This is a genomic window from Paraburkholderia sp. CHISQ3 (genome assembly GCF_030464945.1).
Taxonomy (GTDB): Bacteria; Pseudomonadota; Gammaproteobacteria; order Burkholderiales; family Burkholderiaceae; genus Paraburkholderia; species Paraburkholderia megapolitana.
The window spans coordinates 57672-115342 of record NZ_JALPRG010000004.1 but is presented as its reverse complement, the minus strand read 5'-3'; the positions used below and the strand labels follow the sequence as shown (position 1 = coordinate 115342).

Genomic DNA, 57671 nt, shown 5'->3' with positions numbered 1-57671 from the left:
CCTGTTGGCGTTGTGGCGACTGGGGCTACAACTACTGGACCGACGAAGCACACCCGCTCTTCTTTGTACGCCGCACGCCCTGGGACGCCTGGATTGAAGGCGTGCCTGAATGGGAAACCGTGCTGGACGTCAATGCGCTCGATCTGAACAACCGGGACGGCGACGATACACGCTGGGTTCTGGCCGGCTTCGAGCTGATCTATCCCACCTTCGATCGCGCGCTGGTCTCTCTTGCACCGGGAGGTTCCGATTCGATCATCGTGCGGGAGTTCGACGTCGAAGCACGCGCTTTTGTCGACAACGGTTTTGCACTACCTGATCCAGGTCACCACCGCGTCGGGTGGATCGATCGAGATACGATCTACGCGAGCTGGGATGACAGTGCGGTGAGCGCGACTCCGGCCGTGACGGTTGCCGGCTATCCGCGACAGGTACGCAAATGGACGCGTGGAATGCGCGTATCCGATGCGCCGATCGTATTCGAATGTGAACCTGGCGATCTGTCTGTGATGGTTTTTTTCGATCCGATTCACAGACGTCATTCCGCGTACCGCAGCGCATCGTTTTACGACGTGGTGAACTTCTGGCTCGACGAGAAGACGGACGAATGGCGGGAATTCGATGTGCCGCACGATGCAACGTTGTTCGAGTGGAACGACTGGTTGCTCGTTACGCTGCGCACCGACTGGGACGTCGATGCGGCCACGTATCGTAGCGGCTCATTGCTCGCTATCCGGCGTGACGCATTTCTCGACGGTAGCCGCTGCTTCGTGGTGCTTTTCGCGCCTGCGGACGAAAAGGTACTTTCCGGCGCGCACTATACGAAGCATTGGCTGATCGTTGCGCACAAGAGCGAAAGCGTTACCCGTGTGACACTCTGGCGTCCACCCGCGGCGGCCGATGGCACCTGGGAGGCGCGGGACTATCCGCTGCCGGACGGGTGCGAGGCATCGGTGACAGCCATCGACCACGCACGCGACGACACTGTGCTGATTTACACCAATCACTTCCTGACACCGCCGTCGCTGTATCTTGCAGATCTCGCCAGTGATACACCCTGGCGCCTGCTCGCACAGCTTCCCGCCCGCTTCGATGCAAGTGGATTTGTCGCACTGCGCCGGCATGCCGTTGCTGCCGATGGCGTGCGGATTCCCTATTGGATAATCGGCCGTGAGGCGGATCTTCAAGGCGATCCACGGCCGTGCGTGCTCTACGGATACGGCGGATTCGAAATCCCGCTCGATACCCCCGGCTATATCGACACCCTGGGATTCTCCTGGCTCGAACCAGGTGGCGTGTACGTGATCGCCTGCATCCGGGGTGGCGGGGAATATGGACCTGCCTGGCATCGGGCCGCCCAGCGCGAGAAACGTCAGGTTGCATTCGACGATTTCATCGCCGTGGCCGAAGCATTGATCGATTCAGGTGTAACGACGCCCACGCAGCTCGCCATTCAAGGCGGAAGCAACGGTGGTCTGTTGACAGCGGTATGCATGATCCAGCGCCCGGAACTGTTCGGCGCCGTCGTCTCGGAAGTACCGGTCCTCGATATGGCGCGCTTTCACCTGCTGCTGCAGGGCGCCTCGTGGGTCGAGGAGTACGGTGATCCCGACAATGCCGACGACCGCCGGATGCTGATGGATTACTCGCCTTATCACAACGTGAAGCCAGACACGCACTATCCGCCTGTGCTGTTTACGTCGTCATCGACCGACGATCGTGTGCATCCTGCTCACGCCCGCAAGATGGTGGCGAAAATGCAGGCACTCGGGCACGCCGACGTCTGGTACCTGGAACATCGCGATGGAGGGCATGGCGCAGGTGTCGAGCCCGAAACCATGGCCCGCGCATCAGCCACGACATTCGAGTTCCTGCGCGCGAAGATCGGAGCAGCGTTACAACCGGTTCGCCCGTAGTTTTCAGCCGCGCACGCAGACCCGATAGCGGGTCTGCTGGCGGTACACCTTGCCAGGCCGAAGCACGGTCCGCTCACCGTCGGCCATATGGACCTGGTCGGGAAACCCGCCGGCTTCGAAGCACAGCCCCGCATGCCGCGCGAGCACGACACCCTGACGACCGCGCACGCCCTGCAGGTAATTGCCGGTATAGAACTGCAAACCCCACTGGTCCGTCTCGACGATCAGTTCGCGCCCGCTGCCCGGATCGTAGGCACTCGCGACGCGGCGGCAGGGCTGCACATTTCCGGGCTCATCGGCTGCGTCGCGCAGCACATAGCAGTGATCGAAGCCGCCCGCGCGTGCGAGCTGCGCGTGCGGCCAGTCGAGCCGCGCCCCGAGCGGCGCGCTGTGCCGGAAATCGAACGCATTGCCGGCAACGTCCGCGCGCTTCGCCGGAATCATCGCCGGGTCGACTTCGAAGAACGCGTCCGCATCGATCGAGATGACATGACCGCGCACGTCCGTCCCGGCCTGGCCCGTCAGGTTGAAGTAAGGATGGCTAGTCAGGTTGAGCGGCGTCGGGGCATCGGTGAGCGCTTCGTAGTCGAGCGTCAGGGTGCCGTCGTCATCGAGTGCATAGCGCACCTGGACGGTCACGTTGCCCGGAAAGCCCGCATCGCCCTCAGGCGACTCGAGCCGCATCACGAGCGTGCCGTCCTCGTCGTCGGCTTGCCACAGCGCGCGATGAAACCCCGCAGCGCCGCCGTGCAGGCAATTGTCGCCTTCGTTACGATCGAGCGCGTAGTCGATCCCGTCGAGCGTGAAGTGCGCGCCGGCAATGCGGTTCGCCCAGCGGCCGATCAGCGCACCCATATAGGTCGTCGCCGCGTGATAGTCGGCGGGACTGTCGTGGCCGAGCAGGATGTCGCCGAGCCGTCCTTCCCGGTCCGGCGCGTGCCACGACACGAGCGTCGCACCGAGATCGCTGATGGCGACTTTCATGCCGTGCGTATTGCGCAGCGTAAACAGACTGACCGGATCGCCGCCTGGCAACCGGCCCCACGTTTCGGAAGATATTTGCGCTGTACTGATCATGTTTCTGGAAGAAAGAGAGAAGAGGGTGCGGTGCGTCAGTTCGTCGATGTAGCCGGGCGCGGACGCTCCTGATATTCGCGCGGCGTACAGCCGAGTTCGCGGCGAAACACGGCATACATATACTGCAGCGAGGTGAAGCCGCAACGGATCGCGACCTCCGCGCTCGACACATCGCGCTGCTCGAGCAGCGCCTTCGCCGCATCGAGTTTATGGCGCAGGATGGCCTGATGCACGGTACAGCTCAGTTCGCGGCGAAAATGTTCTTCGAGCGACGAGCGCGACACGCCGACGTAATCGGCGACCTGCTCGGTGCGAATGCCCTGACACGCGTACTGGCGGATGAAGTGCCGCGCGCGCATCACATAGGGGCTTGCCAGCGGCTGATGGCGACTCGATTCGAGGACATTGATACCGACCGGTGGCACAAGGATGCGCCGGCCCGGAAAACGCGCGCCGTGCAGCATCTGATGCAAAAGATACGCGGCGGTGCGGCCCATTTCCTCGGTACCCTGAATCACCGACGACAACGGAATACGTGTGAGCGTCCGCGTGAGCGGATCGTTGTCGATGCCGATGATCGCCACCTGCTCCGGTACCGCGATGCCCGCCATCAGACACGCCTGCAACAGATGCCGGGCACGCGCGTCGGTCACCGCGATGATGCCGACCGGCTTCGGCAGGCTCGCGAGCCAGCCGGTCAACTGCTCGCTCGCCTGGTTCCACGACGGCGCGCTGGTGGACAGTCCGCGATAAATCTCGGCGCCGATCTCGGCGGCACTGCGCCCGTCGGCGGCGCGCAGATGCGTGAAGGCGCGCTCGCGTTGTTGTGCCCAGCGGTTTTCCTGGGCCTCGGGCAGGCTATAGAGCGCGAAGTGTGCAAGCCCCGCGCCGATCAGATGGGTGTAGGCGAGCGAGACGAGCTTCGCGTTGTCGGTGGCGATGTAGGGTAGATCGGGCGGATAGTGCGCCTGGTCTTCGAATGACGAGCCCACCGCGACGACCGGTAGCGCACAACCGCGCAACGCATCCGACACAGCCGGATCGTCGAAGTCCGCGATGATGCCGTCGCCTTCGAAACGCTCGATGCCGGTCAGACGGCAGCGGAAATCGTCCTCGAGAAACAGGTCCCATGCGACCCGCGTGGACAGCAGGTACTTGCCGATTCCGCCGATGATCTCGCGATCGTAGATCTTGTTCGCGTTGAACAGCAGCGCGATCCGATGGGTCGTCTGAGGCGTGGGGTGCGTCTGGACTCGGGTCATCGGTGGGCGTGGCTCGCGGGATCAAGCGGTTACGAAACGATTACGAAACGTGTAGCAATTCTAGTCCGGGAACCTCCACCCTGCGCGGTATGCGCGGCGAGGCGGTAAGAAACATCAAGCCGCTTACGCAATTTCGTAATTGCCGGTCTTGCCCGGGCACGGCAGCATGGCGTCACCTGGCGAGCCGCATTCGCCCCGAGCGCGCGAGCATTGCAGCGCAGCATAAACAAAGGGAGACATCGATGTCGTATTTCGAGCACATCCAGCCGATCCACTATGAAGGACCGGACTCGGACAACCCGCTGGCATTCCATCACTACGACAAGACGAAGATGGTGCTCGGCAAGACGCTCGAAGCGCATCTGCGCATCGCCGTGTGCTACTGGCACACGTTCGTGTGGCCAGGCGCCGACGTGTTTGGTCACGGTGCGTTCCGTCGGCCGTGGCACGAACCCGGCGACGCGATGGAGCGCGCGAAGCAGAAGGCCGATGCCGCGTTCGAGCTGTTCTCGAAACTCGGCACGCCGTACTACACGTTCCACGACACCGACGCATCCCCAGAAGGCCGCAACCTCAAGGAATACAGCGAAAACTTTGCGCGCATGGTCGACTACCTGGCGCGCAAGCAGCAGGACAGCGGCGTCGGGTTGCTGTGGGGCACCGCGAACCTGTTCTCGCATCCGCGCTATGCAGCCGGTGCGGCGACTAATCCGAACCCTGAAGTGTTCGCATTTGCTGCGGCCCAGGTCCGTCACGCGCTCGACGCAACCCATCAACTGGGCGGCGAGAACTACGTGTTGTGGGGCGGCCGCGAGGGCTACGACACGCTGCTCAACACCGAGCTCTCGCGCGAACGCGAACAGTTTGCACGCTTTCTGCATATGGTCGTCGAGCACGCGCACCGCATCGGCTTCAAGGGCACGCTGCTGATCGAACCGAAGCCGCAGGAGCCGACCAAGCATCAATACGATTACGACGTCGCGACCGTGCATGGCTTTCTGACGCAATACGGTTTGCAGAACGAGATTCGTGTGAACATCGAGGCGAATCACGCGACGCTCGCCGGTCATTCGTTTCATCATGAGATCGCGACGGCATTCGCGCTCGGTGTGTTCGGCAGTGTCGATGCGAACCGCGGCGATCCGCAGAACGGGTGGGACACCGATCAGTTTCCGAACAGCGTCGAAGAACTGACGCTCGCGTTCTACGAGATCCTGCGGCATGGCGGCTTCACGACCGGCGGCATGAACTTCGATGCCAAGGTACGGCGCCAGAGTATCGATGCGGAAGACCTGTTCTACGGCCACATCGGTGCAATCGACAATCTCGCGCTTGCGGTGGAGCGCGCGGCGAAGCTGATCGAGCACGACCGCCTCGAGCAGTTCAGGCAGCAGCGCTACGCGGGCTGGGACACGGAATTTGGTCGCAAGATTCTGGCAGGGGGTTATTCGCTTACGTCGCTAGCTAGCGACGCGCTTGCGCGCGGCCTCGATCCGCAGCATGCGAGCGGTCGCCAGGAGTATCTGGAGAGCGTCGTGAATCAGGCGATCTACGGCGGCCGTTGAGCGGCTGCCAGAACTGCAAGAACCGCACGAGCCGAAAGCACTGCAAGCATGACAAAGGCTCGCGTTGCTATCCGGCCGCATGGTCCACCATGCGAGCCGTCCACACCGGCACGCCGGTGATTAAAAGAGAGGAGTGAGACATGAGATTTGCCACCCGCCGTTCCGTTCTGGGTTCGCTCGTCTGTGGAGCGGTACTCGCCAGTCTGTCGCTTGCCGCGCCGCTCGCGCATGCGAGCAAGGATCACCCTGAAATCGGTTTTTGCATCGACGACCTGCGCGTCGAACGCTGGTCGCGCGATCGCGACTACTTCGTCGCCGCCGCCGAAAAGCTCGGTGCGAAAGTGTCGGTGCAATCAGCGGATGCGAGCGAGGAACGCCAGATCTCGCAGATCGAAAACCTGATCTCGCGCGGCGTCGACGTGATCGTGATCGTGCCGTTCAACTCGAAGACGCTTGGTAACGTGGTCGCCGAAGCGAAGAAGGCCGGCATCAAGGTCGTTTCGTACGACCGGTTGATTCTCGACGCCGACGTCGATGCATATATCTCGTTCGACAACGAGAAAGTCGGCGAACTGCAGGCGAAGGGCGTGTTCGATGCGCAGCCGAAGGGCAACTACTTCCTGCTCGGCGGTGCACCGACCGACAACAACGCGAAGATGTTGCGCGAGGGTCAGTTGAAGGTGCTGCAGCCGGCCATTGATCGCGGCGACATCAAGATCGTCGGCCAGCAGTGGGTGCCGGAATGGAGCGCCTCGACCGCGCTGCGCATCATGGAAGATGCGCTCACCGCGAACAACAACAAGATCGATGCGATCGTCGCATCGAACGACGGCACCGCGGGCGGCGCGGTCCAGGCGCTTGCGGCACAGCACATGGCAGGCAAGGTACCGATTTCGGGGCAAGACGCGGACCTCGCAGCGGTCAAGCGGCTGATCGCCGGGACCCAGACGATGACGGTTTACAAACCACTCAAGCTGATCGCAAGCGAAGCGGCCAAGCTGTCCGTGCAGCTTGCGAAGGGCGAGAAGCCGGCCTATAACGCGCAGTACGACAACGGTCGCAAGAAGGTCGATACGGTGCTGCTGCAGCCGACCCTGCTGACGAAGCAGAATGTCGACATCGTCGTGAAGGACGGTTTCTATACGCAGGCGCAGATCGCGAGCCAGTAACGCCTCGCGTGAGTTCGGCCTGAGTGCGTGCCGCCCCACGTCGCGAAGCAGAGCGGCGTGGGGCGCGCCGCGTTTTCTCCTGCAACGGGAACAGTGAATGGCGACTCCCTTGCTGGCGATGCATCGCATCGTCAAGACGTTCTCCGGCGTCAAGGCGCTGGACGGCATCGACCTGATCGTGATGCCCGGCGAATGCGTTGGCCTGTGCGGCGAGAACGGCGCCGGCAAATCGACGTTGATGAAAGTGCTGTCGGCTGTCTATCCGCACGGTACGTGGGACGGCGAGATTCTCTGGAAGGGCGTGCCGCTCGAAGCGCAGAACGTGCGCGACACCGAGCGCGCGGGCATCGTGATCATCCACCAGGAACTGATGCTGGTGCCCGAGTTGTCGGTGGCCGAAAACATCTTTCTCGGCAACGAGATCACCTTGCCCGGCGGCCGCATGAACTACGCGGCGATGTATCAGCGCGCCGACGAGCTGCTGCGTGGGCTCGGGATCGACGGGATCAACGTCGCGCAGCCTGTGATGAACTACGGCGGCGGCCACCAGCAACTGATCGAAATCGCGCGAGCACTCGCCAAAGAAGCGCAACTGCTGATTCTCGACGAGCCGTCGTCGTCGCTGACCGCGACCGAGACGCGCATCCTGCTCGATATCGTGCGCGACCTGAAGCGGCGCGGTGTCGCCTGCGTTTATATCTCGCACAAACTCGACGAAGTCGAGGCCGTCTGCGATACGGTCACGGTGATACGCGACGGCCGGCATGTCGCCACCGAACCGATGAGTACGCTCACCACCGAGCGGATCATCGCGCTGATGGTCGGCCGTGAAATCGCGAACCTGTTTCCGCGCGTCGAGCACGCGATCGGCGAGGTCGTGTTCGAAGCGCAGCATGTCACGGTGTTCGACGTGACAAACCCACGCCGCAAGCGCGTCGACGACGTGTCGTTCAACGTGCGGCGCGGCGAGATTCTCGGTGTGGCCGGCCTGGTCGGCGCGGGGCGGACCGAGTTGATGCAGGCGATTTTCGGCGCGTGGAACGGCGTGAGCCACGCGACGTTGCAGCTCGAAGGCAAGCCGCTGCGCGTGCGCACACCGTTCGATGCGATCCGCGCGGGCATCGCGATGGTGCCCGAAGATCGCAAGCGGCACGGCATCGTGCCGCAGCTCGGCGTCGGCTACAACATCACGCTCGCCGTACTCAACCGGTTCGCACACGCGGGCCGGATCGATTCGAGCGCGGAACTCGATACGATCCACGCGCAGATGAAACTGTTGTCTGTGCGCGCCGCGAACCCGATGCTGCCGATCGCGAGTCTGTCCGGCGGCAACCAGCAGAAGGCCGTGCTGACGAAGATGCTGCTCACCGATCCGAAGGTGCTGATTCTCGATGAGCCGACTCGCGGCGTCGATGTCGGCGCGAAGTACGAGATCTACAAACTGATTTTCCAGCTGGCGCAACGCGGCGTTGCCATCGTGATGGTGTCGTCGGAATTGCCCGAAGTGCTCGGCATCAGCGACCGCGTGCTCGTGATCGGAGCAGGGCAGTTGCGCGGCGATTTTCCGAACGACGGCCTCACGCAGGAAGCCATTCTCGCCGCCGCGCTGCAGTCCGCGCCGTCTTCCACCCATCCCACTTCAGCGAGTGCAGCATGAGCGGCATGATTCCCGACGCTACCTCCGGCGACGCGAAGCGAACGGTATCGAAACCGTCGTTCGACGTGGCTCAGCAGGCCCAGCAACTCTTCGCGCGCTACAAGATCCTCGCGCTGCTGATCGCAGTGGCCGCAATCTGGGCGTTCTTCTCGTTCCTGACGCAGGGCGCCTTCGTGACGCCGCGCAACCTGTCGAACCTGCTGCGTCAGATGTCGATTACCGGCATGCTCGCGTGCGGCATGGTGTTCGTGATCATCGCCGGCGAGATCGATCTGTCGGTCGGTTCGCTGCTAGGGCTGCTTGGCGGCGTCGCGGCGATTCTCGACGTGAACCGTAACTGGCCGCTTGCGGCAACCGTGCCGGCGGTGCTCGTACTCGGCGTGCTGGTCGGCATGTTCAGCGGCTGGTGGTCGACGTACCGGCGGGTGCCGTCGTTTATCGTCGGGCTCGGCGGCATGCTGGCGTTTCGCGGCGTGCTGCTCGGTCTGACCGGCGGCTCGACGATCGCGCCGGTGTCGGATGGGTTCGTGTTTATCGGCCAGGGCTATCTGCCGCGCGCAGCCGGCGATGTGCTCGCAGTCGTGCTGTTCGCGCTGATCGCGGTGCTGACGGTGTCGCAACGGCGCTCGCGGCAACGTTATCAGTTGCCGGTTGTGCCGCTGTGGCAGGACATCGTGAAGATTGTCGGCGCCGGCGCGATCCTGCTGGCGTTCGTCGCGACACTCGACCGGTACGGTGGCATTCCGGTGCCGGTGCTGTTGCTGCTCGCGCTGCTCGGCGTGTTCACGTACATCGCGACGCAGACCGTATTCGGTCGGCGTATTTACGCGGTCGGCTCGAATCTCGAGGCGACGCGGCTTTCCGGTATCAACACCAACCGCGTGAAGCTGGCGATCTTCGCGTTGATGGGCTTGATGTGCGCATTCGGCGGCATCGTCAATACGGCGCGACTCGCGGCCGGCTCGCCTTCGGCGGGCACCATGGGCGAGCTCGATGCGATCGCCGCGTGCTTTATCGGCGGCACGTCGATGCGCGGCGGCTCGGGTACCGTGCACGGCGCGCTGATCGGCGCGCTCGTGATGGCGAGTCTCGACAACGGCATGTCGATGCTCGACGTCGATGCTTACTGGCAGATGATCGTCAAAGGCAGCATCCTCGTGCTGGCGGTGTGGATCGACGTGGTGTCGGGGTCGAACCGGCGTTGAGTGCGGACGCGGCGCCTGAAGGTGAAGACAACGGCACGCGTTACGCTATGACGGCCACCCTAGCAATTTGCGAAGTGAGTCCGCGCGGCTGATCGCCGCCTGCTGCTCGTCGGTCTTGCCGATCAGATACTGGTTGACCTCCGAGGTCCCGGTCTTGAAGAGACTCACCTGCAACAGCGCCAGCGTGTTGCGCGTCAACTGCGCATCGGTGCAGGCTTTGGGCGAGGCGCACCACTGGCTGAGCAGCGCGAGCGCGCTTGCATTGCCGTGGGCCGCGAGTGTCAGCACGCGGTCGCCCAGCGTATCGCTGCCCGCAAGCGGGACGTTGAGCCATTCCGCGGGGTAGAGGTTCGCAAGCGCGAGTACGGCTGCGGGCTGGCCGGCTGCAGCGGCCTTGTGCAGCAGATCGTCGGCGTACTTCGCGTCGCGCAGGCGCGTATCGCTGCAGCGCAACGACTGCTCGTTCGCGCTCAGGGTGCCGCGCACGCAGGCATCCGCCCATGCTGCAGCTTCGAACAGACCCTCGGCATCGGCGCGATTCTCCAGCGCGCTGAAGTTCGGATAGGAAAACGCATGCTGCAGCGCATCGGCCATGGTGTCGCTCGCGATGCCGCCGGGCTGGAATGCGGCGTTGCTACGCGCAGCTTCCAGCCGCGCGAGCATATCGACAGGACTGCCTGCCGTAGGCCCTTGCGACACAGGTAGAGAAGGCGCAACCGGTGCGGCGGATTGGCCCGTCTCCACTGGCCGCGGCTGGGTTGTCGCACGCGTCACCGCCGCCACGATCCCGCTAGATTGCGCAGGCGCCAACCATGCCATCAAGCCTAGCGTCACTGCGATCGTCGCGACTCCGCAGGCGATCCATCCTAACCATCCCGACATCGATGTTGCAGTGCGTCTTTCAGCAATGTTTTTCCCGGCAGTGCTTTTTCCAGCGTTATGCAATAACGGCATGCATGCTCTCCGATTTAACTATCTGGCCAGACGCATTGACGACGGATTGTGCCAAACATGAAGCGGCGGGTGGCCGTTATTCACAATAACTCATATTGCATCGCGAGACGTATTGATGGCCGGGTTCGGCACGTGTGCCGATTAATTCGACTGTTTGAAACATTGCGGAGAACGAATCTGGACAATACCATCCACTGTCTGCACCGGTTTGGATCAAAGGCTCTATGTACACCCGGCGCCAGCGGGACTAATGTACGCCCAGCACAATTATCCGAATACAGGCCAGCGAGGACACGGTACAGATAACGTCCATAGCCACGAGGAACCACATTGCATAAGAGACGCGCACGCTTTCGGGTGTGCCGCGAGGGTATCGCTCGATCAAATGCAATGTGCATTTTACGTATGACCGGTCTCCCTTAACGATAAAAGGGAGTGGGAAGAGCGTTGCTTAACGGACCGGTTTGATCCGGAAACCGTTTAAGACACCGGCCGTAAATGCAAAACGAATAAAAATAGCGATATAGCTAATAATCGTTGAATGGAGACATGGATGGCAGATCACCTCAATGGACGCGAGCGCGTGTCGCACACGATGCCACCCATCGCGCAATCGAATCCCGGCTTCGTCGGCTTTGCAGCGACGCACCTGGCATCACGCAATTCCTCGATCCACGTTGTCGGCAATACGGGCGCGACGCCGCTCTTCGTCGCGCCCGCTTCGCTCGTGCAATAGACCTTCGTATCAGGCATGCGGTCCGACCGTCCGCGGTATCTACCCGATACCCGGCTGAACGGGCGACACCGGCGGCAGCGTGGTTACGAAGCGCGTTGCGCGGTCCGGTCAGCGGAAGTTTGGCAGTTCAGTAGTTCAGCAGGGCAGTGTTTCGAATAGCGGCGCCCCCGTGCATCGCTGTGCTGTGTTCATCCTCCGGCAACTCTGTTGCCACTAATAAGGAAGTTAAATCATGAAATCCTTGAAGATGCGTGTGTGCAGTGGTGCTGTTGTCGCGATGTGTGCTTTTTCGTCGGTGGCGTTTGCCGCGACGATCGCACCGGCAGGTGGTTCGTTCAGCGCGCCGGGCACGATCGTGGTGAGCAACCCGATCGCCGCGAATGTGTCTTGCAGCGTCACGCTGAGCGGCGTGGTCGCCTCGGATGGCTCGTATGCGCAGATCAATTCGGTGTCCGTGACAGGCCCGGGCCTCTGCGGCGTACCGCAGATCATCGGTCTGCCGTGGAAACTGGTTGCCACCAGCGCGACGGCTGGCAATGTTGCGAACGTGGGCTTCAGCGTGCTTGGTACGAACTGCGGTCCTTCGACGATCCAGGGCACCTGGAGCAATTCGACCGACACGCTGACCGCAACCAATCAGCCGCTTAGCGGCAATTGCACGATCAACAGCCTGTCGGTGAAGCCGAGCCCGGCCTTCACGGTTACGCCGTAATTTCGCAGTAACGGGGATCGGTCTGCGCCGTATCACTCGGCGCAGACCAACATAAGGACGGTAAAAATGAAATCGTTAAAGATGCGTGTGTGCAGCGGAGCCGTCGTTGTGATGTACGCGACTCTGTGCTCCACGGCGTTTGCGGCGACGATCGCGCCGGCAGGTACTTCATTTAGTGCGCCAGGCACGTTCGTACTTACCACGCCGAACATTGCAAACTTGAGTTGCGGAATGACATTGAGCGGCGTCGTCTCGTCCGACGGGTCGTACGCCCAGGTCAATTCGGCGGTCGTTACGCCCCACACCAGCCTCTGCGGCATAGTGCAGGTCAGCGGTCTGCCATGGAAGGTGGTTGCGACGAGCACCACGACCGTTAGCGTTGCGAACATGGGCTTTAACCTTGTTAGCCCCTTCAGCGGGTGCGCACCCTTAGCGATCAACGGTCGCTGGAACAATGCGACCGGCACGCTATCCGCGGTTAATCAGCCGCTTGGCGGCAACTGTACGCTCAATAGCCTCTCGGTCACCCCGGGTCCGACGTTAACGATTTCGCCGTAACAGGAATCGGTTTGTGCCGGGGCACACGGCGCAGACCGGCATAAGGAGGTAGACCATGAAATCGGTGAAGATGCGTGTGTTCGGTGGTGCCGTCGTCGCGATGTGCGCCGCCTTTTCTGCAGCGACGTTCGCTGCAACGATCGCGCCGGCAGGTGTTTCGTTTAGTGCGCCTGGCACGATCGTTTTTAGCACGCCGAATTTTGCGAACGTGAGCTGCGGAATTTCAATGAGCGGCGTGGTTGCATCGGATGGGTCGTATGCGCAGATCAATTCGGTGGCCGTGACAGGTGCTGGTCTATGCGGCCTGCCGCAGGTGCTCGGTCTACCGTGGAAGGTGGTTGCGAGCAGTCCCACTACTGTCAGCATTACGAACGTCGGCTTTAGCTTTCAACTTAGCGTTTTCGGTGAGTGTGGTCCTTCGACGATCAACGGCGGCTGGAACAATACGACCAACACGCTGTTCGCGAGGAATCAGCCGCTTGCTACGAGCAACCCGTCGAGTACAGGTCAATGCGAGCTCAACGCCCTGAGCGTCAACCCGAGTCCGGCCCTGACGGTTTCGCCGTAACGACTGTAGATCTGCGCCGGATAGCGCGGGCTGACCACCCGCCATGCCTGCTTCGCGCGACCGGATTCACCGGTTCGCGCGAACTTCATCCGCGTGATCGGCGAGCAACCTCACCCCTGCTGCACCCGCCACCCCAGCCCCAGACTCTTCTGCAGCGACACAAAATCCTTCAGCAATTCCGCCTGCCCAGCGACCACATTCTGTTGCGCCGTGAATTCCTCACGCTGCGTATCGAGCAGATCGATCAGGTTCGACACGCCGGCCGTGTAGCGTTGCCGCATCAACGTAGCCGAATGATCGGCGGATGTTTCCACCTTCTGTAACGTCACCACATGCTCGCGCTGGTGCCCGTAGCGCGACAGCGACGAATTCGCATCCTGCAGCGCGCCGAGCACGGCCTTCGTATAACGCGCCTCGGCCTCGTCGCGCGATGCTTCGGCAGCGTGCACGCTGCCAAGCGTACGACCGAAATCGAGCAGATTCCATTGCAGATACGGCACACCGACCCAACTGAAGTTACTCTTGCGCAGCAGATGCCCCGGATCGCCGGCACTGAACCCGAGATCGCCAAGCAGCGTGACCTTCGGGAAAAAGTCGGCGATGTGTTCGCCGATCTGCGCATTGCTCGACGCGAGCCTGCGCTCCGCCGCGCGAATATCGGGCCGCTGTTGCAGCAGCGATGCCGGGTCTCCAACCGCCACCGACTCAGGCATTACCGGCAGCGGTTGCGTGGCGGCCAGCTGCGCATCGAGCGCACCGGGCGCGCGGCCCGTCAGTACGGCGAGACGATCGAGCGAATCCGTCACCTGCGCGTCGAGCGGAATCAGCGTCGCGCGCGTGTTCTCGACCTGCGTGGTCAGACGTTCGATGTCGATGTCGGCAGCCGTGCCGCGGGCACGCCGTTGCTGCGTCAAGGTCAGCATGTGCTGTTCGACTTCTGCCTGGTGCTGCGCGAGCACGAGACGCTGTTGCTGGTCGCGTAGATCGACATAGGCGCTGGCGACTTCGGCCGCGAGCGAGACCTGCGTGTCGGCGAGGTCGGCGTCGGTGGCCTGCGCTTCTGTCGACGCAGCTTCGATCGCGCGTCGCGTGCCACCGAACAGATCGATCTCCCATGTCGCATCGAAGCCGGCCGTGTAGAACTGCAACGGTCCACCACCCGTCGACGAGCCCGCACCGCCTGGCGACTGCAACGCACTGAACGAACCAAGATCGGGCTCGCGTGTGCGCAGTGCGGCGGCATCGGCGGACACCTTCGGCAGTTCGTTCGCGCGCTGCTGTTGCAATTGCGCTCTCGATTCGCGCAGACGCGCCTGGGCGATATGCAGATCGGGGTTGTGAGCGAACGCCGCGTCGATCAAGTCGTTGAGCTGTGGGTCACCGAGTGCGAGCCACCACTGGTTCGGTGCGTGGGTGACGACGATGCCCGCGGCCGGCGCGCGCACGAACGTACCGCTGCTGGTCGAGTCGCTCGCGACGGACGGGGCGCCGCGATAGTCGGGGCCGACCGAGCAGGCCGTCAGCACCGCAACAGAAGCGAGCGCAGCAAGGGATAAAGCGGAAAGGCGGAAAGACATCATGGCGATCGTTTCAATTCTCAGTGGCCGGCGGACGGCGGCGGCACATTCCGGGGCGGCGTTCTCAGCAGCAGCGCGAGCGGAATGCACGCGAGCAGCGCGATACCGAGCAGGTAAAAGGTTTCCGAGTAGGTCATCACAACAGCCTGCTGCTGGATCTGCACGGCGATCTGCCCGAGCGCACGCATCTGCGAGTAAGCCATGTCGCCGGTGCGCGCGAACCAGCCGGCCGCGCTCGCAGCGATGTGGTTCTGTCCGAGCAGCGAGTTCGCGCTCAATGATTCGCGGATGACAGCGGTGTGGAACGTCGTGCGCCGATCGATAACCGTGCCGATGACCGCAAGGCCAATCGAGCCGCCCAGGTTGCGCGCCATGTTGTAGAGACCGGCGGCGTCACCGGAATCTTCGCGCGACACGGCGGCCATCGACGCCTGGTTCAGCGGCATCATCGCGAGCATCTGCGCGGTGCCGCGTATCAGCTGCGACCAGAGGAAGTCGTGGCCGACGCTCTGCGCGGTCAACCCGATGTCCAGCATGCAGCTGAATCCGAACAGCAGCAGCCCGCTGATCACGAGGATCCGGAAGTCGACCTTGCTGAGCAGCTTCGGCAGGACCGGCATCATCAGGAAGGCAGGCAGCCCCGATAGCAGCATGATCGCGCCGGACTGCTGTGCGTTGTAGCCGGCTACGATGCCGAGAAACTGCGGCACCAGATACGACACGCCGTAGAGCCCGGCACCGACCGCGGACACGATCACGATCACGCTCGCATAGCGCGGATTGCGCATCAGGCTCAGACGCATGATCGGTTTTTTCGCGGTGAGCTGCGACAGCGCGATCAGCACGAAGCCTGCGACCGTGAGCCACGTCAGCCCGACGATCACGCTCGATTCGAACCAGCGTTCGCGCTGACCTTCTTCGAGCACGACAGTGAGCGAACTCAAGCCGATTGCCAGGCCGACGATGCCGAGCCAGTCCGCCTTGAAGAACGCTTCCCAGTGTGGCCGGTCCGACGGCAGACCGACGATCAGCAGGGTCATCAACGCGAGACAGACCGGCAGGTTCAGGAAGAAGCACCAGCTCCAGCTGATGTTCTCGGCCAGCCATCCACCGACTACGGGGCCCAGCAACGGCCCAAGCAGCACGATCAACCCGAACATCGTCATACCGACCGGCAACTGCGACAACGGCAACCGCGTACGGATGATGGTCTGCGCCGTGGGAATCAGTGCGCCGCCGGTGAAGCCCTGGCCGATGCGGCCGGCGATCATCATCGGCAGGGTGTGCGACCAGCCGCACATCATCGAGAACGCGATGAAGAGCGCGGAGTTGGCGAGCAGGAAATTGCGCAGCCCGAACACGCGCGTGAGCCACGCGGCGAGCGGGATCATCACGATCTCGGACATCAGGTAGCCCGTCGAGATCCACGTGCCTTCGGTGCCGGTCGCACCAATTTCGCCCTGGATCTGCGGGAGTGCCGAGTTCGTGATCGAGATGTCGAGCGTCGCCATCAACGCACCGAGCGAGCCCGCGGCCACCGCGATCCAGTCGGTTACGCTCGCGCGCTCCGGAGCCGGTGGCGCCGCAGGTGCGGTTTGCGGTACGCCAGACATGGCGTTGGCAGTCGGTTCAGCCACGGTGATTCTCGGCTTCGATGCGCTGATCGCGTTCGCGCGCCGAGCGCGTGTCGACCTCGACGCTCACCGACAGCCCCGGCAGCAGCACGCTGCGGGTTTCCGGGCCGGTGTCGATACGGATGCGCACCGGCACGCGCTGGACGATCTTCGTGAAGTTGCCGGTGGCGTTTTCCGGCGGCAGCAGCGCGAACTGCGAACCCGTGCCCGGCGAAAAACTATCGACGACGCCGTGCAGCGTCTGGCCCGGCAGCGCATCGATATGCATCTCGACCGGCTGTCCCACGCGCATGTGGCCGATCTGCGTTTCCTTGAAGTTCGCTTCGAGGTAGGTGCTCTGCACCGGCACGACCGTCAGCATCCGCGTGCCGGGCTGAACATACTGGCCGACCCGCACCGAGCGATCGCCGATCTTGCCGCCGAGCACGCTGCGCACGATCGTGTTCTCGAGATCGAGGCGCGACTGCTGCGCGCTTGCCTGGGCGGCTTCGAGCTGGGCGCGGGCCTGCGCGAGTTGGGCGTTGGTGGAGGCGATCTGCGTGCGGGCCGCATCGACCGCCGCCGCGTTCGCGGTGAGCGTGGCGGCGGCCTGGTCGCGCGTGCTGGTCAGCTCGGCGAGGCGTTCGCTGGTTTCGGCGCCGGTTGCAACCAGTGGGGCGTAGCGCTGTACTTCGTCGCTGGCATGGCGGGCGCTGACGCGCGCCACCTGCTGCTGGGCCTGCGCCTGTTCGATATTGGCTTGCTGCTGTTTGATCTCGGCCTGGGCGCGCGCGATGTCGGCATTGCGCGCATCGACGGTGGCGAGGGCCTGGTCAAGCGCGACCTGGTATTGACGCGCATCGAGGTGTACGAGCGGATCGCCGGGTTTGACGACCTGGTTGTCAGCAACATAGACCTCAGTCACGTAACCGGCGACTTTCGGCGCAACCGTGACGCTGTCGGCTTGCAGATAGGCGTCGTCGGTGGTTTCGATGAAGCGGCCGACGGTCCACCAGCGCGCGAGCCAGACCGTGGCGACGATCAACGCGACGATTCCGAGGCCGATCAGCAGCGTGCGCCGCCCGGGGCGGCGGCTGGGCACGGCGGATGCGTCATCGATGGGCAGATTGCCCGGGGAGGTGCCTGCGGTGGTTGACATCGGTTTTCCAATTTTTTCCAGTTGGCATAATTATTCCAGTCGTTAAAATTGTGTCAAGTGATATATTTGTATCTGTCTGAAACGAGAGGGGTCTATGAACGACATCAAGAAGCTTCGTCGTCCGCAGGAGGGCGGGTACGCGCGAGGCGATGAGACGCGGCGCAGGATCATCGACGCGGCGGTCGATCTGTTCGGCGAGAAAGGTTTCGATGGCGCGTCGACCCGCGACATCGCCGCGCTCGCCGGCGTCAATGCACCGGCGCTGCAGTACTACTTCGAGAACAAGGAAGGCGTTTATCGCGCCTGTATCGAAGCGCTAGCCGACGACGCGTGGGAGATTTTCGGCCCCGCCATCGAGAACGCGCACGAAGTGCTGAGCAACGACGACGCGGATACCGACGAGCTCATCGAAGCGTTCATCCGCATCCAGGAAGCCACCGCGGACAGCATCTGCGTCAAGGCCACGGTGCCGGGCCGCCGCCTCTTTTTTGCGCGCGAGCAATCGGGATCGGAGCCCGCCAGCGCCACCGAAATCCTCATGAACCGGGTTCGCAAGCCGTTCAACGCCGCGGCCGCGGCGCTCGTTGCCCGCATCTCGGGCCGCGCGGTCGACGATCCGATCACGCTGATCCGCATGTTCAGTCTGCACGGGCAAATGGTGATCTTTCACGTCGCGCATCGTACGACGCTGACGTTGCTCAACTGGGAAACCTTCGACGCCGACAATGCCGCGGTCCTGAAGGCGACGGTCGCCGATCAGACCCGCATGTTGCTCAGGCAATGGAGCCTCGAGCGAGCGTTGCATGAAGGCGAGGCGAAGCGCAAACCGGCGGCAAAGCGGCGTGCCGGTAGTGCGGCGCGCAAGAAGACCGAGGCGTAACCGCGCGACCGGCTCACCGTCACCGGTTGGGCACGTCGGTCCATTTCCGCGCGAGGTCGAGCCGTTCGACCCGCTCGATCAACCCTTCGGTAAACACACGAATCTTCGCCGGCTGGTGCCGTCTGCTTTGATAGGCGAGATTGATCGTGAGGCGCGGCAGGTGCCAGTCCTCGAGCACCGGCACGAGGCGTCCGGCGACGATGTCGTCGTGCACGATATACAGCGGCTGGATCACGATGCCCATGCCCGCATAGCCGGCCGCGCAGATCACCTGGCCTTCGTTCGAATCGAGTGCGCTCGTGATCGGGACAGCGCGCGTCTCGGCGCCGCGCGTGAGGTGCAGCACGTACGGGTCCGCCGCCAGGTGATAGACGAGCATGCGGTGGCGGGCGAGATCGTCGGGGGTCTGCGGGCGGCCGTGTTTCGCCAGATAACCGGGCGACGCCGCCAGCACACGCCGCGTTTCCGCGAGCCGCCGCACCGTGATGCCCGAATCGCTTTCATGCTCGCGTGTGCGGATGGCGACGTCGATGCCGGCTTCGATAAAGTCCGGATACCGGTTGGCCGCCACGATCTGCACCGACAGTTGCGGATACTGCTGGCTGAATTCCGGCAGCCACGGCGCGATATGCATCATTGCGAACGAAACCGAACTCGTCACCCGCAGCGTGCCGCGCGGATTCATCGCGGTATCGCCGGCGGCCGCATCGGCTTCGGCCATTTCGGCTAGCAGCGCGCTGCAGCGCCGATGATATTCACGCCCCGCGTCGGTCAGCCAGAGCCGGCGCGTGGTCCGCTCGATCAGCCGCGCGCCGAGCCGGTCTTCGAGCGCGGCCAGGGTCCGGCTTGCCGCCGCGTTCGACATGTTGAGCTTTTCCGCCGCCTTCGACAGGCTGCCGGTTTCCGCGGTCAGGACAAAAAACTCGATCTGGGTCCATCGGTCCATACGCTTATTCTTCCGCCTGGTGGAAATATCATTTCACTATAGCGCGTTTTTTTCCAGGCGATCGGCGACTACTATCCGCATATAGCGCGGCTTGCGGCCGCGACAAACGGAGACGCCCCGCCATGCGCAACATCAGTGAAGACACGATTACCCAGGCGGTGCTCGCCTCGATGGATGGTTGCCGCGACGAGCGGCTGCACACCGTGATGACGAGCCTCGTCCAGCATCTGCATGCGTTTGCCCGCGAGGTGAAACTGACCGAAGCCGAGTGGTTTGCGGCGATCCAGTTCCTGACCGATACCGGTCATATCACCGACGACAAACGCCAGGAGTTCGTGCTGCTGTCCGACACGCTCGGCCTGTCGATGCTCGTCACGACGCAGAACAACCGCAAGCCGGCTGCCTGCACTGAAGCAACGGTGTTGGGGCCGTTTTTCGTGGACGGCGCGCCCACCTATGAGAACGGCGACGATCTGTCGAACGGGGCGCTTGGCGCACCATGTTTCGTGCGCGGCCATGTGCGCGGCGTGGACGGCGAACCGGTCGCGGGTGCGTCGCTCGATGTCTGGCAATCCGACGAAGACGGCTTTTACGACGTGCAGAAAACCTCGGCCGAAGTCGGCGAGATGGTGCATAGCGCGCGCGGCAAGCTGCACACACAGGCCGACGGCAGTTTCCATTTCCGCTCGATTCTCGCCGAAGCCTATCCGATCCCTCACGACGGTCCGGTCGGGCGCATGCTCGATGCGCTTGGGCGCCACCCATGGCGGCCCGCGCATCTGCACTTCTGGATCAAGGCGCCGGGCTACGAAACGCTGATTACCCACGTGTTCCGTCAGGGCGACCAGTACCTCGATTCGGATGCGGTGTTCGGCGTGCGCTCGACGCTGGTGGTCGAATGGGTGAAGCACGCGCCCGGCATCGCGCCCGACGGTACGTCGATGAGTGTGCCGTTCTATACGCTCGACTACGACTTCGTGCTGAATCCCGCTCCTGCTCCAGCTGGAGCGACCGTATGATCCGGCACATCGTCATGTGGCAGGTGCGCGGCGATACCGCGCAGGAAAAACGCATTTCGAGCGACCGCGTGAAAGAGGCTTTTGAAGGGCTACGCGGACGGATTCCAGGCATGCGTCATCTGGAAATCGGCATCGATTCCAGCACCGTCGATTACGCGTGCGACGTCGTGCTCGTCAGCGACTTCGAATCGCGCGAGGCGCTCGAGGCGTATGCGAACCATCCCGAGCATCTGCGCGTGAGGCAACAGCTCGGCGATGTGCGCACGGCGCGGCATCAGGTGGACTACGAGGTGAGTCAGCCGATCACATCATCGTTGGTGTCATCCGTGTCGCCCGCAGCGGAGGCAAGCGATGCCAACGCCTGATTTCGTCTACACGGCGCGTGCCGCACGTGTCGTGTTCGGTGCGGGAAGTCTGCAGCATCTGGAGCGCGAGGTACTGCAACTCGGTGCGATGCGCGCGCTGGTTCTCTGCACACCCGAACAGCGCTCGCTCGGCGAGGCGATCGCCGCGCGGCTCGGCACACGTGCCGCGGGCATCTTCGATCGAGCCGTGATGCACGTGCCGCTCGAACTCGCGATCGAGGCACGCGCCGTCGCCCAACAACTGAACGCAGACTGTGCGATCGCCGTAGGCGGCGGTTCGACGATCGGGCTTGGCAAGGCGATCGCGCTCGACTCCGGACTGCCGATTCTCGCCGTGCCGACCACCTACGCCGGCAGCGAGATGACGCCGATCTTCGGTTTGACCGAAGGTGGCCTGAAACGCACCGGCACCGATCTGCGCGTGCTGCCGAAAACCGTGATCTACGATCCCGAACTGACGTTGACACTGCCCGCGCCGATGTCGGTCACGAGCGGGATCAACGCGATTGCGCATGCGGCCGAAGGACTCTACTCACGCGATGCGAACCCGGTGATCAGCCTGATGGCCGAAGAGGGCATCGCCGCGCTGGCGCATGCGCTACCGAAGATCGTCGCGCAGCCACTCGATCTCGAAGCGCGTTCGGATGCGCTGTATGGGGCGTGGCTATGTGGTCACGTGCTCGGTAGCGTGGGGATGGCGCTGCATCACAAGCTGTGTCATACGCTGGGCGGTAGTTTCAATCTTCCACATGCGCAGACCCACACGATCGTATTGCCGCACGCGCTTGCCTATAACGCGGCGGCCGCACCGCACGCGATGTCACGTATTGCCCGCGCTGTCGGACACGACAACGCGGCAACCGGCATCTACGAACTGGCGCGCGCGAACGGCGCACCGGTTGCGCTCAAGGACATCGGCATGGAGGCCAGCGATCTGGATCGCGCGGCGCAGATTGCGAGCGCCAATCCCTACTGGAATCCGCGCGAAATCGACTACGCGTCGATTCGCGCGTTGCTGCAGGATGCGTTCGACGGCGCGCCGCCGCGGCAGGTCTGACAATCTTTATCGCTGCGCCGCGCGACTGAACAACCGGTCGCGCGCGAGTACGATCAACCCGGCGCATGACGCGAGCGCAGGTACTGCTGCAGCCAGAAATAGATGCGCCGACGACCAGTGCAATTCCATCAACGTGCCGGCAACGATCGGACCGACGATCGATCCCGCACGACCCACACCCAGACTCCAGCCCACGCCGGTTGCGCGCAGTGAAGTCGGATAGATCGAAGCCGAAAGCGTGTTGTTAGCCGGTTGCCCGCCGACGATACCAAAGCCGCTGATCGCGACGCACACGAGCGTCAACGCAAGCGACATCTGCGCAGTCTGTCCGATCGCAGCGATCGCGATGCCGGCGATCAGGTAGCAGGGCGCCAGCACACGGAAGAACCCCCAGCGGTCGATCAACGGTCCCATGACGATCGTGCCCACTACGCCACCGACCTGCAGGGTCGTGCCGATCACCGCAGCGTGCGCCACGTCGTAGCCGGCATCGGCGGCGATGGTCGGAAGCCAGTTCGCGAGGAAGAACAGATTCAGCAGATTCAGGAAATTCACGGCCCACAGCAGCAGCGTGACGCGTGCGCGGCCGGCTTCGAACAGCGCACGGACCGGTGTGCTGCCGGTCGTGCGTTCGTGCAAGAGATAACGGGTGCCAGGCGGACACGGGAGATCCGGTGCGATCTTGCGCAGCCACACACCGACGCGCTCGAGGCCGCGTTGCCGCAGCACGAGGAACTGCATCGACTCCGGCAGGAACGCAACCATTGCGGCGGCGATCACGAGCGGAATCGCGCCGCCCAGCAGAAAGACCGCCTGCCAGCCCGCGACAGGAATCAGCGCGGCCGAGAGCACACCGCCGAGCACGGCACCGCCGGTGAAACCGCAGGACACCCACATCATCAACGTTGCCCGTTTGCGCGCGGGGCTGTACTCGCTGACGAGCGCAATCGCGTTACCCATGATGCCGCCAAGCCCGAAGCCGGTGACGAGGCGCATCGTCAGTAACTGGGGCAGCGTCGTGGTGAAGGCGGTAGCGAGCATGCAGACGGCGAGGAACGCGGTCGAGCCGATCAGGACCGGCCGGCGCCCGACCCGGTCGGCGAGCGGCCCCAGCGCGAGCGAACCCAGCAGCATGCCGACGAGACTCGCGCCGAACACCGGCCCCATCGCCGCACGCGACACCCCCCACGCATGGATGATCGACGGTGCGACGAAACCCATCGCCTGCACGTCGAAGCCGTCCATCACGACCGATAGACCCACGAGTACCATCAGCCACACCTGGAAGCGACCGACCGGACGCGCGTCGACGATTGCCGCGATATCGATGGCGCCCGTGGAGCCGGCGCTTATGAGCTCTGCAGGCACGTGCTCTTTCATTGCAGACCAAACAGACGGACGGCATTGTCGCGGCCGATCTTGCGCCGGTCATTCTCGCTGATTTCGCAGTGATCGAACCAGCGCGCGGCATCTTCGTGTTTCTCGAACGGATAGTCGACCGAGTACATTACGCGGTCGCTGCCCACTTCGAGCAGCGTGGACAGCAGCGTCGGCGTGCGGAAATTGCCACTGGTGGTGATGTGCACGTTATTGCGCAGGTAATCGCCGATTTCGCGCTCGCACGGCATGCCGCGCCGGCCTTTGCGAAGGATGTGATCGATCCGCCAGACATTGAACGGGATCCCTTCGCCGAAGTGCCCAAGAATCATCTGTAAGTGCGGATGGCGGTCGAACAGCCCGCTCGACATCAGACGCAACGCGTGCACGCTCGTCTCGGCAGCGAAGGCCCAGGTCGGGCCGGTCAGCCACGGCCGTCCTTCGTAAATCGGCTCGCGCTCCGGCAACGGATCGCGCGGGTGCATGTAGAACGGTTTGTTCAGTGCCGCGGCGTGCTGCCAGAAGTCGGCGAAACGGGGCGCGTCGTAGTAGGCCACCGTGCGTTCGTCGCCGACCTGCGAGAAGCCGTTGACGAGAAAGCCGTGAAACCCGAGTTGCGTCACGCAGCGTTCGAGTTCGCGCGCAGCAGCGTCCGGGTCCTGCAGCGGTACCGCGGCGAAACCGCCGAAGCGCGTCGGATGACGGCTGATCTGTTCGGCAAGGATATCGTTGGCTTTCTGCGCGACGACGAGCGCCCTGTGCGGATCGGGGATGGCCTGCACGGCAGGCGAGTTCAGCGACAGGATCGAGAACGCCGTACCCCATTCGTCCATTTTTTCGAGTCGCTGCTGCTCGAAATCGAGCAGGTTCGCGCGCAGATGTGTCCATACCTCGGGACGTGCATAGACCTGCGAATCGCCGATGGTCAGGTCGATGGCAAAGTGTTCTTCCAGGGCGATTTTGTCTTTCATAGCGGCATGGTTGAAAAATCAAGTAATGGAACGTGCAGTCTATACTTGAATTTTCAATTAATCAAACGGGAACACCCTGGGTTGCGAGGACGGGAGTCCGGGTCTGGTTTCCGTGAGGTCGCCGAGGGTATACTTGAATCGGCAATCAAATCACGACGGGCACGGTGGACATGGCAAAGAAAAAGCAGACCTCGATCATGGTCGATCACGATCTGGAAGCGGCGATTCCCTACCTGGTGGCGAGGACCGGCAGCCGGATGGGCAACGCTTTTTCAAAGGCGCTCAAGCCCTATGGGTTGAGCCTGACGGAATGGCGTGTGTGCGCGTCGCTCGGGCATACGCCGCATCAGCGACTCTCCGAACTGGTCGTGCGGGCGTGTGTCGATATGTCGGCGCTGTCGCGCATCATCGATCGTCTGATCGAACAGGGGTTCGTGTGCCGCGAGCGCAGCGAAGAGGATGCGCGCGCGCTGCGGATTTCGCTGACGGAAGAAGGGGCGGCGCTCGCGCGCGAAATCGTGCCGCTTGCGCAGCACTATGAGGCGATTGCGCTGAACTGTTTCACGAAAGCAGAAGTGAAGGTGCTGCGCACATTGCTCGATCGTCTATACGAAAACACCGAAGTGCTGGTGTGACCGGGCGATGCGTCGTGGGCGAACGCAATGACTAACCCGAACCGGAAGAGCCGTGCCGATTCAATTGGGATCGTGTGCCGGTTCATTCGCTGTTTGCGCATGCAGCCACGTGATGAAAGCTCGCGCAATATCGGATAACGGGTACGAGGTCGGATAAACCACGTAGTAATCGAGACGTGCCTGAATGGCCGGACCGGGCAAGCGACGTAAAACGCCGTCTCGAATAGCATCGGATACGAGCCAGTTACGCCCCAGCGCAATTCCCTTGCGTTCTTCTACTGCACGCAATAATAGTGACGAGTCTTCGTAAGTGGTGCCGTGAAGAGCAGACGCGGGGTTGACTCCGGCTCGCTTGAACCAGCGCTCCCACTCGTCGTATGGGTTCAGCAATGGGTAACGGAGCATGTCATTCGGGCAGGAGGGTAAATCGTCATAACCCTCGACACCGGCAGACGATATAACGGGGAATAGCGTCTCGGTAGCCAGTTTTTCTGCCGCCAGCCCATCCCATTTCCCATTTCCGGTACGGATGCCCAATGGAATCTGTTTCTCGGAGAGATCGAGCGCAGCAATCGTAACGACCAGTTCTACAGTGATGCTCGGGTGGTGCGCATGAAAGTCCGCAATCCGTGCCATCAACCAGCGGTTCGCAAACGATGGAACCACGGTCACCCGAAGCCGACCCGGCGATGGCCGGGTTTCCTGGCGCAATTCATTGACGGCGTCGGAAATGAGTTGCAGCGCGCCTGACATCGCAAGCTGTAGGCGCTGCCCATGCTGGGTCAGCACGACACGCCGTCCGACCCGGGCAAAAAGCTTGATTCCCATTTCTTCTTCGAGCGCCTTTACCTGCCTCGTTACCGCGCCGTGTGTGAGAAACAGCGATTGCGCGGCTTCACGGAAACTCTGATACCGGGCTGCGGCTTCGAAGACCTGCAAATTTCTCAAAGAAGGTAGTCGCATAACTGGTTGGTGAGTTTAAATCACCATCACGTTAGCAAATTTTTCATCTTTACCAAAAATGTTTTTTGTTAATATTGGTTGTGCGTCGCACCAACCAGAAGAACAATCAGATTTATTGTGCCAAACCGTTTTGAGAAAGATTGATTTTTAAGTGATCTTTTCTGAGGTGCCTAGAGTTTTTCTTCAAGCCGTCACAAAGTTTTATTGATTTGGTGTATCCGCCGGAAGCTTGTCTGGCGGGCGTATGCAAGATACATACTTTATATGCCGAATGAATAAAGCAGAATTTCCTGGCACCCCGCAATCTGTTTGTATATGTCTGTTTGCGTACGGACCATTAAGTTTGCATCGCTTGACGTTGCAGTAAAACCCACCAATCTGAATCGAGTTATGAATTCGACTACTTCTCCTATGGCGACGTCACCGTCCCGGCAGGTTCTGGTTCTTATTGCCGTCATTCTGGCGTGTTTCAGCGTGCCGCTGAATTTCACTGCCGGCCCAACTGCCCAGCCGTATATCGCGAAGGATCTGGTAGGTGGAGCGGCAGCGCTGTCGTGGATCACCAATGCGTTTTTCCTGAGTTGCGGCAGTACGTTGATGGCGGCCGGCGCGATGGCCGACCAGTATGGTCGCAAGAAGATATTCGCCATCGGCATGGTGGTGTCGACCGTCATGTCGTTCCTGATGCCGTTCGCGTCAAGCGTGTTCACGCTCGACCTGCTGCGGGTGCCGCAAGGGTTGGCGGCGGCATGTGCCTACTCAGGCGGCATTTCGATCCTGGCACAGGAATTCGAAGGTCACGCCCGCACCAGGATTTTTAGTGTGATCGGCATCACGTTCGGCGCGGGACTGGCGTTCGGTCCGACTATTGCCGGCATTCTGATCACTCTTTTCAGCTGGCGAGCGGTGTTCTTCGGCAGCACCATCATCAGCCTCGTTGCCCTTGTGCTGTGCGTGACGTCGATGACCGACAGCAAGGATCCGAACGCGCGCGGTCTCGACTGGTGGGGAGCATCGATCTTCACGCTGATGTTGTCGTGCTTCACGTTTGCGATGATCGAAGCACCGACGGCAGGCTGGACGGCACCTTTGACCATCGGCCTGTTCGCGTTGTCTGCTGTCGCGCTGGTGGTGTTCGTCGTTGTCGAGAAGCGCGTCGCCAACCCGATGCTCGATCTCTCGCTGTTCGCCTATCCGCAGTTCGTCGGGGTGCAGTTGTTGCCGCTTGCCGCCGCATATTGCTATGCGGTGCTACTGGTCGTGCTGCCGCTGCGCTTCATCGGCATTGAGAATCTGAGCGCACTCCAGTCGGGCGTGTTGATGATTTATTTCTCCGGCTCGCTGCTGTTCATTCCCTTCGTCGCCGCAAGCATGACCCGCTATGTGCCCGTCGGCGTTCTGGCTGGCGTCGGTATGCTGATTTCAGTGATCGGCATGTTCTTTCTGATGCATGTACCGATCGGCGATCACGGCATGGCGATGCGCATCAATCTTGCCGTGATCGGCTTCGGTGTCGCGATCCCCTGGGGGTTGATGGACAACCTCGCGGTTTCCGTGGTGCCGAAGGAAAAAGCGGGCATGGCGATCGGCATCTTCGGTGCATTACGTGTCTCGTTCGACACGACCGCAATCGCGATTGTCGGCTCGCTGCTCGCATTCTTCATCGCACGAAATCTGGGCGCGATACCTGGACTCGATCCGCAGGCGGTCGCGGTGGCCTCGGCGCAACTCTCGGCTGGCGCGGTTCCCAAGGCGCTCAGTCAGCTGCCTTCGGTGACGCACGCCCAGTGGCTGGACGCGTATGACCTGGCGTTTCGCCATCTTCTGATTGCATTGATGACGTTGACAAGTGCCGCCACGCTGCTCGTGTTCGGGTTGCTCGGGCGCGTCAGTCTCAATCACGACGAGAGTAACGCAGAGTCGTCGCTCGGCGTGACGCTAACAAAAGAACTGAGCGGGCAGGAATCATGATTCTCCATGACATACCTCCGCAATTGCTGCACAAGGGATCGGCAGACGACGTCCTGATTCACCGCTACCGGCCGGCTGCGCCACTCTATCTGGATGCTGCTGCTGCGCCACGTACAGACGACGTGCTCGCCAGCGTCTACGCAACTCACGACGAAGCACGCCGTCGGCTGGACGTACCGCTCGACGAGCGCGGTCACTTTGTCGCCGATGCGTCGCTGTCGAGCAGCGTGCCGTCCGACCCGGCCTGGAAGACACTGCGCGCCGTGCCGTATCAGGTACTCGAGCCGTGGTTTGCGCAGCGCCGCGATGGGTCGCACGACTCGCAGTCGCAGTCACAGTCGCAGGACGACGCGTTCGCATGGATCGCCCGCGCGTACGGCGAAGAGCGACGCTGGTCCAGTTCGTACGAAATGATCAATCGCGCCGATCACTACTATTTCTACCGCAAGGAACACGAACACGTACCGGGCGTCATGCTGATCGAAGCGCAGCGCCAGGCGGTCTACCACCACCTGTACAAGCACACCCGTCATCAGCGCGGCAAGGTAACGGTCAGCCTCAACGAGCTCAATTCGGCGTTTTACGCGTACGCGGAGTTGATGTATCCGATCGAACTGGTGGTCGACGATCTGACGCCGGGCAACGCGCCGTGTCCGAGGAATATTCACTACCGGGTTTCGTTCTATCAGCGCAGAAACCTGCTTGCCGTCATCGATACGAAGGCCAGCGTCATCGAGATGAGCAGCTTCGAGAAGATCCGCAACATCTTTCTCACATCGGACGACTGGTACACGCCGCTTGACCCACGTCTCGTGCAATCCACGCTTACCGCGAATGATGGAGGGCGCAGCGATGTTGAACTGATCGCCGTTTCCCGAGACGCCTGCGTGACAGGCCGTCTGAATATCGAGCACGGGAACGTGCGGTCCATCGTCGTATCGGACAGGGAAGGCGTTACGTTTTCGCAAGACGTCGCGTTCGAGCGCGAACTCGGCGACCAGACGCTGTGGCGCTTTGTGAATCTGACGCCGGGCAAGGTAATCGACATCGGCAAGGTGATCAAGCGCGGGTTCATCGTCGCTGCGGGGACGCCCGACGTCGCGTCGAACAGTTGATCTCTTTCGTATCGATCAGGTAGTTCGAGTTAACCGAGTTAATCGAAGTATCCGAGTTACACGTTACCCAACGCATCCGCCTACGAAACTTTCAAGGATAAATATCATGAGGCAAGAGATCCGGGACATCATCAATCGAGCCATCGACTCGCAGCAAACCCTGTTGCCAGCCGCGGTCGATCGCTCGGCAGGCGACGCGACACCGATCTTCGGCGAGGGCGCTCCGTTCGACTCCATGGGGCTGGTTTCGCTGATCGTCCAGATTGAAGAGATGGTCGAAAGCGAGACGGGTACGGCGATTACGCTCGTCAGCGAGAAGGCGATGTCGGCACATCGAAGCCCGTTTGCGACGATCTCCTCCCTCGGAGAATTCATCGAGTCGCTGCTGCTGGAGGACGCACGTGTCTGACACTCCCATCACGCTGATCACCGGCACGCGCAAGGGCATCGGCAAGTATCTCGTCGAACACTATGTGTCGCTTGGGCACCGGGTGATCGGATGCAGCCGCGAGAACGCGGACTGGACATTGCCGGGCTACGATCACATGTGCGCGGACGTGGCCGACGAATCGGCCGTGCGCAAGATCATGTCGTCGATTCGCGAGAAGCACGGCCGGCTCGACAATCTGATCAACAACGCCGGTATCGCAAGCATGAACCACGTCATGCTCACGCCGCTCGCGACCGTCAACCAGATTCTCAACACCAACGTCGTCGGCACGTTCCTCTTTTGCCGCGAAGCGGCGAAGTTGATGACGAAAGAGCGCAAGGGACGCATCGTCAATTTCACGACCGTCGCGACGCCGCTCAAGCTCGAGGGAGAGGCGATCTATGCCGCGTCGAAAGCGGCGATTGGATCGCTTACCGAAGTGATCGCGCGAGAACTTGCACCGTTTGGCATCACGGTGAATGCCGTGGGACCGACGCCGATCGAAACCGACCTGATCCGTTCGGTGCCAAAGAGCAAGATGGATCGTCTGCTGGCACGCCAGGCGATTCCGCGCTTCGGCACGTTCGCCGATGTTTCCAACGCGATCGATTTCTTCCTGCGTCCCGCTAGCGACTTCGTGACCGGGCAGAACATCTTCCTGGGTGGGGTATGAGCGCGCTCGACGCCCTCGACGCGCGGTTTGCCGACGCTGGCGATGCGGTTGCGCTGGTCATCGGTGGCGACCGGTTTACCTATGCGCAGCTGCGCGCCGAGGTGAGGCGGGTCGAGCAGTTGCTGGCCGCCCAGAGCTGCACGGCGGGAACGGTCGCGCTCGTGGCCGACTATTCCCTGCAGTCGGTTGCGTATCTGCTCGCGCTCTGGCGGTTGCGTAACGTGGTCGCGCTGTTGAGCGGACGTCAGGCGAATCAGGAGCGCGAGCTGATTCGTCTCGCCGAAGCGGGTTGGGAGATCCGCGTGGACGCAGGAAAAGACGTCGAACTCACGCGCACCGGCGTCGCGACCACGCATGCATTGCTGACGGGGTTGGGCAGCACGCAGGAACCGGGCTTCATCATTTTTTCCTCGGGCTCGACCGGAAGTCCGAAAGCGAGCGTCCATCGGGCAACGCCGTTTCTCGACCGGCACATCGCCCCCAAGCGGTGTCTGCGCTCGATTTCGTTCCTGCTGTTCGACCACATCGGCGGTCTGAACACGCTGCTTTATGTCCTGTTCAATCAGGGCACGCTGGTCGTGCCCGCATCCCGGCGTCCGGAAGTGGTTGCGCAGGCAATCGAAACGCAGCGCGTGCAGGCACTGACGACATCGCCGACGTTTCTCAATCTGCTGATCTTTAGCGGAGCACTCGAGCGTTTCGACCTGAGTTCGCTGCAGGTCGTGAACTACGGCACCGAACCGATGCCCGAGCGCGTGCTGGAACGGCTCACCGCTGCGCTGCCGGCAACGCGCTTCTCGCAGGCGTACGGATTGACCGAGACAGGTGTCGTACCGACCCGTTCGGAATCGTCGACGTCGAACTGGCTGAAGATCGGCGGCGAGGGGTGCGACGTGCGCGTCGTGGATGGTCTGCTCGAAATCCGCAGCGAAACGACGATGCTTGGCTACCTGAATGCGGAAAACCCGTTTACCGCCGATGGCTACTTCAAGACCGGCGATGCCGTCGTGCAGAAAGGGGATCACTTCAGGATCGTCGGTCGCCAGTCGGATCTCATCAACGTTGGTGGCGAGAAGGTGTATCCGGCCGAGATCGAACAGGTGCTCAAGGATGTCGACGGTGTGATCGACGTCATGGTGAGTCGCGCCGAGCATCCGCTCGTCGGTCACATGGTGGCGGCGGTCTTTCGTCTCGCCGAGTCCGAACCGCTCGAAATGTTTCGTCAACGGCTGTACGCGTTCTGTCTGGACAGACTCCCGGCAGCGCGGATTCCTCGCAAGATTCGTATCACGACCGAGCCGCTGCACGGCGAGCGCTTCAAGAAAATGCGCACACCGCTCAGCCACGATTCACTTGCCAACGAAGAGGCCTGATGTCATGGACATGGAAGAACTACGGGTGGAGCTTGCTGCGCTCCTGGAAGTGCCAGTCAGCGAACTGACCGATGATGCGACGCTGCAGCAGTTTGCCAACTGGGACTCGCTGGCGATGGTTTCGTTGATCGCGGTGCTGGCCGGCGGCGGCGTGAACGCGTTGAACGTACAGAAGCTCGAGAAACTAGAGACAGTGGGTGAGATTCGCGGCCTGCTTGTGCCAGTGTGCGAGAGCGCTGCGCGATGATCGTGTCGATCGATCGTGTCCGCGCGTCCGCGATCACGGCCGCGCTGCCGGCTGCGAGGCTCGAGATGGCGAGCCTTGCCGACGAGCATGGAGCGCTCGAGATCCGTCGCATCGTCGAGAGCACCGGGATTCGCGCGGTGCGCGTCGCGGGCGACCTGTCGACCGGCGATCTATGCGAGGCGGCCGCACGGCACCTGCTCGCCGCGACGGACGTGCGAAAAGAGTCCATCGATGCGGTGGTGGTCGTCACGCAGACTCCCGACGATTTCATGCCGGGTGCGGCGGTTGGCCTGCAGGCGCGGCTCGGTCTGTCGGAAGAGTGTCTTGCATTCGACATCGACTACGGCTGCTCGGGTTATGTCTATGGTTTGTTGCAGGCGTCGATGCTCGTGCGGGCCGGGTGCCGGTCGGTCTTGCTGTGCACGGGCGACGTGACGACGAAGCTGCTCAAGCCCGGCGATCGTCACGTGCAGATGGTGTTCGGCGACGCGGCGAGTGCGTCGCTGATCGAGGCGGGCGACGGGCGAATCGATTTTGCGTGTCGTACCGACGGAAGTGGCGCAGGCCACCTGAGGACGCCGCTCGACTACGCCAACAGCTCACACGGTTCGGCGCAGGTTGGACATCTGCATATGAGCGGCAACGAGGTCATGAATTTCGCGTTGACGCGCGTGCCGCCGCTGATCGACCAGTTGCTGGCGCACTGCGGTATCGACAAGACGGCACTCGATCTCGTGGCGCTCCATCAGGCCAACCAGTTCATGCTGCGCTACCTGCGCAAGATCATGAAACTCTCGGAAGCGCAGACACCGATCGGCTTGTCGGAAGTCGGCAATACCGGGCCTTCGTCGATTCCGCTGTTGCTTGCAGGCGGTCATGGTCTTGCCGGGCGTGCGCGCAAGGAATCGCTGTTGTGCGGATTCGGAATTGGCTTGTCGCTGGCGGCCGCGCGGCTCGATCTTTCTGCAACGCGCCTGATCGCACCGGTCAATGTCGCGGCGCCGCTCGTGCCCGATCGTCTTGCCGCGCAGGTGTCCGTATGACAGGACCGGTACTTTTCCATCGCGTCGCAGGCACTGGCAACGGCGAGGACGCGGTCATCCTGCTCCCGGGATTACAGGCGGATCACCGGATCTGGCGGGCCGTTCTTTCCATTCTCGCGACCGACTGGCGAACCGTGGCGGCCGACAATCGTGGCTTCGGTCAGACCCGCTTCTGCGGCGAGCCATTGTCGATCGAAGCGATGGCAAACGACGTGCTCAGATTGATGGACACACTGTCGGTGTCGCGTGTCTGTATCGCGGGACATTCGATGGGCGGCGCAATTGCCCAGTGGCTCGCCTACTACCACCCTGAGCGTGTACGCGCGCTGGCACTGTGCAACACGTTTCGCGCGATGCGCAGTGTCGAACTCGCGGCGATCGCGGATCGCCTGAAAGAGCCGTGCGACGCGCGCGACTGGGCGGAGATCCAGCGGCAGCTGACGAGCCGTCTGTTCGCGGGCGGGGCGCTGCTAGGCGCGGCAGGCGCCGCAATTGCCGAGCGGCGTGCCGCCGCCACGAATGCAATCCATGCGAGCGGCCTGCGCCGCCAGATCGAGGCGCTGCTGTCGTTTGATTCGCGAGACTGGGTCGGGCAACTGAGCCTACCCACATTGATCGTGGATTCGGCCGCCGATCGTCCGTTCTTTGCAGAGGAAGCCGGTTCGCTGAACCGCGCCATCCGTGCTTCACGGCGCGTCACGTTGCCGGGCGGTCATGCCAGTACCGTCGAGCAATGGCGAGCGCTCGGCCATCTGTTGAAGACATTTTTCGGCGAGTTCGGTCAGCCGGACCGAAGCCCTGTATCCACGTACGGCGGACAGGGCGCCCTGCGGCTTCAGGGCGTGTCGCAGAACAGGCAGGTTTCGAGGAACGTTGCACCGTTGTAGCAAGGGCTTCAGACGCACATGACCGTCTCGCCGTCTTTTCAATCACTTCACAGGAGTATTTATGTATTTGATCGTTTCCCAATACGTCGTTGAACCGACCGAGGTCGATCCGCATCGCAAGTCGCACGCGGAATGGGTGACGAAGTACATCAGCGACGGCACCTTCATCGCGGCCGGCCCGCGCGAATCGAAGACGGGCGGCGTGATCATCGCGAAGGGCATCGAGCAGGCGGCGCTTAACGCGATCGTTGCCGAGGATTCGTTCGTCGAACACAAACTCGTGAAGATCGAGATCATCAGCTTCGATCCGGTGTTCGCCTCCGAGCAGTTCGCGGCGCTCAAGGAACTGTGACGCGCCCAGAACTGTAAACGGGTTTCCGGGCTCGCTGCGAGCCCGGAGCGAGGACCGATCCTGGCCGCGCCGGGTTGCACCTGCTGTGCCCGGACGCGCCGCACTCTATCCACGAACCACACTGATCATGACGCACTCACGGACGCACTATGACGTCGTCGTCGCGGGCGCCGGCCCCATCGGGCTGCTGCTCGCCGCCAACCTGAAGCGGCTCGGCCTGCATGTTGCGGTACTCGAGAAGCGCGCGACGCGTTCGACGCAATCGAAGGCGTCGTCGATGAACGCCTATTCTCTTGCGATCCTCCACGCACTCGGTGTCGTGCCGCGTTTTCTGGCAGCCGGCAAGCCGATCGAGGAACTGGTGGTGTACTGGGACGAACGCAGGCTGGCCCGTGTGGACTACCGCAATCTGCCGTCGCGCTACCGTTACATCCTCGGTCTGTCCCAGCCCGAAACGGAGGCGCTTCTCGAGGAATACTTCGTCGAACTCGGCGGCGATCTGCGCCGTAGCACCGAGCTACTTGGTTTTACGGAAACCGACGATGCGGTGTCGCTGGAGATCTCGCCCGGACAGTCGTTGTCGTGCCGTTATCTGGTCGGCTGCGACGGCGGGAAGAGTACCGTCAGATCCCAGCTCGGTTTCGACTTCGACGGGCTCGATCACGGCGTCGGCTTCATCATGTTCGACAGCCAGATCGACTGGGACGGCGATCTCGATCAGGTTCACTACTTCGTGAAAGAAGGCAGTTTCCTGATCGTCATCCCGCAGGCGACCGGTACGCATCGAATCATCATCAAAACGCGCGACGGTGAAGTCGTCGACGAAGACGAGCCCGCAAAGGCCGCTGCGTATCAGACCCTGGTCGACAAATACGGGCCGCCCGGCATACGTGTCGAAGCCGTGCTCTGGGAATCGAAGACGCAGTACTACAACCGCCTTGCGGAGCATTACGCGCGCGGCCGGGTATTTCTCGCGGGCGACGCCTGCCATCTGTTCAGCTCGATCGGCGGTCTCGGCATGAACACCGGCTTTCAGGACGCGTTCAGTCTTGCGTGGCGTCTCGCCGGTGTGATCAAGGGGCGTTTCAACACGCGCGTGCTCGAGTCGTATACGGAAGAGCGCCGCGGCATCACGCAGCAATTGATAGCCAGCACCGATATCAACACGCGGCTCATCACGAGGCTCGACAAAGACGAGCGCGGACCGCTGCGCGACTGGTTGCCGACCATGCGTAACCGGCAGCGCCTCGCGCACGACTTCCCCTACAACTTCTCGGGGCTCGGCCAGCGCTACGTGAGCGGGCTGATTCGCGCCGGAGCAGGGCTGGTCGGAAAACTGGTGCCCTACACGGAGTTTTTCGTCGGAGGCACGCGGATCAGCAGTTACGACCTGATCGACAGCGAGCACTTCATCTTGCTGAGCGCCGCCGATGCAGCGGGCGCGCTCGCAACGCGCCTGTCGTCCAGTCCGCTGGTGAAGGTTGTCGCGATCGATCGCACGGCGGTGAACCTCGGCGCGCTCGACGTGCTCGGGCTCAGCGGGCAGCACGCGCTACTCGTACGTCCCGACGGCATCGTGTGCGTGCAGGACGTCGTGACAAACGAGACGGTATTTGCGTCGTTTGTCGACGAGGTCTCGCTCGAAGCGGAAGCCTTGCGGTGCGACTGATTGGCGCTCGTCGAGCGCCCCTGGCCGCGACGTCATACGCACCGCTTCATCCATTTTCTATCGAGGATCAAAATGAAACCTCTTCTGGTGTTCGATCTTGACGGCACCCTGGTCGACACGGCCCGGGATCTCGTGGGCACGCTGAACGCACTGTTGCGCGAGCACGATCTACCTACGGTCGACATGGCCGACGCGCAAAACCTGATCGGCCGCGGCGCCACGGCGTTGATCGAGCGTGGCTTCGGGGCGCATCTGCAAGACTATTCGAGCGAGCAGAGACAGGCGCTGCTGCCGCGCTTCGTTGCTTACTACGAAGCGCACCTGCTCGACAACACGGTCGCGTACGCAGGCGTCGCGACGATACTCGAGCAACTACGCGTGGACGGCTACGAAATGGCCGTCTGCACGAGCAAGGGCACGGGCCCTGCAAAGACCATTCTGGAAGGACTCGGCATCGCGCATTTCTTCCTGGCGGTATGCGGCGGGGACTACTTTCCCGGTGTGAAGAAGCCCGAGAAGGGACATGTGCTCGGCACGATCGAGGCGGCAGGTCGTACGTTCGCACAGGGCGCGATCTATATCGGTGATTCCGGTGTCGACGTAAAGACGGCGAGCAACGCGGGTCTCCCGCTTATCTACGCAACGTATGGCTACAACGACGTCGCTGCGGAATCGATCGACTGCGCCGGCGTGATCGCAGCGTTCTCCGAACTGCCGGACGCAATCGCAACGCTCGAAGCCCGCATCTGATGGTCGCGTCGATCCGCTCCCTGACCCTGACGATAACGATAACGACAAAACTCCTATGAATCGCTTCAAGAAAATCAAACTGATCGCGGTGGACACGAACGGTGTGCTGCTAAAGGACACCTTCGGTGTCACGATCAAAAGATTCATCGAAGGTCACGGCGGCGTCTATACGGCCGAACTGGAACGACTGGTGCTTGGGGCACCGCATATTGCAGGAGGACACATCATGTCGCTCGCCTGCAGGTTGCCGTGGACGGCGCAGGAGACCATCGATGCGTTTCTGGCCGAGCACAAGGTCTACACGCGCGACGATCCCGTGGTGGTCAATCCTGGCGTGGACGATGCGCTGGCGTTGCTGCATGGCACGGGTGCCCGCATCACGACCTATGGCGGTCGCCCCGAAGACTCCATGTTCAGCGAATTCCTGCATCCGTTTCGTCAGTACTTCGACCGGGACATCCCGTACGTCAACATCGATCAGATCCGCCCGGGCATGAAAGAGATCGTCGAGCGTTTCGGTTTCCGGTCCGACGAGGTGCTGTTCATCGACGATCTCGGCAAGGTCGGAGAGGTGTGCAAGACCCTGGGCTGCGGATTCATCGGTGCGCCCGTCACCGCTTTTCAGCGGCAATTGATGCAGGAGGCCGGCGTCACGCATCTCGTCGACTCGATCGCGGAGATCAGCGTGGAACTGCTCGATCGCATCGACGACGCGTTGTATCACGCTCACGCCTGAACGAATGGCCAACGGGCACATCAATTTAAGAGGTGGGTTCGCATGTCCCAGCAGGTTTCGAATTTATTGCCCGATGGAATCGACCACACGCCGTATGCCGTCTATACGGACATGGAACTGTATCGACGGGAACTGGAAAGGTTTTTCTACACGGGCCACTGGTGCTACCTCGGACTCGAAGCGGAGATTCCCCAGCCGGGCGATTTCCGGTTGACGGAAGTGGGCGAGCGTCAGGTCATCATGACGCGACTCGAGGACGGTTCGATCAGCGCGGTCGAAAACGTCTGCGCGCATAAGGGCATGCGGTTTTGTCGCAAGCGGGCGGGCAATGCGACCGAGTTCAGATGTCCGTACCACCAGTGGAGCTACAACCTGAATGGCGATCTCGAAGGTGTGCCGTTCCGGCGCGGTGTGAAGCAGGGCGACCGTGTGAATGGCGGGATGCCCGCGGATTTCCGCCTCGCAGACCATGGTCTCGTCAAGCTGAAGGTCGCGACGCGCGGTGGCGTCGTATTCGGCAGCTTCGATCACGACGTCGAATCGCTCGAGGACTTTCTCGGCCCGGCCATCCTGAAGTATTTCGACCGGCTGTTCCATGGGCCGAAGCTGACGCTGCTCGGCTACACCCGTCAACGCATCCCAGGCAACTGGAAGCTGATCCAGGAGAACATCAAGGACCCGTATCACGGCGGCTTGCTGCATACGTGGTTTGTCAACTTCGGTTTGTGGCGGGTGGATAACAAAGGCGAGATGGTCATGGATGCGCATCACCGGCATGCCGCGATGGTTTCGACCCGTAGCGAAGGAGGAAGCGGCGCGGCAACGGAGGGCATCACGAGCTTCAAGAACACGATGGAGCTTAACGACCGCCGGTTGCTCGACGTGCAGCCGGAAGCATGGTGGGGAAATTCGACCGTGGTCATGCTGACGCTGATGCCGAGCGTGATCATCCAGCAGAACGTCAATACGCTCGCTACCCGGCGGATTCGCCCGGTTTCGCCCGGCGTGTTCGATTATGTGTGGACCCATTTCGGCTTCGAGACCGACGACGCAGCGATGACTGAGCGACGCCTGCGCCAGGCGAACCTGGTCGGCCCGGCCGGCTACGTGTCGGCGGATGACGGCGAGGTGGTCGAGTGTCTGCAGCAGACGTTTGCGGCGAGCCCGTGCGGTTCGACCGTCAGCATGCTCGACGGCAAGGGTACCGAAGAATATACCGGTCACATGGTGACCGAGACGCTCGTGCGTGGCATGTACGACTACTGGCGTCGTGTGATGGAGGCATGAAGACCGTGGATTTCAAGGACTATTACGCACTGGTCGAACTGTATGCCGGCTATAGCGCCGCGCTCGACTCCGGCGACTGGGACCGCTGGCCGGAGTTCTTCACGGACGACTGTCTGTACCGGATCGTGCCGCGCGAGAATCACGAGCAGAATCTGCCGCTCGCGCTGCTCGCGCTCGAAACCAAGGCGATGCTCAAGGATCGGGCCTACGGCATCAAGGAGACATTCTTCTACGACCCGTACTACCAGCGGCACATCGTGGACAACCCGCTGATTCGCGCAACCGACGGCGACGTCTGGGAGGTGGAAGCGAATTACGCGGTGCTGCGGACGAAAACCGCCCAGCTCAGCGAGGTCTATAACACCGGGCGCTATTTCGACCGGATCAGGAAAACGCCGGATGGTTTGCGCTTCGCCACGCGCGTCTGCGTTTTCGACAGCGAGCTGATTCCCAACTCCATGATTTTTCCGCTATGAGCACGTTAACCGATGCATCCTGGACGCTTGTCGCGCAGCGCAATGACCTTCCTGCGGACAGCGTGACGGCGGTGACGGTGGACGGTAGCGAGATCGCGCTGTATCGCCTCGCGGACGAAGTGTTCGCCACCGCCAACGCGTGCACGCACGGCAACGCGCGCCTGTGCGACGGTTTTGTCGAGGCGGGCGAGATCGAATGTCCGTTGCACCAGGGCCGCTTCGATATCCGCACGGGCAAGGCGATGTGCCGCCCGCTCAGGGAGGATCTGCGGATCTATCCGGTGAAGCTCGATGGCGAGCATGTTTATGTCGGTCTGAACCATTCAGTCAACCCACAGTGAGTAAGCGGCGCTACTTTTTATGAACATCAATTTTTTGCGGATTTCCAGAGTCGTTGCGTTGGCGATCGGTCTGACAGCGGGTCTGACAGCGGGCCTGGCGGGAGCAACAGACGCGATGGCGCAAGACACGATCAAGATCGGGGAGATCAACAGCTACCGGGCGCAACCGGCGTTTCTCGAACCGTACCGCCAGGGCTGGCAAATGGCGCTCGATGAAATCAACGCGTCGGGTGGCGTACTCGGCAAGAAGCTCGAGGTGGTCTCGCGCGACGACAACGGCAATCCCGGCGACTCGATCCGCGCGGCGCAGGAACTCGTCGCGCGCGAACAGGTTTCGCTGCTGTTCGGCGGCTTTCTGTCGAATACAGGGTTGGCACTCACCGATTTCGCGAAGCAGCACCAGGTATTTTTTCTGGCCGCCGAGCCGCTGACAGACAAGATCGTCTGGGAGGATGGCAATCGCTATACCTACCGCCTGCGTCCGTCGACCTACATGTTCGTTTCGATGCTCGTCAACGAGGCCGTCAAGCTCAAGAAGAAGCGTTGGGCGCTCGTCTACCCGAACTACGAATACGGTCAATCGGCGGCGGCGACCTTCAAGCAGCAGATGAAGCTCGCGCAGCCCGATGTCGAGTTCGTCGCCGAACAGGCGCCGCCGCTCGGCAAAGTCGATGCCGGTGCAACCGTGCAGGCACTGGCCGACGCGAAACCGGACGCGATCTTCAATGCGCTGTTTGCGGCCGATCTTGCCAAGTTCGTGCGTGAAGGCAATACGCGTGGTCTGTTCGAAGGACGAGAGGTGGTATCGCTCCTGACCGGCGAGCCCGAGTACCTCGACCCGCTGCAGGCCGAGGCGCCCGTCAACTGGCTGGTGACGGGGTATCCGTGGTACGCGGTGTCGAGTGCCGACAATCAGCGTTTCGTCGATGCGTATCGCAAGCGCTACGGCACGGCGCCGCGCATGGGTTCCGTAGTCGGTTATACGGCGCTGATGTCGATCGCGGCCGGCCTGCGCAAAGCGGGTAGCCCGGCAACGGAGCAGATGATCGCGGCGTTCAGCGGACTTTGTCTCGGTTCGCCGTTCGGCCCGATCTGTTACCGCGCGCAGGACCATCAGTCGACGATGGGTGCTTTTGTGGGCCGTACCGCGCTCAAGGACGGTAAGGGCGTGATGACGAAGTTCGTCTATGTGGACGGCGCCGCTGTGCAGCCGTCCGACGCGGAAGTCCGCAAGCTGCGGCACGCAGATTGACCCATTGCCGGAGGAGACAAAATGAATCGACGATTTTTTCTGAAGACCGCGAGCCTGTGCGGCATAGCTGCTGCAGCTGGGTCGGCTGCGCGTGTTGCATTCGGCCAGAGCGCGCCGGCCAGCATCGAGCCCGGTGCCGACAGCGTACTGCTCGTGGTGGATACGCAGAACTGCTTTACGTCGGGCGGAACGCTCGCCGTCAAGGACGGCGAGCAGATCGTTCCGGTGATCAACCGCATCGGCAAGGCATTCGCGAATGTCGTGCTGACCCAGGACTGGCATCCGCGCGGGCACGTGTCGTTTGCGTCGTCGCACCCGGGCAAGAAGCCATTCGATACCGTGCATCTCTCGTACGGCACCCAGGTACTCTGGCCCGACCACTGCATTCAGGGCACCGAGGACGCCGGGTTGCGCCAGGACCTCGATGTCCCGCAGGCGCAGCTCATTATCCGCAAGGGTTATCACAAGAATGTCGATAGCTACTCCGCCTTCATGGAGGCGGACCGGCACACGTCGACGGGACTGGGTGTCTATCTGAAGGCACACGGTATCCGGCGCGTGTTCGTCACCGGTCTGGCCACCGATTTTTGCGTGGCGAACAGCGCACTCGACGCGCGGGCAGAGGGGTTCGATGTGTATGTGATCGAGGACGCCACGCGTGCTGTCGATCTGAACGGATCGCTTGCCGAGGCCTGGGACGCTATGCGTCGCGCAGGTGTCAAGCGAATCCAGTCGAGCGATCTTCGGCTTGTGTCCGGGCCTGTCAAATCATGAGCAAACAGACTCGACGCCCCGACATCGACGGGCTGCGCGCCGTCGCCATCCTGTCCGTGATGGCCTTTCACTTCAATCCCCGCTGGCTGCCGGGCGGTTTCGCGGGGGTCGACATTTTCTTCGTGATCTCGGCATACCTGATCACGAGCATCATCCACGCAGGAATGCTCGACGGAAGCTTCTCGTATCAAGCCTTCTACGTGCGACGGATCAAACGCATCTTTCCTGCGTCGATTCTCGTGTTTGGTGTCACCGCGTTTCTCGCCAGCCAGTTGAACGGCCTGTTACTGTCCGATGCGAAGTACGTGCTGCTGTTCCTGTTCAATTCCCATACGAGCAACTACTTTACGCAGAACAGTCAGACCAATTTTTTCCTGCACTACTGGTCGCTGTCTATCGAAGAGCAGTTCTATTTCATCTGGCCGCCGTTGTTGGGGCTTGCCCTTTGGGGCGGCGCACACCTGTTCGGGCCGAATACATGTCGAAGATGGTTGCGTGCGCTACCGCTTGCGATCGCCGTGACCGGGTTCGTGCTCGGTGAAATCTGGGTTCACGATCCTGCTTCATCGGGCACGGCCTACTTTTACTCGATGCCGCGGTTTGGCGAACTGGCCATCGGCGCGTTCGCCGCCCTGTTGCCACGTTCGCCGTCGCTGGGCAGACTGGCGGGCAATCTGCTCAGCGCCGCGGGCGCGCTGGCGATCGCGCTGGCCTTCGTGTTCCTCGACGAGAAGGTCTATCCCGGCGTTCAGGCGCTCCTGCCGTGCGTCGGCGCCGCGCTGATCCTGTATTGCTGGAACCCGGCAGGCGGCGTTGCGCTCGTGAATCGCGTTCTTGGCAGCCGCCCGCTTGTCCTGATCGGGCTCATCTCCTATTCGCTCTATCTGTGGCACTGGCCGGTGTTGTCGATCATGCGCTTCTGGCGTGGGCAGAACGCGCTGCCCGCGTCGTGGATGGCGAGCGCGCTCGGGCTGATTTTTCTGCTGTCGATTGCGACTTATCACTTTGTCGAGCAGCCGTTCATCCGTTCGAAACCTGGCTTCAAGGTCGTATTTCCGGCGTTCGTGAGTACGACGCTCGCGGGCGTCGCCCTGATCCTGATGATGACCGGCGTCGACGCGTACAACATTGCGCCGGTGCTTGGCAGGACCTTCACTAACGTCACGATCGACGGCCAGAACACCCACCTGACGAGCGGCTGGATCGACCCATGCTTCGACAAGAGCTTTCACGGCAAATCGAAAGACGTAGTCGACAGGACGTGTGCGATCGGTGCCGCGAGACCACCGTCCATCCTGTTGGTCGGCGATTCGCACGGCGCCGCGATCGGCGCGTTCATGGACCAGTTGGGCAAGCGCGAAGGATTCGCGTTGACGTCGTACGAAGTGGGCGCGTGCCAGATCGCCGAATGGGGGCTCGCGGCGCGCGCGCCCGACGTGGTCCGTACGCCGGAGCGTATCCGCAACTGCCAGGACATGCTTGCCTTCATCAAGGCTAATCACGAGAAATACCAGGCAATCTTCGTCGTCAATGCGTTCAATCTGTTCGCGGGCGACTACAACGTGTTCTCGCATGCGCCGGAAGCGGCGCCGGGTGTTCGCGTCGACATCCTGAGCGAGATTGCGAAGACGACGCCGATCTATTTCTTTTACGACAGTCCGGTTATCGACCGCTCGATTCAATACTCGCCATTCTTCGCATGGCTGCACTTGCCGACCGGTGGGTACCCCGTGAAAGACGGCGATCGGGGCAACCCGCTTATCGCGCGCGCCGTGGCGTCGATTCCCGGTGCGCACTGGATCGATCTGGGCGACAGCTACCATGCCCTCACGAAGGATCATTTCGTCTACAAGGGTTACCCGGTGTATGTGGACAGCAATCATCTGAATGGCTACGGCGCTCGCTCGCTTGCCGACATCTTCATACAGGGCGACGATGCCTGTTTCTTCTGCCGTGTTCTGACCGCGCAGTCATCACGATGACGCCGGTACACTGGATATCGCCGCTGGCAGATCGACGCGGCGGCGCGGTCCATTTTTACAATCATCATTGGTCAGGAGACCGCTGTTCATGACTGGAGCACAAACCAAACCTGACGCCGCGCATCGCGTCGCCATTGCCGGTGCGACGGGCCGGATGGGCCTTATGCTGCTCAAGGCAGTCATCGAGGCCGACGACTGCCGCCTGAGCGGCGCATTTGCGGGCGCCAGCGCACACGGCCAGGACGCCGGCGCGGTGCTCGGCATCGAGAGCGGCATCGCGATCGTGGCAGACCCTTACGCCGGATTGAAAGGCGCCCAGGTTCTGATCGATTTCTCGCGCCCCGAAGCGACCATGGTGAACCTGGCCGCGTGCCGCGAACTCGGCGTGGGTCTCGTGATCGGCACGACCGGTTTTAGCGCGGAACAGAAGGCGGACATCGCCGATGCAGCACACCATATTCCGATCGTCACGGCACCGAACATGGGGATCGGCATCAACATCACGTTCAAGCTGCTGTCGATCGCCGCGAAGCTGCTTTCGACCGGCTATGACATCGAGATCATCGAGGCGCATCACCGCCATAAGGTCGATGCGCCGTCAGGCACCGCATTGAGAATGGGCGAAATCATCGCCGAGGCACTGGGCCGCGATCTCGACACGTGCGCAGTCTATGCGCGCGAGGGTGTGACCGGCGAGCGCGATCCGTCGACGATCGGCTTCTCATCGATTCGCGGCGGCGACATTATCGGCGATCACACAGTGATGTTCGCGGGACCTGGCGAGCGCATCGAAATCACGCACCGTTCCGCCAGTCGCAGCGCTTACGTGCAAGGTAGCCTGCAGGCGGTGCGCTTTCTCGCGGATCGGCAGACGGGTCTGTTCGATATGTTCGATGTGCTCGGTTTGCGTTAGTGCGCAAGCCGGACTAGAGGGGTAGGGACACCATGTACGACGTATTCCAGACGGACCGCCTGATCGACCTGTGGTTGACCGAGGACATCGGCTACTGCGACCTCACCGCGCAGTTGATGATCGAAGCGCACGAGACCGGCGCGTTCTACATGAATGCACGCGAACCGCTGATCGTTGCCGGTATCGATGTCGCCGCGCGCGTATTCCGGCGCTATGACTCGACGCTCGATGTTGTCGTGCACGTGAAGGACGGCGACAAGGTTGGCCCGGGTACGGTGCTGGCCGACGTGCGCGGCAATGCACGCAGCGTGCTGACCGCGGAGCGCACGGCATTGAACATCGTGCAGCGTTTGTCCGGCATTGCGAACCTGACCGCGCAGTACGTCGCAGCCATCGCCGGTACGCGGGCACGGCTGATCGACACGCGCAAGACGATGCCGGGTCTGCGGATGCTCGAAAAGCATGCCGTGACGTGCGGCGGTGGGTTGAATCACCGGCTCGGTCTCGACACCGGTGTGATGATCAAGGACAACCATATTGCCGTGTGCGGCGGCATCGCGAAGGCCGTGCAGCGTGCGCGCCGGCAGTTGCCGGTGCTGACGAAGCTGGAGGTGGAGTGCGATCGCCTGGAACAGGTCGGCGAAGCACTCGAAGCAGGTGTCGACGTGATCATGCTCGACAACATGTCGATCGAGGACATGACGCGCGCCGTCGAGATGGTCGGCGGCCGTGTGCAGATCGAGGCATCGGGTGGCATCAGTCTCGCGACCATCGGTGCGATCGCGAAGACCGGTGTCGACTACATCTCCACGAGCAAGATCAACCAGGCGGCGTCATGCGTCGACATCGGTCTGGATGATACGAAATAGCCGCCATGACGGCGGCCATTTCGCGGCGTTGTAGCTCGAAGCCTGGCATCGAGCGATACCGTCAGATCGACCGGTATCGCTCACTACTTGCGACTAGTGTCGCTGCTCTTCGTGGTGACCACCACCACCACCTCCGCCGCCGCTCGGGTGCGCTTGCGGTTGCGGCCGCGGTTGCGGTTGTGGACGCGGCTCGAAGTGCTGCTGCTGCGGTTGGGGCTGCGGACGCGGCTGGAAGTGCTGCTGTTGTTGCTGCGGTTGAGGCTGAAAGTGTTGCTGCTGCGGTTGCGGACGCGGCTGTTCCTGAGGACGTGGTTGCTCCTGCGGCCGCGGCTGTTCTTGAGGACGCTGTGCTTCACGCGCCTGTCCCACTGCGGCCTGATTCGTGCGCTCCTGATTCATCCCGGCTGCACGCTGCTGCGCTTCGGCCTGCCGCTGCTGTTGCTGTTGTTGCTCCTGCTGCTGCCGTTGCTGCTCGTTGTGCTGCTCCATTGCAGCTTCACCCTGCGGCCGCTGCCCACCATTGAATTGCGCTTCGCGCCCAGCCTCGCCACGCGGCTGCTCGTTGCGCTGCGGCGCCGCGGCACCGTTTGCGGGGCGTTGCGCGCCAGCGGCGAAGTTGTTCTCGCGAGCCCCTTCAGGACGCGGCGGCTGGCCGGCGCGCTGCGCTTCCGCCGGTGCCGGACGTGCGCCTGCACGCATGTCGTTCTGCGTGAAATGCGGCATCGTCATCGGGCCGGAGTGGGCCTGATTCTGCGCTACCCGGGCCTGCTCCTGCGCGCGGTTCACGTTCGCCGGGTTGGCGCCGAAGTTCGGCCGACCCTGGTTGTTGTTCACAACGTTGTTCGTCGTGTTGTTGCGCGCGAAGTTATTGTTCGTGCCGTAATTGTTGTTGGTGACGCGCGAGTTGTTGATGTTGTTGATGTTGTTCACGCGATTGATGACCGTGGTCGACTTTGAGACATAGGTCGTGTTGTTATAGACCACCGACGGACGATGCCATCCGCCACCGCCGCCACCGCCGCCACCACCACCATACCCTCCGCCGCCGCCATAGCCGCCGCGGTCGCCACCCCAGTTCATGCCCCACGAATGCCATCCCCATCCGTAGTGATGGCTGATCGCCGCGCCGACGATAATGCCGACGCCGAACGTGATGACGCCTGCCGCGACGATGTCGCCGGTGGAGTAGACCGGCGGGCTATACGCATAGCCCGGGTAGACCGGCACCGGTTCGCCGTACACGACCGCCGGATTGTAGGTCGGGACATAGACCACATCGGGCTGGGTCGGCTCGATGACGATGGTCTGCGGCGGCGCCTGAACGATGGCCGGCCCGGCATACACATCCGGCTCGTCCGGGTCATTCGAATAGACTTGCGGCGGCGGCGCGGAGCGTGCAACCGACGAAACCGCCTGTTGCGGCGTCGACTTCAGGTTGCCGTCCTGCTGGGCGCGTTGACGCATCACCTGGATCGCGTTCATGACGTCGTTCGGATCGTTCACGTAGGCTTCGCCGAGCGCGGTCGTCCATTGCGGGTTGCTTGCCATCTGGTTCAATACCGCGGGGAACGCCGTCAGCGATTTCACGCTGACGTCCCAGGGCTGCTGGTTCGCCGCGTTCTGCAGGGCGTCGCCCTTCAGCGACGGGTTCTGCGTAAGCCATTGGTTAGCTGCGGTGACCTGGTCCGGGTAGGTGGCGCCGGCCAGCACCTGGGCCACGAGCTTGTCGGGGAACAGCGCGATCGGCGCGACCATCTGTTCGAGCTGATCGGCGGTTGGCGGCGTATAGGCGCTTGCAGCAGCGGAGGCCGGCTCGGCTGCGGATGCCGCGGAAGCCCCCGATGCCGCCTGGCTCGCGTCGGTCGAGCCGGTCTTGTTGCAGCCGGCCAGAACCAGCAGACTTACGATCAGCGACGACGCCACGACGTTGCTGAAAACCTTCCTGTTCGCTTTCATATTTCCCCCAGTGTGTCCAGTGTCGCTATCCCTAGCGATTCAGTACTAATTAACGCACTGAAGGCTGTATTGGAGTATCCAGAATGTGTTACAAGCATGATTTTGTGTTTTTGAAAGAATTCCGCGTGAACTTGAATAACCCGTGAAATAGACCGGCAAAACGGACAGACGACGGACAAAACGGAGCCGGCATTCCGACGGGCTGCCGGTAGGGGCGAAAAGCGGGTAGTGCAGACAAATGCTGGCAAGCTGACAAAGCCGGAAGGTAAAACCGTGTGTGCAGCGCAGCGCCCGGAAACGCTTCGGCAAGGGGATCGGTTCGGACGGATACGGAGTGTGCCAAAATCAGAGCGGCATTTCAAATTTTACGAAGTCCGGGTCGGTTACGCATAAATGGCTGTGGTAACGTGCTGGCCGACGTCGGGCAAATACCCCGTGCATCGGCGTTTACTCTAATCCAGAGCTGATCAGGTTCGCGCGTGCCATCATTTTTTATAGACCGCCCGGTCTTTGCGTGGATCGTTGCACTTGCCATTATCGTGGCGGGTGCGCTGGCGATTCCGCAATTACCTATTGCCCAATATCCGCGCCTCGCTCCGCCGCGGATCATCATCTCGGCCACCTATCCGGGTGCGTCGACCGAGAACGTCGACAATAACGTCGCGAGCGTGATCGAGGAAAGTCTCGACGGCGCGGACGGCATGCTCTACTACGAGACGACCAGCGACGCGCTCGGCAACCTGGAAATCGACGCGACGTTCACGCCCGGCACGAATCCGGACATCGCGATGGTCGATATCCAGAACCGTCTGAAGCAGGTCGAGCCGCGCTTGCCGCAACAGGTCGTGCAGCAGGGGATCGGCGTTTTCAAGGCCGCCAATACGTTCCTGATGCTGGTCGGGCTGACCTCGACCGACGGCACACTCGATTCCGTCGAACTCAGCGACTATCTGAGCCGCTACGTACTGCGCGAACTGAAGCGCGCACCGGGCGTCGGCTCGGCCCAGTTGTGGGATGCGGACGAAGCACTGCGTATCTGGATCGATCCGGTGAAGCTGCGCGAATACGATATCGCCGCGGGCGACGTCAACACGGCAATTGCCGCGCAGAACGCTGCGATTACGGCGGGCACGGTCGGCGATGCACCGTTTGTTGCCGGCCAGCAGACCACGGCATCGGTGATCGTGAAGGGACAGCTCCTGTCGCCCGCCGAGTTCGGTCAGATCGTGCTGAAGGCGAAGCCCGACGGGTCCGCCGTGCGTTTGCGCGACGTCGCGCGCATCGAGATCGGTCGCGCCGACTATTCGTTCTATTCGCGGCTGAACGGTCACCCGTCGGCCACCGTCGGCATTCAGCTCGGACCGCGCGGCAATGCGCTCGAAACATCGAATGCGATTCGCGCACGGCTCGGCGAACTCGCGAAGAGCCTGCCGCCTGGCGTCAAGGTCGAGATCCCGTTCGACGGTGCGCATTTCGTGCAGATTGCGATTCACGAAGTCGTGGTCACGCTGCTCGAAGCCGTGGTGCTGGTGTTCTGCGTGATGTGGCTGTTCCTGCGCGACCTGCGCTATACGCTGGTGCCGACCGTGGTCATTCCGGTCACGCTGATGGGCGCGTTTCTCGCCATGTACGCGCTCGGCCTGTCGATCAATGTGTTCACGATGTTCGGCCTCGTGCTGGCTATCGGGATTCTGGTCGATGACGCGATCGTAGTCGTCGAAAGCGTGCACCGCGTGATGGACGAAGAGGGACTCTCCCCACGCGACGCGACCCGCAAGGCCATGTCGCAGATCACCGGCGCGATTATCGGCGTGACCGTCGTGCTCACCGCGGTGTTCGTGCCGATGGCATTTTTCCCAGGCGGTGTCGGTGGGATCTACCGGCAGTTCTCGGTGGCGATGATCGCCTCGATGCTCGTGTCGTCGTTCATGGCGATGTCGTTGACACCGGCGCTCTGCGCCAACCTGTTGAAGGCGCCGAAGCAGACGCCGCAGCAGCGCGATGCGCGACGTGGTCCGCTCGGGTTTGCCGCGCGCTGTGCAACCGGTTTCGCTACCGGTTTCGAGCGTGCGTCGAACGGTTACCGCTGGCTGACCTCTCGCACCGTACGACGCGTGGGCCCCGTGCTCGGCGTGTATGCCGTGCTGGTCGGCATCTGCGCGGTGCTGTACTGGCAAATGCCGGGTGGCTTCCTGCCGACTGAAGACGAAGGGCAGATGCAGGTGATGATCCAGATGCCGGCAGGCGCGACCCAGGCGCGCACGCTGGCCGCAGCCGAGCGTGTCGAACAGATCCTGCATCGCGAGTCCGCGATTGCGAACGTGACGACGGTGATCGGCTGGAGTTTTCAGGGCAGCGGCCAGAATGTTGCGATGGCCTTCGTCGAACTGAAGGACTGGAGCAAGCGCAATATCACCGCGATGGCATTGCGCGACAAACTGAACGAACAGTTCGCCAGGATTCTCGACGGTTCGATCGATGCTCAACTGCCGCCTGCCGTGCCCGGCCTCGGTCACTCGGATGGCTTCGTGCTGCGGCTCGAAGATCGTGGCGGGGTCGGCATCGAAGCATTGAAAGCCGCGCGTGCGCAGTTGTTCGCCCAGGCCAAAGCCGACCCGATGCTCGCGTCGATACGCTCGGAGGATCTGCCGGACGCGCCGCGCATCGAACTCGACATCGATCGCGCCAAGGCCTATGCGCTCGGTGTGCCGTTCGACAAACTGTCGGACCTGCTCGGCAGTACGTTCGGTTCTTACTACGTCGACGATTTTCCCGCGTCGGGCCGGATGCGTCGCGTGATGGTGATGGGCGATGCCGCGACGCGCATGAGCGTCGACGACCTGATGAATCTGGCGGTGATCAATTCGTCGGGCGCGATGGTGCCGATGTCGGCGATCGCGTCCGTGCACTGGACGGTCGGCCCCGTCGTGCTGAGCCGATATAACGGCTATCCGTCGCTGGACGTGAGCGGCCGCGCCGCGCAGGGCTACAGCTCCGGTGCGGCGATGGCCGAGATGGAACGGCTCGCGGCGTCTTTGCCGCTCGGCGTTTCCTACGACTGGGTCGATGCCGCACGTGAAGAAACGGTGGCAGCGAAGTTGACGCCGCTGCTCGTCGGTCTCTCGCTGCTTGCGGTGTTCATGGCGCTGGCCGCGCTCTACGAAAGCTGGACGATTCCGCTGTCGGTCCTGATGGTGGTCCCGCTTGGGGTGATCGGTGCGGTTTCGGCAGTGCTGTTGCGTGGCATGCCTAACGACGTGTACTTCAAGGTCGGCATGATCACCGTGATCGGCCTGTCCGCGAAGAACGCCATCCTGATCGTGCAGTTTGCGCGCGATCTGCACGCCCGCGGTGCCCCGCTGATGCGCGCCGTCACCGATGCCGCGGCGATGCGCTTCCGGCCGATCGTGATGACGTCGGCGGCGTTTCTGCTCGGTGTCGTGCCGCTCGTGATCTCGAGCGGCGGCGGCGCCGAGAGCCGTCGTTCGATCGGTACCGGTGTGTTCGGCGGGGTGCTGGCCGCCACGCTGCTGGGGCTCGTATTCGCGCCGGTCGCGTTCTATGCGGTTGTCTCGGTCACGCAGGGCAGACGCCGGCTCGCCGAACTGAATCGTCGACGCCGCGAGCGTGGTGCACGACGCAGCGCACCAACGCTCGGCGAGCGCGACCGACGGCTGCAATCCGGCAAATAATCTCTGCACCGGCCGTCGCGCGAGCGCGGCCGGTTCGTCGTGCTACACGTCGAGACAACGTGTCAGTTTGCTGACACAGGCTCTGCCCACTTGGGCGTATACCCGCAACGCGTCTATCCACAACTCATAAAAACTCTCACTTGATGGGATAGCACGAAAAATCTGGAAACCCGCTGCACTGCTGAATATAGTCACCTCCGAAACCCATCCTGCATCACGCGGCGACGCGATTTCAACAAGGAGACTGACATGGCTTTGTCTGGCTACAGGCAGTGTATTGTCCCGTTGTTATTAGGACTGGTATTGAGTGTGTCGGGGTGCGGTGGCGACTCCGGTTCAAGCAGTTCGGCAGCCAGCGCGCTGAAGAGCGCGGCGAACGCGAGTGCTGCTCCCGCCAGCGCCGCGCCTGCGGCCGAATCCGCCGCAATGCAGCAACGGCGCAGCGCGCGACAAATCGCCGTGGTTCCGCCGCCGATGGGCTGGTCGTCCTGGAACAGCCTCGCGGAGAACGTCAACTTCGACACGATCAAGGGCGTAGCGGACGGTATGGTCCAGTTGAATACGCAGATCAAGATCGGTGCGAAATACCAGTATGTGAACATCGACGAAGGCTGGTGGACCTCCGGCACGCGCGATGCGAACGGCAACTTCATCATCGACAACACGCAATGGCCGGGCGGTATGCAGGCGATGGCGCAATACATCCACAGCAAGGGTCTCAAGGCGGGCATCTATATCGATGCCGGTCCGCAGGGTTGCGGCACGCGTACCAACGGCACGCATTTCGTCGGTAGCGATTTCGCGCACTACGAGCACGATTTCCTGCAGTTCGCGCAATGGGGCTTCGACTTCGTCAAGGTCGACTTCTGCGGCGGCAACAACGCGGGCTACGACCCGCAGCAGGCTTATACGGCCATTGCCAACGCGATCGACGACGCCTTCATCCAGACCGGACAGCTCATTACGTTCAGCATCTGCGACTGGGGCACCATCGGCAGCAACCCCGCCTATCCGGACTACAAACAAGGACCGTGGGACTGGGCAGCAGGTGTCGGCCGGATGTGGAGAACGACCGGCGACATCTACGGGCCGAATAGCGGTGCGCCGAACTTCGGCAGCGTGGTGGGCAATTTCCTCGGCAACTACCATCCCGAAGGACAACACACCGGCTACTACAACGATCCCGACATGATGGTCGCGGGCATGGGCATGACGGCGGTGCATGACCAGGCGCATATGAGCTTGTGGGCCATCGCGGGTGCACCGCTGATTCTCGGTGACGATCTGTCTAAGCCGATCTCGGCCGACACGCTCAACGTGATGACGAATCCCGAAGTGATCGCGATCGACCAGGATCTGCTTGGCGTGCAGGGCGTGATGGTCGCGCAGTCGGGTGCGCAACAGGTCTGGTCGAAGCTGCTGGCCGGAAGCGGACAGCGGGCTGTCGTGCTGTTCAATAACGGCGACGCCGATGCGCCGATGACAGTCACCTGGCAGCAACTCGGCCTCGTGCCGAATGCGCGGACCACCGTGCGCGATGTGCTGGCGATGCAGAACCTTGGCTCGTTCAAGAGTTCCTATACCGCACCCGTTGTGCCCGCGGGCGGTGTCGTGATGCTGCTGGTCAACGGCACGGATGTCGCCTCGACGACTTACCGGCCGAGTTCCGTCGGCGGTGGTGCGACGACCACGCGTTGCCCGACTTGCGATGGCGGCACGATCGTGAAGGGCCTCGGTACGGTGACGTTCAACAACGTGACATCGACTGCACCGGGCGGTTTCGTCGAGATCGCTTATGTGAACCGCAGCCGCGAGACGCTGAAGGCGGAACTCAGCACGAACGGCGGGACGCAGACCACGCTCGCGTTCCCGCCGACCAGCCAAGGGCGTGTCGGTACGGTGACGGTGTATGTGGGTCTGCAGACCGGACAGAACTCGCTGACGATCTCGAGCGCGGACAGCTCGGCACCGACGCCCGAGATCAGCACGGTCGCACTGGTTGCCGGTCCGGTTCGCCTGCCGCCGTTCAAGGCCGCTTACGAAGCTGAAGCGTCCAGCAGCATCCTCGCAGGTGGCGCACGGGTATCGTCCTGTTCGGCGTGCTCGGGAGGCGCGGACGTCGGCTATATCGGCAATGGCGGGACGCTGACGATGACCGGTATCTCCGTGCCCACGGACGGCAACTATACGGTTCAGATCGGCTATGCGAACGGAGACTCCACACCGCGAACCGGGCAAATCAGCTTTAACGGCGCAGCACCCATCACCGTCTCGTTTCCGCCGAGCGGCGGCTGGGGCACGATCTCGAGACTCTCTGTGAGCGGTGCGTTCAAGGCGGGCGCGGCGAACACGCTGATCTTCTCGAATCCGTCGGGATGGGCGCCCGACATCGACGGCATTACCGCACCGACGGCGCAGTAGTAGCAGGCTGATTGCAACGCGGTAGCAGAATGACCCGGCACGGGTGAGTACGTGCCGGGTCATTTTTTTTCAGGCACGATGGGGCGGTCGGTGCAGGTTGCGCGGGTGGCACGATATCGTGCTTAGCAGCGCCGCACCTATGGTTGTACGGATTTATTGTTAGCGATCCGCTGCGCAGCCTACGAGAATCTCCGGCTGCAACTCATTGTGCAATCCACTCTTCGCCTTCGAATGACCCACTCATCCTCACGATATCTCGCGCGCACGGCCCGTTGCGTCGCTGCCGCCGGCCTGCTGGCCGCCTCGCTGGTTTTTGCCGCGCATGCCCAGGCGGCACCGGGCAAGACCCTCGTGTTCTGCTCCGAAGGCAGCCCCGCGGGCTTCGACCCAGGCCAGCACACGACGAGCACGGACTTCGACGCCAGCACCTACACGGTCTACAACGAGCTGGTGCAGTTTCGCCGCGGCACGCTCGACCTCGAACCCGCGCTTGCAACAAGCTGGGACGTATCGACCGATCAGCGCACGTACACGTTTCATCTGCGGCACGGTGTGAAGTTCCAGACGACCGCATGGTTCAAACCGACGCGCGACTTCAATGCGGATGACGTGCTGTTCACGTTCAACCGCATGCTCCATGCCGACGATCCATTCCGCACCGCCTATCCGGTCAGCTTCCCGTACTTCAGCGATCTGGGTTTCGACAAGAATATCGACAACATCGAGAAGGTCGACGACTACACGGTGCGTTTTCATCTGAAGCAACCGGACGTGATCCTCGTGCGCAATCTCGCGATGAGTTTCGCATCGATCCTCTCCGCCGAATACGCGGCGCAGTTGAGCCGCACGCATCGCGAGGCGGACATCAACCAGTTGCCGGTCGGCACGGGGCCGTTCGTGTTTCGCTCGTATCAGAAGGACGCGCTGATTCGCTTCGATGCGAACCCCGACTACTGGCGCCCCGACGATGTGAAGCTCGCGCATCTGATCTTCGCGATCACACCAGACCCTGCTGCACGAATCCAGAAGCTGGCCAGCGGCGAATGCCAGGTGTCAGCATTTCCGCGTCCCGCCGACGTCGAAGTCGTGAAGCGCAATCCGGCATTGAAGTTGGTCTCCGGCGTAGGCTTCAACGTCGGCTTCGTCGGATACAACACGCAGCACCCGCCGCTCGATCGCGTCGAGGTGCGCCGCGCACTCGATATGTCCATCGACAAACCGGCTATCCTCAACGCGGTGTTCGCGGGCAACGCGAGCATTGCAACCAATCCGATGCCGCCGTCGCAATGGTCCTACAACGAGAAATTGAAGGACGCACCGTTCGATCCGGCGAAGGCAAAGGCACTACTCACGCAGGCTGGCTTTCCGAATGGTTTTGATATCACGCTGTGGGCGATGCCGGTACAGCGTCCGTACAACCCGAACGCACAACTGATGGCACAGCTGCTGCAACAGGACTGGGCGAAGATCGGCGTGCGCGCGAAAATCGTCAGCTACGAGTGGGGCGAATACAACCGCCGGGCGAAGGCAGGCGGCGAGCATGACGTGATCCTGTACGGCTGGTCGGGCGATAACGGCGACCCTGACAACTGGCTCGGCGCATTGCTCGGCTGCGATGCGGTACACGGCAGCAACGTGTCGAAGTGGTGCGATCCCACTTTCGATGCGCTGATCGTGAAGGCACGTTCTACCTCCGACGTCGCGACACGCACCGCGCTATACCGGCAGGCACAGGAGATTTTCAAGCAGCAGGTGCCGTTCACACCGATCGCGCATTCGATCGTGTCGCTGCCGGAGTCGAAGCGGGTGAAGGGGCTTTTGCTGTCGCCGCTCGGCAGCCACCGGTTCGATGGCGTTTCGCTGGACTAGTCGTGCCGAAGGGGCGCTGTGCGACGAATGCGTCAGCGCCCCAATGCGGCAAGATTCAACGGATACGAACGGCCAATCCACACGGCGGCGTCGCGATGATCGCGCAGCGAGTCGCCCGTGTTCGGATGGAGAAACACATCCAGTACGCCGTGATTTAACGTGAGCCACTCAAAAATTCCAACCAGGTGCTCACGGTCGAACGCGAGTTGATACGACCACAGCGGGTGAGGGCCGACCGGGCGCTCATGAAAGCGGCCCAGCTGTAGCACGTCGGCAAACCGCGCTTCGATCGCTTCCCTTAACACCAATGCCGCGTCGCGCCGCTCGGCGTCGAAGTAGACATGTGCGTGCCAGCCCGCAATTTCGTTGGCGTCGAGATAGGTCATCGTGGACTCGAGAGGGTGGGGAGCAAAGAGTCGACATTGTAAGCGCAAGCGCGTGCGTCGCCGGATCGCGCGGATGGGTCGCTGGTCCGGGAAACTCGCTAGCTCATCGAGCGTCATGTTTGCATCAACCGTTACGGCGTTTTAACCGACTGTAGTTAATTCGAAAGAATTGGCGTGCCAAACGAGGTGACAAACAAGGTGACAAAGCCTCTTTAATAAATATCAAAGCCAGAAGCAAATTCTCATTAAATTCTCAATTCCATCTGATATGTGCCAAACCTTGAGCGAAAGAGGTTGACCGTCATTTTTCGTCCTCATAGATTCCCTGCACGATATCGAAGGTCTGTTTTATCAAAACCGTATCTTCACAACAGAAAGCCGTTAATTGTCTTTTAGCAATCATCAGGGGAGTGCATTAACAATGCAAAAGATCACGTCTTGGGGCGTGCCGTTAACCCTCGCTGCACTGGCTCTATCGGGTTGCGGAGGAAGTGTCGACAACACGGCGACCACGCATACCACCGGTACGACGCCATCCAGTACGGCATTTGTGTGGCCCGCCGATTCCGCCGTCAAGGATTCCAATGCCTACGCCGAAGGCAACGATCAGGACGCGCTCACCGGCGACCCCAGCTATCAGAACGGTCCCAACGGCGCTGCGGGGTCCACGAATGCCCAGGTTGCGGCGGGTAACCTTCCGTTGAGTTCGGTGAATGAAACGCCCGCGCAAAAACACCTGACCATGACCTTGAACGGTCAGACATTCGGGTACGAGGCGCGCGCGGGACATCTGATCGCTGCTGCACCGCCCACATCGCCGACAGGGTCCGCGAGCGCCGAAGCGTCGATCTTCTATATGTCCTATACGCGCGACGATATTCCGCACGATCAGCGGCCCATCACGTTCGTTTTTAACGGGGGCCCCGGTGAGCCTTCGATATGGCTGCATCTAGGCTCGTGGGCGCCGCAGCGCCTGGACCTGAATGCGCCGGCTGTGCCGCCCGGTCCCTACGCGCAGGACAGCTATCCGCTGATCCCGAACGCCGAGTCGATGCTGGACCAGACCGATCTGGTGTACGTCGATATTCCCGGCAGCGGTTTTTCCGAAGCCATCGCGCCGCTGACCAACCTGGATTTGTGGAACACCAATATGGATGCGCAGGTATTCCGCGACTTCATTACGGCCTACATCAACCGCTACAACCGTCAGAGCTCGCCCAAGTATCTGTATGGCGAATCGTATAGCGGCATCCGTACGCCGATCGTGGCGAATCTTCTGGAGCAGGCGGGCACCAGTCACTATGTAACCGACCCGACCGGCAAACCGCCGGTCGTGCTGACGGGCTATGTCCTGCAATCGCCGGTGATGAACTATGCAACCAATCAGAACGTGAATACGGTTGGCATATTCCCGACCGAAGGCATGGTGTCCAGCTGGTATGGCCTCGGTTCCGCACGTGGAAATCTGTCGGAAGCGGACTATTCGAACTCGCTGAGGAATTTCACTACCACTCAGTTTATTTCCCAGGTAGGTAATCCGAATCCGCCAGCCCAATATTTGAACGATTTACAAGGGATAACCGGAATTCCATTGGCCACTTTGACAAAAAATAGCCAATTCAGTGGTTTATCGCAATATAACAATTATTACAGCATGATTGGTCTTTCAATATATCCGTCGAGTGTCCAGTCTTCGGGGCTTTCGAACTCCGCGTTCGATGCGTACGACGGCCGCATAAGCACAGCGTCCCCTCAAAAGTACGGTATCAGTAATTATGAGGACGCCGCGTTCTATGGCGCGATCAAGCCGCTCATTCAAAGCGAAACCGGCTATCAACCGAGCGATCCTACCCAGCTGTATGGCTCCGACATTGGCGCGAACTACTGGGTACACAATCACAACGGTGCCTTGTCGGACACCAGTGTCCCCGACCTTGTCGAAGCCATGACGATCGATCCAAAACTGAAAGTCCTCGTGCTGCACGGCTACCACGACAATGTCTGCCCGTTCTTCCAGACTGAACTGGACCTGCAAAACGGCGGTGCGCTACCGGCTCTCGCCGGCCGGATCACCATTGCCGATTTCGACGGCGGTCATATGATCTATCTAACCAACTCGTCCCGTGCTCCCATGCGTGCGCAGCTTCGGACCTTTTATTCGAGCCCGACCACTGCTGTGCAGACAGCTGCGGCCCGTTGAAGCAAGGAGATCAACCATGATGATGAGGGCTTTGCGTAATTTTTCGGTGCTGGCCGCCGTGATGAT

The 57671-nt window shown here is 61.9% G+C and carries 51 protein-coding genes (2 of these 51 cut by a window edge); 39 read left to right on the top strand and 12 right to left on the bottom strand.

Annotated features, from left to right (window positions below; genetic code table 11):
- Positions 1-1916, top strand: partial view of a prolyl oligopeptidase family protein gene (locus M0D65_RS10410; protein ID WP_266252601.1) — the 3' portion only. 208 nt of this gene lie to the left of the window's left edge; 1916 of the gene's 2124 nt are visible here — the last part of the coding sequence; its start codon lies off the left edge, out of view; its stop codon occupies positions 1914-1916.
- Positions 1917-1919: 3 nt separating this feature from the next.
- Here M0D65_RS10410 and M0D65_RS10405 read toward each other — a convergent pair whose 3' ends face one another.
- Positions 1920-2993: an aldose epimerase family protein gene (locus M0D65_RS10405; protein ID WP_266252600.1), complete on the bottom strand. Its 1074-nt coding sequence runs from the start codon at positions 2991-2993 to the stop codon at positions 1920-1922.
- 35 nt (positions 2994-3028) lie between these two features.
- On the bottom strand, positions 3029-4255 hold the full coding sequence (locus M0D65_RS10400; protein WP_266252599.1) for a DNA-binding transcriptional regulator: 1227 nt from the start codon (positions 4253-4255) through the stop codon (positions 3029-3031).
- 242 nt (positions 4256-4497) lie between these two features.
- On the opposite strand from M0D65_RS10400, the gene xylA reads away from it, so the two are divergent.
- The 4 genes from xylA to M0D65_RS10380 all read left to right on the top strand — a co-directional run bounded on the left by xylA (position 4498) and on the right by M0D65_RS10380 (position 9851).
- Positions 4498-5820, top strand: coding sequence for a xylose isomerase (gene xylA, locus M0D65_RS10395; protein WP_266252598.1), 1323 nt, complete (start codon positions 4498-4500; stop codon positions 5818-5820).
- Between the two features lie 140 nt (positions 5821-5960).
- A complete protein-coding gene (gene xylF / locus M0D65_RS10390) occupies positions 5961-6989 on the top strand; it encodes a D-xylose ABC transporter substrate-binding protein (protein ID WP_266252597.1) in 1029 nt (342 codons plus the stop codon).
- A 97-nt stretch (positions 6990-7086) separates the two neighbouring features.
- Positions 7087-8646, top strand: a complete 1560-nt coding sequence (gene xylG, locus M0D65_RS10385; protein ID WP_266252596.1) for a D-xylose ABC transporter ATP-binding protein — start codon at positions 7087-7089, stop codon at positions 8644-8646.
- 5 nt (positions 8647-8651) lie between these two features.
- Positions 8652-9851, top strand: a complete 1200-nt coding sequence (locus tag M0D65_RS10380) for a sugar ABC transporter permease (RefSeq protein WP_266252946.1) — start codon at positions 8652-8654, stop codon at positions 9849-9851.
- A 45-nt stretch (positions 9852-9896) separates the two neighbouring features.
- Here M0D65_RS10380 and M0D65_RS10375 read toward each other — a convergent pair whose 3' ends face one another.
- Positions 9897-10733, bottom strand: coding sequence for a hypothetical protein (locus M0D65_RS10375; protein ID WP_266252595.1), 837 nt, complete (start codon positions 10731-10733; stop codon positions 9897-9899).
- A 625-nt stretch (positions 10734-11358) separates the two neighbouring features.
- Here M0D65_RS10375 and M0D65_RS10370 point away from each other — a divergent pair.
- The 4 genes from M0D65_RS10370 to praB (M0D65_RS10355) all read left to right on the top strand — a co-directional run bounded on the left by M0D65_RS10370 (position 11359) and on the right by praB (M0D65_RS10355) (position 13379).
- Complete coding sequence (locus M0D65_RS10370; RefSeq protein WP_266252594.1) at positions 11359-11541, top strand: hypothetical protein; 183 nt, start codon at positions 11359-11361, stop codon at positions 11539-11541.
- Between the two features lie 232 nt (positions 11542-11773).
- On the top strand, positions 11774-12253 hold the full coding sequence (gene praB, locus M0D65_RS10365) for an alkane oxidation protein activator PraB (RefSeq protein ID WP_266252593.1): 480 nt from the start codon (positions 11774-11776) through the stop codon (positions 12251-12253).
- Between the two features lie 66 nt (positions 12254-12319).
- The gene (gene praB / locus M0D65_RS33115) at positions 12320-12811 is read left to right on the top strand and encodes an alkane oxidation protein activator PraB (RefSeq protein WP_367619331.1); all 492 of its coding nucleotides are present in this window, start codon (positions 12320-12322) and stop codon (positions 12809-12811) included.
- Positions 12812-12866: 55 nt separating this feature from the next.
- Positions 12867-13379, top strand: coding sequence for an alkane oxidation protein activator PraB (gene praB, locus M0D65_RS10355; protein WP_266252591.1), 513 nt, complete (start codon positions 12867-12869; stop codon positions 13377-13379).
- 110 nt (positions 13380-13489) lie between these two features.
- On the opposite strand, the gene M0D65_RS10350 is transcribed toward praB (M0D65_RS10355), so the two are convergent.
- The 3 genes from M0D65_RS10350 to M0D65_RS10340 are packed head-to-tail and all read right to left on the bottom strand — an operon-like array spanning position 13490 to position 17728.
- Entirely contained in the window at positions 13490-14959 is a 1470-nt protein-coding gene (locus tag M0D65_RS10350; RefSeq protein WP_266252590.1) for an efflux transporter outer membrane subunit, read from the bottom strand.
- Positions 14960-14976: 17 nt separating this feature from the next.
- Positions 14977-16569, bottom strand: a complete 1593-nt coding sequence (locus M0D65_RS10345; RefSeq protein WP_266252945.1) for an MDR family MFS transporter — start codon at positions 16567-16569, stop codon at positions 14977-14979.
- A gap of 16 nt (positions 16570-16585) precedes the next feature.
- Positions 16586-17728 carry an HlyD family secretion protein gene (locus M0D65_RS10340; RefSeq protein WP_266252589.1) on the bottom strand — a complete coding sequence of 381 codons (1143 nt, stop codon included), beginning with the start codon at positions 17726-17728 and terminating at the stop codon, positions 16586-16588.
- 94 nt (positions 17729-17822) lie between these two features.
- On the opposite strand from M0D65_RS10340, the gene M0D65_RS10335 reads away from it, so the two are divergent.
- Positions 17823-18608, top strand: a complete 786-nt coding sequence (locus tag M0D65_RS10335; protein ID WP_266252588.1) for a CerR family C-terminal domain-containing protein — start codon at positions 17823-17825, stop codon at positions 18606-18608.
- 19 nt (positions 18609-18627) lie between these two features.
- On the opposite strand, the gene M0D65_RS10330 is transcribed toward M0D65_RS10335, so the two are convergent.
- The gene (locus M0D65_RS10330) at positions 18628-19554 is read right to left on the bottom strand and encodes a LysR family transcriptional regulator (protein WP_266252587.1); all 927 of its coding nucleotides are present in this window, start codon (positions 19552-19554) and stop codon (positions 18628-18630) included.
- 122 nt (positions 19555-19676) lie between these two features.
- Here M0D65_RS10330 and M0D65_RS10325 point away from each other — a divergent pair, with 122 nt between their 5' ends.
- Genes M0D65_RS10325 through M0D65_RS10315 form a run of 3 tightly spaced genes read left to right on the top strand, consistent with a single transcriptional unit; the run spans position 19677 to position 21995 of the window.
- Positions 19677-20573, top strand: a complete 897-nt coding sequence (locus tag M0D65_RS10325; RefSeq protein WP_266252586.1) for an intradiol ring-cleavage dioxygenase — start codon at positions 19677-19679, stop codon at positions 20571-20573.
- The gene (locus tag M0D65_RS10320; protein WP_266252585.1) at positions 20570-20938 is read left to right on the top strand and encodes a Dabb family protein; all 369 of its coding nucleotides are present in this window, start codon (positions 20570-20572) and stop codon (positions 20936-20938) included. The genes M0D65_RS10325 and M0D65_RS10320 overlap by 4 nt, the downstream gene beginning before the upstream one ends.
- Positions 20925-21995 carry a maleylacetate reductase gene (locus M0D65_RS10315; protein WP_266252584.1) on the top strand — a complete coding sequence of 357 codons (1071 nt, stop codon included), beginning with the start codon at positions 20925-20927 and terminating at the stop codon, positions 21993-21995. The genes M0D65_RS10320 and M0D65_RS10315 overlap by 14 nt, the downstream gene beginning before the upstream one ends.
- Positions 21996-22001: 6 nt before the next feature.
- Here M0D65_RS10315 and M0D65_RS10310 read toward each other — a convergent pair whose 3' ends face one another.
- Both M0D65_RS10310 and M0D65_RS10305 read right to left on the bottom strand, forming a co-directional pair.
- Entirely contained in the window at positions 22002-23363 is a 1362-nt protein-coding gene (locus M0D65_RS10310) for an MFS transporter (protein ID WP_266252583.1), read from the bottom strand.
- 8 nt (positions 23364-23371) lie between these two features.
- Positions 23372-24343 carry an amidohydrolase family protein gene (locus M0D65_RS10305; protein ID WP_266252582.1) on the bottom strand — a complete coding sequence of 324 codons (972 nt, stop codon included), beginning with the start codon at positions 24341-24343 and terminating at the stop codon, positions 23372-23374.
- 170 nt (positions 24344-24513) lie between these two features.
- Between M0D65_RS10305 and M0D65_RS10300 the strand changes: the two genes are divergently transcribed.
- Entirely contained in the window at positions 24514-24978 is a 465-nt protein-coding gene (locus M0D65_RS10300) for a MarR family winged helix-turn-helix transcriptional regulator (protein ID WP_266252581.1), read from the top strand.
- A gap of 60 nt (positions 24979-25038) precedes the next feature.
- On the opposite strand, the gene M0D65_RS10295 is transcribed toward M0D65_RS10300, so the two are convergent.
- Complete coding sequence (locus M0D65_RS10295; RefSeq protein ID WP_266252580.1) at positions 25039-25941, bottom strand: LysR substrate-binding domain-containing protein; 903 nt, start codon at positions 25939-25941, stop codon at positions 25039-25041.
- A 390-nt stretch (positions 25942-26331) separates the two neighbouring features.
- Between M0D65_RS10295 and M0D65_RS10290 the strand changes: the two genes are divergently transcribed.
- The 20 genes from M0D65_RS10290 to nadC all read left to right on the top strand — a co-directional run bounded on the left by M0D65_RS10290 (position 26332) and on the right by nadC (position 45081).
- Positions 26332-27912 carry an MFS transporter gene (locus M0D65_RS10290; RefSeq protein ID WP_266252579.1) on the top strand — a complete coding sequence of 527 codons (1581 nt, stop codon included), beginning with the start codon at positions 26332-26334 and terminating at the stop codon, positions 27910-27912.
- Positions 27909-29027, top strand: a complete 1119-nt coding sequence (locus M0D65_RS10285) for an AfsA-related hotdog domain-containing protein (protein WP_266252578.1) — start codon at positions 27909-27911, stop codon at positions 29025-29027. The genes M0D65_RS10290 and M0D65_RS10285 overlap by 4 nt, the downstream gene beginning before the upstream one ends.
- Positions 29028-29133: 106 nt before the next feature.
- Positions 29134-29436, top strand: a complete 303-nt coding sequence (locus M0D65_RS10280; protein ID WP_266252577.1) for a hypothetical protein — start codon at positions 29134-29136, stop codon at positions 29434-29436.
- Positions 29429-30130, top strand: coding sequence for an SDR family NAD(P)-dependent oxidoreductase (locus tag M0D65_RS10275; protein WP_091013137.1), 702 nt, complete (start codon positions 29429-29431; stop codon positions 30128-30130). The genes M0D65_RS10280 and M0D65_RS10275 overlap by 8 nt, the downstream gene beginning before the upstream one ends.
- Complete coding sequence (locus tag M0D65_RS10270; RefSeq protein WP_266252576.1) at positions 30127-31503, top strand: class I adenylate-forming enzyme family protein; 1377 nt, start codon at positions 30127-30129, stop codon at positions 31501-31503. Before M0D65_RS10275 ends, M0D65_RS10270 begins: the two co-directional genes overlap by 4 nt.
- Positions 31504-31507: 4 nt before the next feature.
- Complete coding sequence (locus M0D65_RS10265; protein ID WP_091013131.1) at positions 31508-31750, top strand: hypothetical protein; 243 nt, start codon at positions 31508-31510, stop codon at positions 31748-31750.
- Positions 31747-32793 (top strand): 3-oxoacyl-ACP synthase III family protein, encoded by a 1047-nt coding sequence (locus M0D65_RS10260; RefSeq protein ID WP_266252575.1) that lies wholly within the window; start codon positions 31747-31749, stop codon positions 32791-32793. The genes M0D65_RS10265 and M0D65_RS10260 overlap by 4 nt, the downstream gene beginning before the upstream one ends.
- The gene (locus tag M0D65_RS10255) at positions 32790-33680 is read left to right on the top strand and encodes an alpha/beta fold hydrolase (RefSeq protein WP_266252574.1); all 891 of its coding nucleotides are present in this window, start codon (positions 32790-32792) and stop codon (positions 33678-33680) included. The genes M0D65_RS10260 and M0D65_RS10255 overlap by 4 nt, the downstream gene beginning before the upstream one ends.
- A gap of 61 nt (positions 33681-33741) precedes the next feature.
- Positions 33742-34032, top strand: a complete 291-nt coding sequence (locus M0D65_RS10250) for a YciI family protein (RefSeq protein WP_266252573.1) — start codon at positions 33742-33744, stop codon at positions 34030-34032.
- A gap of 127 nt (positions 34033-34159) precedes the next feature.
- Positions 34160-35701, top strand: coding sequence for an NAD(P)/FAD-dependent oxidoreductase (locus tag M0D65_RS10245; protein ID WP_266252572.1), 1542 nt, complete (start codon positions 34160-34162; stop codon positions 35699-35701).
- 72 nt (positions 35702-35773) lie between these two features.
- The gene (locus M0D65_RS10240) at positions 35774-36451 is read left to right on the top strand and encodes an HAD hydrolase-like protein (RefSeq protein ID WP_266252571.1); all 678 of its coding nucleotides are present in this window, start codon (positions 35774-35776) and stop codon (positions 36449-36451) included.
- Between the two features lie 55 nt (positions 36452-36506).
- On the top strand, positions 36507-37187 hold the full coding sequence (locus M0D65_RS10235; protein WP_266252570.1) for an HAD family hydrolase: 681 nt from the start codon (positions 36507-36509) through the stop codon (positions 37185-37187).
- Positions 37188-37229: 42 nt separating this feature from the next.
- On the top strand, positions 37230-38474 hold the full coding sequence (locus M0D65_RS10230) for a Rieske 2Fe-2S domain-containing protein (RefSeq protein WP_266252569.1): 1245 nt from the start codon (positions 37230-37232) through the stop codon (positions 38472-38474).
- Complete coding sequence (locus tag M0D65_RS10225; protein WP_091013107.1) at positions 38471-38950, top strand: aromatic-ring-hydroxylating dioxygenase subunit beta; 480 nt, start codon at positions 38471-38473, stop codon at positions 38948-38950. The genes M0D65_RS10230 and M0D65_RS10225 overlap by 4 nt, the downstream gene beginning before the upstream one ends.
- Complete coding sequence (locus M0D65_RS10220; RefSeq protein WP_266252568.1) at positions 38947-39291, top strand: non-heme iron oxygenase ferredoxin subunit; 345 nt, start codon at positions 38947-38949, stop codon at positions 39289-39291. Before M0D65_RS10225 ends, M0D65_RS10220 begins: the two co-directional genes overlap by 4 nt.
- Positions 39292-39310: 19 nt before the next feature.
- Entirely contained in the window at positions 39311-40543 is a 1233-nt protein-coding gene (locus tag M0D65_RS10215; RefSeq protein WP_266252567.1) for an ABC transporter substrate-binding protein, read from the top strand.
- Positions 40544-40564: 21 nt separating this feature from the next.
- On the top strand, positions 40565-41317 hold the full coding sequence (gene pncA / locus M0D65_RS10210) for a bifunctional nicotinamidase/pyrazinamidase (RefSeq protein ID WP_266252566.1): 753 nt from the start codon (positions 40565-40567) through the stop codon (positions 41315-41317).
- Entirely contained in the window at positions 41314-43299 is a 1986-nt protein-coding gene (locus M0D65_RS10205) for an acyltransferase family protein (RefSeq protein WP_266252565.1), read from the top strand. The genes pncA and M0D65_RS10205 overlap by 4 nt, the downstream gene beginning before the upstream one ends.
- A gap of 88 nt (positions 43300-43387) precedes the next feature.
- A complete protein-coding gene (dapB, locus tag M0D65_RS10200) occupies positions 43388-44212 on the top strand; it encodes a 4-hydroxy-tetrahydrodipicolinate reductase (RefSeq protein ID WP_266252564.1) in 825 nt (274 codons plus the stop codon).
- A 32-nt stretch (positions 44213-44244) separates the two neighbouring features.
- Positions 44245-45081, top strand: coding sequence for a carboxylating nicotinate-nucleotide diphosphorylase (gene nadC, locus M0D65_RS10195; protein ID WP_091013092.1), 837 nt, complete (start codon positions 44245-44247; stop codon positions 45079-45081).
- Between the two features lie 93 nt (positions 45082-45174).
- Here nadC and M0D65_RS10190 read toward each other — a convergent pair whose 3' ends face one another.
- Complete coding sequence (locus tag M0D65_RS10190) at positions 45175-47037, bottom strand: DUF3300 domain-containing protein (protein ID WP_266252563.1); 1863 nt, start codon at positions 47035-47037, stop codon at positions 45175-45177.
- A gap of 479 nt (positions 47038-47516) precedes the next feature.
- Here M0D65_RS10190 and M0D65_RS10185 point away from each other — a divergent pair, with 479 nt between their 5' ends.
- From M0D65_RS10185 to M0D65_RS10175, 3 genes are all read left to right on the top strand, one after another.
- A complete protein-coding gene (locus tag M0D65_RS10185; protein WP_266252562.1) occupies positions 47517-50729 on the top strand; it encodes a multidrug efflux RND transporter permease subunit in 3213 nt (1070 codons plus the stop codon).
- 249 nt (positions 50730-50978) lie between these two features.
- Entirely contained in the window at positions 50979-53150 is a 2172-nt protein-coding gene (locus M0D65_RS10180; protein WP_266252561.1) for an alpha-galactosidase, read from the top strand.
- A gap of 231 nt (positions 53151-53381) precedes the next feature.
- Positions 53382-55019 carry an ABC transporter substrate-binding protein gene (locus tag M0D65_RS10175; RefSeq protein WP_266252560.1) on the top strand — a complete coding sequence of 546 codons (1638 nt, stop codon included), beginning with the start codon at positions 53382-53384 and terminating at the stop codon, positions 55017-55019.
- A 32-nt stretch (positions 55020-55051) separates the two neighbouring features.
- Here M0D65_RS10175 and M0D65_RS10170 read toward each other — a convergent pair whose 3' ends face one another.
- Positions 55052-55405 carry a DOPA 4,5-dioxygenase family protein gene (locus M0D65_RS10170; RefSeq protein ID WP_266252559.1) on the bottom strand — a complete coding sequence of 118 codons (354 nt, stop codon included), beginning with the start codon at positions 55403-55405 and terminating at the stop codon, positions 55052-55054.
- A 421-nt stretch (positions 55406-55826) separates the two neighbouring features.
- On the opposite strand from M0D65_RS10170, the gene M0D65_RS10165 reads away from it, so the two are divergent.
- Positions 55827-57605, top strand: coding sequence for a peptidase (locus M0D65_RS10165; RefSeq protein ID WP_266252558.1), 1779 nt, complete (start codon positions 55827-55829; stop codon positions 57603-57605).
- 16 nt (positions 57606-57621) lie between these two features.
- A protein-coding gene (locus tag M0D65_RS10160) for a hypothetical protein (RefSeq protein WP_266252557.1) crosses the window boundary here: on the top strand, positions 57622-57671 show its 5' end (the start). The gene runs 361 nt beyond the window's last position; the window shows 50 of its 411 coding nt (coding positions 1-50); it begins with the start codon at positions 57622-57624; its stop codon lies off the right edge, out of view.

What these genes read in the sequence shown, in the direction of transcription:
- praB (WP_266252593.1), top strand. Translation starts at nt 11,774, where the DNA reads ATGAAATCCTTGAAGATGCGTGTGTGCAGTGGTGCTGTTGTCGCGATG.
- M0D65_RS10315 (WP_266252584.1), top strand. Translation starts at nt 20,925, where the DNA reads ATGCCAACGCCTGATTTCGTCTACACGGCGCGTGCCGCACGTGTCGTG.
- M0D65_RS10405 (WP_266252600.1), bottom strand. Translation starts at nt 2,993, where the DNA reads ATGATCAGTACAGCGCAAATATCTTCCGAAACGTGGGGCCGGTTGCCA.
- M0D65_RS10215 (WP_266252567.1), top strand. Translation starts at nt 39,311, where the DNA reads ATGAACATCAATTTTTTGCGGATTTCCAGAGTCGTTGCGTTGGCGATC.
- M0D65_RS10400 (WP_266252599.1), bottom strand. Translation starts at nt 4,255, where the DNA reads ATGACCCGAGTCCAGACGCACCCCACGCCTCAGACGACCCATCGGATC.
- M0D65_RS10270 (WP_266252576.1), top strand. Translation starts at nt 30,127, where the DNA reads ATGAGCGCGCTCGACGCCCTCGACGCGCGGTTTGCCGACGCTGGCGAT.
- M0D65_RS10165 (WP_266252558.1), top strand. Translation starts at nt 55,827, where the DNA reads ATGCAAAAGATCACGTCTTGGGGCGTGCCGTTAACCCTCGCTGCACTG.
- praB (WP_367619331.1), top strand. Translation starts at nt 12,320, where the DNA reads ATGAAATCGTTAAAGATGCGTGTGTGCAGCGGAGCCGTCGTTGTGATG.
- xylA (WP_266252598.1), top strand. Translation starts at nt 4,498, where the DNA reads ATGTCGTATTTCGAGCACATCCAGCCGATCCACTATGAAGGACCGGAC.
- M0D65_RS10240 (WP_266252571.1), top strand. Translation starts at nt 35,774, where the DNA reads ATGAAACCTCTTCTGGTGTTCGATCTTGACGGCACCCTGGTCGACACG.
- M0D65_RS10320 (WP_266252585.1), top strand. Translation starts at nt 20,570, where the DNA reads ATGATCCGGCACATCGTCATGTGGCAGGTGCGCGGCGATACCGCGCAG.
- pncA (WP_266252566.1), top strand. Translation starts at nt 40,565, where the DNA reads ATGAATCGACGATTTTTTCTGAAGACCGCGAGCCTGTGCGGCATAGCT.
- M0D65_RS10350 (WP_266252590.1), bottom strand. Translation starts at nt 14,959, where the DNA reads ATGATGTCTTTCCGCCTTTCCGCTTTATCCCTTGCTGCGCTCGCTTCT.
- M0D65_RS10255 (WP_266252574.1), top strand. Translation starts at nt 32,790, where the DNA reads ATGACAGGACCGGTACTTTTCCATCGCGTCGCAGGCACTGGCAACGGC.
- dapB (WP_266252564.1), top strand. Translation starts at nt 43,388, where the DNA reads ATGACTGGAGCACAAACCAAACCTGACGCCGCGCATCGCGTCGCCATT.
- M0D65_RS10345 (WP_266252945.1), bottom strand. Translation starts at nt 16,569, where the DNA reads ATGTCTGGCGTACCGCAAACCGCACCTGCGGCGCCACCGGCTCCGGAG.
- M0D65_RS10325 (WP_266252586.1), top strand. Translation starts at nt 19,677, where the DNA reads ATGCGCAACATCAGTGAAGACACGATTACCCAGGCGGTGCTCGCCTCG.
- M0D65_RS10285 (WP_266252578.1), top strand. Translation starts at nt 27,909, where the DNA reads ATGATTCTCCATGACATACCTCCGCAATTGCTGCACAAGGGATCGGCA.
- M0D65_RS10260 (WP_266252575.1), top strand. Translation starts at nt 31,747, where the DNA reads ATGATCGTGTCGATCGATCGTGTCCGCGCGTCCGCGATCACGGCCGCG.
- M0D65_RS10335 (WP_266252588.1), top strand. Translation starts at nt 17,823, where the DNA reads ATGAACGACATCAAGAAGCTTCGTCGTCCGCAGGAGGGCGGGTACGCG.
- M0D65_RS10375 (WP_266252595.1), bottom strand. Translation starts at nt 10,733, where the DNA reads ATGTCGGGATGGTTAGGATGGATCGCCTGCGGAGTCGCGACGATCGCA.
- M0D65_RS10330 (WP_266252587.1), bottom strand. Translation starts at nt 19,554, where the DNA reads ATGGACCGATGGACCCAGATCGAGTTTTTTGTCCTGACCGCGGAAACC.
- M0D65_RS10280 (WP_266252577.1), top strand. Translation starts at nt 29,134, where the DNA reads ATGAGGCAAGAGATCCGGGACATCATCAATCGAGCCATCGACTCGCAG.
- M0D65_RS10235 (WP_266252570.1), top strand. Translation starts at nt 36,507, where the DNA reads ATGAATCGCTTCAAGAAAATCAAACTGATCGCGGTGGACACGAACGGT.
- M0D65_RS10180 (WP_266252561.1), top strand. Translation starts at nt 50,979, where the DNA reads ATGGCTTTGTCTGGCTACAGGCAGTGTATTGTCCCGTTGTTATTAGGA.
- M0D65_RS10190 (WP_266252563.1), bottom strand. Translation starts at nt 47,037, where the DNA reads ATGAAAGCGAACAGGAAGGTTTTCAGCAACGTCGTGGCGTCGTCGCTG.
- nadC (WP_091013092.1), top strand. Translation starts at nt 44,245, where the DNA reads ATGTACGACGTATTCCAGACGGACCGCCTGATCGACCTGTGGTTGACC.
- M0D65_RS10230 (WP_266252569.1), top strand. Translation starts at nt 37,230, where the DNA reads ATGTCCCAGCAGGTTTCGAATTTATTGCCCGATGGAATCGACCACACG.
- M0D65_RS10295 (WP_266252580.1), bottom strand. Translation starts at nt 25,941, where the DNA reads ATGCGACTACCTTCTTTGAGAAATTTGCAGGTCTTCGAAGCCGCAGCC.
- M0D65_RS10170 (WP_266252559.1), bottom strand. Translation starts at nt 55,405, where the DNA reads ATGACCTATCTCGACGCCAACGAAATTGCGGGCTGGCACGCACATGTC.
- M0D65_RS10220 (WP_266252568.1), top strand. Translation starts at nt 38,947, where the DNA reads ATGAGCACGTTAACCGATGCATCCTGGACGCTTGTCGCGCAGCGCAAT.
- xylF (WP_266252597.1), top strand. Translation starts at nt 5,961, where the DNA reads ATGAGATTTGCCACCCGCCGTTCCGTTCTGGGTTCGCTCGTCTGTGGA.
- M0D65_RS10265 (WP_091013131.1), top strand. Translation starts at nt 31,508, where the DNA reads ATGGACATGGAAGAACTACGGGTGGAGCTTGCTGCGCTCCTGGAAGTG.
- M0D65_RS10205 (WP_266252565.1), top strand. Translation starts at nt 41,314, where the DNA reads ATGAGCAAACAGACTCGACGCCCCGACATCGACGGGCTGCGCGCCGTC.
- M0D65_RS10290 (WP_266252579.1), top strand. Translation starts at nt 26,332, where the DNA reads ATGAATTCGACTACTTCTCCTATGGCGACGTCACCGTCCCGGCAGGTT.
- M0D65_RS10250 (WP_266252573.1), top strand. Translation starts at nt 33,742, where the DNA reads ATGTATTTGATCGTTTCCCAATACGTCGTTGAACCGACCGAGGTCGAT.
- M0D65_RS10225 (WP_091013107.1), top strand. Translation starts at nt 38,471, where the DNA reads ATGAAGACCGTGGATTTCAAGGACTATTACGCACTGGTCGAACTGTAT.
- M0D65_RS10340 (WP_266252589.1), bottom strand. Translation starts at nt 17,728, where the DNA reads ATGTCAACCACCGCAGGCACCTCCCCGGGCAATCTGCCCATCGATGAC.
- xylG (WP_266252596.1), top strand. Translation starts at nt 7,087, where the DNA reads ATGGCGACTCCCTTGCTGGCGATGCATCGCATCGTCAAGACGTTCTCC.
- M0D65_RS10380 (WP_266252946.1), top strand. Translation starts at nt 8,652, where the DNA reads ATGATTCCCGACGCTACCTCCGGCGACGCGAAGCGAACGGTATCGAAA.
- M0D65_RS10305 (WP_266252582.1), bottom strand. Translation starts at nt 24,343, where the DNA reads ATGAAAGACAAAATCGCCCTGGAAGAACACTTTGCCATCGACCTGACC.
- M0D65_RS10175 (WP_266252560.1), top strand. Translation starts at nt 53,382, where the DNA reads ATGACCCACTCATCCTCACGATATCTCGCGCGCACGGCCCGTTGCGTC.
- M0D65_RS10370 (WP_266252594.1), top strand. Translation starts at nt 11,359, where the DNA reads ATGGCAGATCACCTCAATGGACGCGAGCGCGTGTCGCACACGATGCCA.
- praB (WP_266252591.1), top strand. Translation starts at nt 12,867, where the DNA reads ATGAAATCGGTGAAGATGCGTGTGTTCGGTGGTGCCGTCGTCGCGATG.
- M0D65_RS10300 (WP_266252581.1), top strand. Translation starts at nt 24,514, where the DNA reads ATGGCAAAGAAAAAGCAGACCTCGATCATGGTCGATCACGATCTGGAA.
- M0D65_RS10245 (WP_266252572.1), top strand. Translation starts at nt 34,160, where the DNA reads ATGACGCACTCACGGACGCACTATGACGTCGTCGTCGCGGGCGCCGGC.